At 37.3% G+C, this 57,671-nt stretch carries 49 protein-coding genes (1 of these 49 running past the window's edge); 5 read left to right on the top strand and 44 right to left on the bottom strand.

All coding sequences use genetic code 11. The features are described 5' to 3' along the window. Together JEM65_RS18135 and JEM65_RS18130 are read right to left on the bottom strand one after the other, a co-directional pair. On the bottom strand, positions 1 to 31 hold the beginning of the coding sequence (locus JEM65_RS18135) for an amylo-alpha-1,6-glucosidase (protein ID WP_199602729.1). It extends 1,280 nt beyond the left edge of the window; only the first 31 of its 1,311 coding nucleotides appear in the window; it begins with the start codon at positions 29 to 31; its stop codon lies beyond the left edge, outside the window. 81 nt (positions 32 to 112) lie between these two features. Then, positions 113 to 2,707 carry a TonB-dependent receptor gene (locus JEM65_RS18130; protein WP_199602727.1) on the bottom strand — a complete coding sequence of 865 codons (2,595 nt, stop codon included), beginning with the start codon at positions 2,705 to 2,707 and terminating at the stop codon, positions 113 to 115. Between the two features lie 118 nt (positions 2,708 to 2,825). Here JEM65_RS18130 and JEM65_RS18125 point away from each other — a divergent pair, with 118 nt between their 5' ends. Then, on the top strand, positions 2,826 to 3,848 hold the full coding sequence (locus tag JEM65_RS18125; RefSeq protein WP_199602725.1) for a LacI family DNA-binding transcriptional regulator: 1,023 nt from the start codon (positions 2,826 to 2,828) through the stop codon (positions 3,846 to 3,848). Between the two features lie 351 nt (positions 3,849 to 4,199). On the opposite strand, the gene JEM65_RS18120 is transcribed toward JEM65_RS18125, so the two are convergent. The 14 genes from JEM65_RS18120 to JEM65_RS18055 form a co-directional block, all read right to left on the bottom strand. Continuing rightward, positions 4,200 to 4,805, bottom strand: a complete 606-nt coding sequence (locus JEM65_RS18120; protein WP_233530728.1) for an NAD(P)H-binding protein — start codon at positions 4,803 to 4,805, stop codon at positions 4,200 to 4,202. A gap of 107 nt (positions 4,806 to 4,912) precedes the next feature. After that, positions 4,913 to 5,788, bottom strand: a complete 876-nt coding sequence (locus JEM65_RS18115) for a cation diffusion facilitator family transporter (RefSeq protein WP_199602723.1) — start codon at positions 5,786 to 5,788, stop codon at positions 4,913 to 4,915. Between the two features lie 388 nt (positions 5,789 to 6,176). Continuing rightward, positions 6,177 to 6,812, bottom strand: coding sequence for an HD domain-containing protein (locus tag JEM65_RS18110; RefSeq protein ID WP_199602721.1), 636 nt, complete (start codon positions 6,810 to 6,812; stop codon positions 6,177 to 6,179). 1 nt (position 6,813) lies between these two features. Then, on the bottom strand, positions 6,814 to 7,383 hold the full coding sequence (locus JEM65_RS18105) for a phosphatase PAP2 family protein (RefSeq protein ID WP_199602719.1): 570 nt from the start codon (positions 7,381 to 7,383) through the stop codon (positions 6,814 to 6,816). Between the two features lie 71 nt (positions 7,384 to 7,454). Next, the gene (locus JEM65_RS18100; protein WP_199602717.1) at positions 7,455 to 8,822 is read right to left on the bottom strand and encodes an alkaline phosphatase PhoX; all 1,368 of its coding nucleotides are present in this window, start codon (positions 8,820 to 8,822) and stop codon (positions 7,455 to 7,457) included. Between the two features lie 2 nt (positions 8,823 to 8,824). Beyond that, positions 8,825 to 9,382 (bottom strand): hypothetical protein, encoded by a 558-nt coding sequence (locus JEM65_RS18095; RefSeq protein WP_199602715.1) that lies wholly within the window; start codon positions 9,380 to 9,382, stop codon positions 8,825 to 8,827. Between the two features lie 129 nt (positions 9,383 to 9,511). Further along, a complete protein-coding gene (locus JEM65_RS18090; protein WP_233530727.1) occupies positions 9,512 to 10,405 on the bottom strand; it encodes a diacylglycerol/lipid kinase family protein in 894 nt (297 codons plus the stop codon). Beyond that, positions 10,398 to 12,377 carry an LTA synthase family protein gene (locus JEM65_RS18085; protein WP_199602713.1) on the bottom strand — a complete coding sequence of 660 codons (1,980 nt, stop codon included), beginning with the start codon at positions 12,375 to 12,377 and terminating at the stop codon, positions 10,398 to 10,400. The genes JEM65_RS18090 and JEM65_RS18085 overlap by 8 nt, the downstream gene beginning before the upstream one ends. A gap of 155 nt (positions 12,378 to 12,532) precedes the next feature. Next, positions 12,533 to 12,997, bottom strand: coding sequence for a PepSY-like domain-containing protein (locus JEM65_RS18080; RefSeq protein WP_199602711.1), 465 nt, complete (start codon positions 12,995 to 12,997; stop codon positions 12,533 to 12,535). 148 nt (positions 12,998 to 13,145) lie between these two features. Next, entirely contained in the window at positions 13,146 to 14,777 is a 1,632-nt protein-coding gene (locus JEM65_RS18075; protein WP_199602707.1) for an ArnT family glycosyltransferase, read from the bottom strand. After that, a complete protein-coding gene (locus tag JEM65_RS18070; protein ID WP_199602705.1) occupies positions 14,774 to 15,391 on the bottom strand; it encodes a lipid-A-disaccharide synthase N-terminal domain-containing protein in 618 nt (205 codons plus the stop codon). The genes JEM65_RS18075 and JEM65_RS18070 overlap by 4 nt, the downstream gene beginning before the upstream one ends. Then, positions 15,388 to 16,101: a glycosyltransferase gene (locus tag JEM65_RS18065; protein ID WP_199602824.1), complete on the bottom strand. Its 714-nt coding sequence runs from the start codon at positions 16,099 to 16,101 to the stop codon at positions 15,388 to 15,390. The genes JEM65_RS18070 and JEM65_RS18065 overlap by 4 nt, the downstream gene beginning before the upstream one ends. Before the next feature lie 595 nt (positions 16,102 to 16,696). After that, positions 16,697 to 17,836: a sensor histidine kinase gene (locus tag JEM65_RS18060; protein ID WP_233530725.1), complete on the bottom strand. Its 1,140-nt coding sequence runs from the start codon at positions 17,834 to 17,836 to the stop codon at positions 16,697 to 16,699. A 114-nt stretch (positions 17,837 to 17,950) separates the two neighbouring features. Next, a complete protein-coding gene (locus tag JEM65_RS18055; RefSeq protein WP_199602702.1) occupies positions 17,951 to 18,625 on the bottom strand; it encodes a response regulator transcription factor in 675 nt (224 codons plus the stop codon). Between the two features lie 377 nt (positions 18,626 to 19,002). Between JEM65_RS18055 and JEM65_RS18050 the strand changes: the two genes are divergently transcribed. Continuing rightward, positions 19,003 to 19,899, top strand: coding sequence for a LysR family transcriptional regulator (locus tag JEM65_RS18050; RefSeq protein ID WP_199602701.1), 897 nt, complete (start codon positions 19,003 to 19,005; stop codon positions 19,897 to 19,899). 74 nt (positions 19,900 to 19,973) lie between these two features. Further along, positions 19,974 to 20,933 carry a YeiH family protein gene (locus tag JEM65_RS18045; RefSeq protein ID WP_233530724.1) on the top strand — a complete coding sequence of 320 codons (960 nt, stop codon included), beginning with the start codon at positions 19,974 to 19,976 and terminating at the stop codon, positions 20,931 to 20,933. Positions 20,934 to 21,068: 135 nt separating this feature from the next. Here JEM65_RS18045 and JEM65_RS18040 read toward each other — a convergent pair whose 3' ends face one another. The 19 genes from JEM65_RS18040 to JEM65_RS17950 form a co-directional block, all read right to left on the bottom strand. After that, positions 21,069 to 24,068, bottom strand: coding sequence for an efflux RND transporter permease subunit (locus JEM65_RS18040; RefSeq protein ID WP_199602700.1), 3,000 nt, complete (start codon positions 24,066 to 24,068; stop codon positions 21,069 to 21,071). Beyond that, positions 24,065 to 24,985 carry an efflux RND transporter periplasmic adaptor subunit gene (locus JEM65_RS18035; RefSeq protein ID WP_199602699.1) on the bottom strand — a complete coding sequence of 307 codons (921 nt, stop codon included), beginning with the start codon at positions 24,983 to 24,985 and terminating at the stop codon, positions 24,065 to 24,067. Before JEM65_RS18035 ends, JEM65_RS18040 begins: the two co-directional genes overlap by 4 nt. Before the next feature lie 6 nt (positions 24,986 to 24,991). Then, complete coding sequence (locus JEM65_RS18030) at positions 24,992 to 26,272, bottom strand: TolC family protein (protein ID WP_199602697.1); 1,281 nt, start codon at positions 26,270 to 26,272, stop codon at positions 24,992 to 24,994. 104 nt (positions 26,273 to 26,376) lie between these two features. After that, positions 26,377 to 28,359: a heavy metal translocating P-type ATPase gene (locus JEM65_RS18025; protein WP_199602695.1), complete on the bottom strand. Its 1,983-nt coding sequence runs from the start codon at positions 28,357 to 28,359 to the stop codon at positions 26,377 to 26,379. A gap of 44 nt (positions 28,360 to 28,403) precedes the next feature. Further along, on the bottom strand, positions 28,404 to 28,817 hold the full coding sequence (locus tag JEM65_RS18020) for a Fur family transcriptional regulator (protein ID WP_199602694.1): 414 nt from the start codon (positions 28,815 to 28,817) through the stop codon (positions 28,404 to 28,406). Between the two features lie 5 nt (positions 28,818 to 28,822). Then, positions 28,823 to 29,206 (bottom strand): YkvA family protein, encoded by a 384-nt coding sequence (locus JEM65_RS18015; protein WP_199602693.1) that lies wholly within the window; start codon positions 29,204 to 29,206, stop codon positions 28,823 to 28,825. A 55-nt stretch (positions 29,207 to 29,261) separates the two neighbouring features. Further along, entirely contained in the window at positions 29,262 to 29,603 is a 342-nt protein-coding gene (locus JEM65_RS18010; protein ID WP_199602690.1) for a P-II family nitrogen regulator, read from the bottom strand. Positions 29,604 to 29,710: 107 nt separating this feature from the next. Beyond that, the gene (locus JEM65_RS18005; protein WP_199602687.1) at positions 29,711 to 30,925 is read right to left on the bottom strand and encodes an efflux RND transporter periplasmic adaptor subunit; all 1,215 of its coding nucleotides are present in this window, start codon (positions 30,923 to 30,925) and stop codon (positions 29,711 to 29,713) included. Between the two features lie 18 nt (positions 30,926 to 30,943). Then, complete coding sequence (locus JEM65_RS18000) at positions 30,944 to 35,359, bottom strand: CusA/CzcA family heavy metal efflux RND transporter (RefSeq protein WP_199602684.1); 4,416 nt, start codon at positions 35,357 to 35,359, stop codon at positions 30,944 to 30,946. Between the two features lie 118 nt (positions 35,360 to 35,477). Next, on the bottom strand, positions 35,478 to 35,870 hold the full coding sequence (locus JEM65_RS17995; RefSeq protein ID WP_233530723.1) for a hypothetical protein: 393 nt from the start codon (positions 35,868 to 35,870) through the stop codon (positions 35,478 to 35,480). 58 nt (positions 35,871 to 35,928) lie between these two features. Then, entirely contained in the window at positions 35,929 to 36,963 is a 1,035-nt protein-coding gene (gene arsB, locus JEM65_RS17990; protein ID WP_199602681.1) for an ACR3 family arsenite efflux transporter, read from the bottom strand. Between the two features lie 3 nt (positions 36,964 to 36,966). Next, positions 36,967 to 37,599, bottom strand: coding sequence for an arsenate-mycothiol transferase ArsC (locus JEM65_RS17985; protein WP_199602678.1), 633 nt, complete (start codon positions 37,597 to 37,599; stop codon positions 36,967 to 36,969). Positions 37,600 to 38,112: 513 nt separating this feature from the next. Next, on the bottom strand, positions 38,113 to 39,345 hold the full coding sequence (locus JEM65_RS17980; RefSeq protein ID WP_199602675.1) for an MFS transporter: 1,233 nt from the start codon (positions 39,343 to 39,345) through the stop codon (positions 38,113 to 38,115). A gap of 1 nt (position 39,346) precedes the next feature. After that, entirely contained in the window at positions 39,347 to 42,457 is a 3,111-nt protein-coding gene (locus tag JEM65_RS17975) for an efflux RND transporter permease subunit (RefSeq protein WP_199602671.1), read from the bottom strand. Between the two features lie 152 nt (positions 42,458 to 42,609). Continuing rightward, complete coding sequence (locus JEM65_RS17970) at positions 42,610 to 42,963, bottom strand: four helix bundle protein (protein WP_199602668.1); 354 nt, start codon at positions 42,961 to 42,963, stop codon at positions 42,610 to 42,612. Between the two features lie 160 nt (positions 42,964 to 43,123). After that, on the bottom strand, positions 43,124 to 44,626 hold the full coding sequence (locus tag JEM65_RS17965) for an efflux RND transporter periplasmic adaptor subunit (protein ID WP_199602666.1): 1,503 nt from the start codon (positions 44,624 to 44,626) through the stop codon (positions 43,124 to 43,126). A gap of 129 nt (positions 44,627 to 44,755) precedes the next feature. Further along, positions 44,756 to 44,992, bottom strand: coding sequence for a hypothetical protein (locus JEM65_RS17960; RefSeq protein ID WP_199602663.1), 237 nt, complete (start codon positions 44,990 to 44,992; stop codon positions 44,756 to 44,758). Between the two features lie 111 nt (positions 44,993 to 45,103). Continuing rightward, the gene (locus JEM65_RS17955) at positions 45,104 to 46,288 is read right to left on the bottom strand and encodes a TolC family protein (protein ID WP_199602660.1); all 1,185 of its coding nucleotides are present in this window, start codon (positions 46,286 to 46,288) and stop codon (positions 45,104 to 45,106) included. A 120-nt stretch (positions 46,289 to 46,408) separates the two neighbouring features. Next, positions 46,409 to 46,843, bottom strand: coding sequence for a hypothetical protein (locus tag JEM65_RS17950; RefSeq protein WP_199602657.1), 435 nt, complete (start codon positions 46,841 to 46,843; stop codon positions 46,409 to 46,411). A 417-nt stretch (positions 46,844 to 47,260) separates the two neighbouring features. Between JEM65_RS17950 and JEM65_RS17945 the strand changes: the two genes are divergently transcribed. Further along, positions 47,261 to 47,749: a GbsR/MarR family transcriptional regulator gene (locus tag JEM65_RS17945; protein WP_199602654.1), complete on the top strand. Its 489-nt coding sequence runs from the start codon at positions 47,261 to 47,263 to the stop codon at positions 47,747 to 47,749. A 350-nt stretch (positions 47,750 to 48,099) separates the two neighbouring features. Beyond that, the gene (locus JEM65_RS17940) at positions 48,100 to 48,264 is read left to right on the top strand and encodes a hypothetical protein (protein ID WP_199602651.1); all 165 of its coding nucleotides are present in this window, start codon (positions 48,100 to 48,102) and stop codon (positions 48,262 to 48,264) included. A 3-nt stretch (positions 48,265 to 48,267) separates the two neighbouring features. Here JEM65_RS17940 and JEM65_RS17935 read toward each other — a convergent pair whose 3' ends face one another. The 9 genes from JEM65_RS17935 to JEM65_RS17895 form a co-directional block, all read right to left on the bottom strand. Beyond that, positions 48,268 to 49,479, bottom strand: a complete 1,212-nt coding sequence (locus JEM65_RS17935; RefSeq protein WP_199602649.1) for an ISAzo13 family transposase — start codon at positions 49,477 to 49,479, stop codon at positions 48,268 to 48,270. Between the two features lie 168 nt (positions 49,480 to 49,647). Further along, positions 49,648 to 50,949 carry a TRAP transporter large permease gene (locus JEM65_RS17930; protein WP_199602647.1) on the bottom strand — a complete coding sequence of 434 codons (1,302 nt, stop codon included), beginning with the start codon at positions 50,947 to 50,949 and terminating at the stop codon, positions 49,648 to 49,650. Further along, positions 50,950 to 51,414: a TRAP transporter small permease gene (locus tag JEM65_RS17925; protein ID WP_233530722.1), complete on the bottom strand. Its 465-nt coding sequence runs from the start codon at positions 51,412 to 51,414 to the stop codon at positions 50,950 to 50,952. Between the two features lie 149 nt (positions 51,415 to 51,563). After that, a complete protein-coding gene (locus JEM65_RS17920; protein ID WP_199602645.1) occupies positions 51,564 to 52,547 on the bottom strand; it encodes a TRAP transporter substrate-binding protein in 984 nt (327 codons plus the stop codon). A gap of 13 nt (positions 52,548 to 52,560) precedes the next feature. After that, complete coding sequence (locus JEM65_RS17915; RefSeq protein WP_199602643.1) at positions 52,561 to 53,229, bottom strand: bifunctional 4-hydroxy-2-oxoglutarate aldolase/2-dehydro-3-deoxy-phosphogluconate aldolase; 669 nt, start codon at positions 53,227 to 53,229, stop codon at positions 52,561 to 52,563. Between the two features lie 35 nt (positions 53,230 to 53,264). Then, positions 53,265 to 54,287 carry a sugar kinase gene (locus JEM65_RS17910; RefSeq protein WP_199602641.1) on the bottom strand — a complete coding sequence of 341 codons (1,023 nt, stop codon included), beginning with the start codon at positions 54,285 to 54,287 and terminating at the stop codon, positions 53,265 to 53,267. A gap of 430 nt (positions 54,288 to 54,717) precedes the next feature. Then, on the bottom strand, positions 54,718 to 56,214 hold the full coding sequence (locus tag JEM65_RS17905; RefSeq protein ID WP_199602639.1) for a sulfatase family protein: 1,497 nt from the start codon (positions 56,212 to 56,214) through the stop codon (positions 54,718 to 54,720). A 141-nt stretch (positions 56,215 to 56,355) separates the two neighbouring features. Further along, positions 56,356 to 57,078 (bottom strand): hypothetical protein, encoded by a 723-nt coding sequence (locus JEM65_RS17900; RefSeq protein ID WP_199602637.1) that lies wholly within the window; start codon positions 57,076 to 57,078, stop codon positions 56,356 to 56,358. A gap of 283 nt (positions 57,079 to 57,361) precedes the next feature. After that, complete coding sequence (locus JEM65_RS17895) at positions 57,362 to 57,619, bottom strand: hypothetical protein (RefSeq protein WP_199602635.1); 258 nt, start codon at positions 57,617 to 57,619, stop codon at positions 57,362 to 57,364. Positions 57,620 to 57,671: the final 52 nt, after the last annotated feature.

Genomic DNA, 57,671 nt, shown 5'->3' with positions numbered 1-57,671 from the left:
CGCTTTTTGCTTTATTTTGTAATTTTTCCATCTATAAAAATTTTATATAAAACTCACCAGTCATGCTCTGTTGTGAGTGATGAGTTTAATTGCTAATCAACTATAAAAACACTTAAAAATTAAAAGTTGCATTTAGGAATACTCGCGTAGGAAGAATAGGTCGTCCAACAAAATATTCTTCCTCTGTCTGGCTATTGTTAAGTCTTGGAGATCCTTCCGTGATGCCTTCTGAATTAAATAAATTGTAAACTTGGGCTCCCAATCTCAACGTTTCTCCAGTCTCTGCTACTAGAAATGTATACCCAAGATTTAAATTTGCAATCCCAATGGCATCCAATTCAATACTGTTTGAATCATTAGTGAATTTCTTTCCAGTGTAATTATAAACAAAGCTTCCATCAAAAGTAGAGTTGTCAAAATCAAGCCCTAAATTTCCCAAAATTTTAGGCTGTCTTCCCAACTCATTACCCTCAAAATCCGGATTGCTGTCAGATTTCGTAATCTCATGGTCTTGATAGGTCAATGAACCTTGTAAGGCAAAGTTTTCTGCAAACTTATATTTCCAAGTAGTTTCAATACCTATAGTTTTTGTGTTTTGAATATCTACTTCTTCAATAAAACCACCACCAGGAGCATTAATGAAGGTTACGTTTCTTCTATCATTAAGTGTAACCCCATAGACGGCTGCTGTTCCAGAAAATTTACCTTGACCATACTTAACACCTGCTTCAAACTGGTTTATTTTCTCTGTATCATAGGCATTTGGATTTCCTAAACCATCAAACTTTACACTTCTTAATTCTGGAAAAAAATAACCTCTTGAAAAGTTTCCGTAAGCACTCAAGTTATCATTTACTTTATAAAGAGCAGCGGCTGCAAAGGCAAAGCCAGTTGCAGAAACGTGGCCTCTAGTCCAGCTTCCATTTCCCCATCTTACATTATCCAAATTTGCAATTCCTATATTATCAACTAAATAGGATTCGGACCCTTCAACTTCTATATCACCAGAAGCCCTTTCATAACGTACGCCTACATCAAGATTCCAACGATCAAGTTTGATCTCATCGGTTAAGAATAAGGCAATTTTGTTACTCGATATATTCTTGTTTGAATAGCTTGTCCCTCTATTGGTAACCCCATTTTTGGAATATCCTGAAACTTCTACTAAATCAGGATTATCATTGTATTCACTTAAATAATTAGTAACCACATTAAAATCTCCTGCACTTGATCTGGACATGAATGTTCCTAATGTAATGGTATGGGCATTCTTTATTTTGGTCATTTTAATATCCGCAACCAACTCTTGCAAGGGTCTATTTCTGTCCAAAATCCTGTTTTCAAATACTAGTGCATTTGCAGGTAATGGTTGACCATTCAGTAATGTAAAGTCCCCTGAAGTTAACGCTCTGGCGTCTAAATATTCCTGTTGGCTTTCTACCACTTTTGCTCCAGAAACACCGCTGCCATCCAAAAACAAATTAAATTGGTGCTGATATCTTGAGTACCTTAGTTTAGCATCGAGTTTTAGATCATCAGCAAAATTGTGCTTGAAATTTGTTAAAAAGTAACCCCCTTTCGTTGCCACGCCATCCTCAATTGAAGACTGATAGATGCCATTTGGTGTTTTATATGAAATATCAGATGCTGCTGAAGTTTGTAGGGTATAGATGGTTTCGCCATCATTTCCCGTAGGACGATCTCTCGAACCCCCTTTTAACGGATAGGGTAAAAAGAATTGGACATTATCATCAATAAATTGTCCAGACATAGTTATTGTGCCATTTTTGGTCACTTGTTTTATGTTACCTCGCAACTGAAAGCCTTCTGTTGGTAGTCCCGTTTTAATTGGGCCATCATCATATCTATAAAAACCAGATAGCGCATAAAACGTATTGGAGTTTTCGCCTCCCAAAGGTCCACTAGTCAAAAAATCTGCTTTATATCTTGAATTGGAAGCTACTTCAGTTTTTATGATGTTTTTTGGTTGACTGTTTCCTGTAACACTGGTATAGTTAATAATACCGGCAACTGAACCCACACCGTACAATATTGAAGAACCTCCTCTAACAAATTCTAAACTTTTAATTCCTAAATCGTTTCTAAAATATACATCATGTGCAGACGAGTTTAAACCAAATGTTGCTAAAACAGGCATTCCGTCAATCTGTAGTGGATTAAACTGATATTGGCCACCTGAAGGCAATCCTCTAACAAATATATTTGAGGCCACCTCGCCACCACCACCTTCGGCAGTAATACCAGGAACACTCATCAAAATATCTGCTTGACTACTGGTATTTGTTTGTGATAACTGTTTTGCTCCAATAGAAGTAATTGAAAGTGGTGTCTCTTTTTGAGAACGTGTGGAAGATGTTGCAGTTAAGACAACTTCATCTAAAGTGTTTCCACCTTCCTTTAAAGTAATCTGTAAGACAATTTTAGTTCCACTTAAAATAATTTTTTGAGTACGAGTTTCATATCCTACATAAGATATTTGTAGGATTTGCTCTCCTTCAAGCTCTGATGTAAAACTAAAATTGCCATCAAAATCTGAATTAGCACCTTCGGCGCTCCCCATTATTAGGACATTTGCTCCTGCTATAGGTACACCTGCATTGTCCTTTACCGTCCCTGATATTTCGGTTTGTGCAAAAATTGCAGAAACGCTAAATACACTAATAAGCATTAAGATAATTTGTTTCATAATATTAAGAATTAGTTAACTTTTGACCAATTAAGTAATAAGTATGCAGTAAATATGCTTAAATTTTAGGATATTTGTACGCAAACGTTTGCGGTAACGTTTGCAATTTAAGTTAAGTATGAAAAAAGATGTCACCACCCTAAAAAAAATAGCTGAATCTCTAAATCTTTCAATTTCAACAGTTTCTAGAGCTTTGAATGACCATCAAGATATTAGTAGCCAGACTAAAGAAAAAGTAAAAAAATTGGCCAAGGAAATGAATTACATCCCAAATATTTTCGCAAAAGGATTTCGACAACATCGGTCTAATATCATAGGCGTTGTGGTTTCAAATGTCACACATCATTATACAACCACCATCATAAGAGGGATTCTTGAAGAAGCCGCGGCACGAGGTTATAGGGTGATTATTTCTGAATCCAATAATGATATTGAAAAACAAACGGAGATGTTAAATACCATGATTCAATTTGGAGTCGATGGAATTTTGCTTTCCCTTTCAAAACTGACCCGGGATGTTGACAATGTTTTAAGGACATTAAATAGAATTCCACTTATTTTATTTGATAAGGTTTCCAGCAAAATTCCGTGTACCCAGGTAGTCATCAATGATGAAGAAGCAGCGTTTGATGCGGTTGAACATTTAATAAATATTGGTAAGAAACGAATTGCTATTATTAAGGAATTTGAGTTTTCATATAATTCAGAAAAGCGGTTTGCTGGATATTTAAAAGCTCTTAAGCAACACAACATACCTCTCGATGAAAAAATTGTGTTGAGTTGTGAAGACATTAATTTGGAAGAAGGGAAAAGAATGACCAATATTCTATTGAGCTTAAAAGAACGCCCAGATGCCATTTTCTGCATAACCGACACAGCTGCGATTGGTTGTATTAAGGTTTTAAAAAAATTCAATGTTAGAATTCCAGAAGAAATCGCCGTTGTAGGTTTTAGCAATAATGCAAATTCAACAATTATCGAGCCTCAACTGACCACTATCGACCAGCCTGGTAACCGCATTGGCAAAACTGCAGTACATTATTTAATTGAAGAAATCGATACACCAAATAACGTCGTAACGAGTAAAACCATTGAAATTAAAACCAATCTCATTATCAGAGACTCTACGTATAAAGTTTAAATATGTATCTACATAGTTATTTGAATTCTTTATTAGATATTATTTTGGGCTAATTATGAATGTTTTTAAGTTCTTCAAAATTTAGTGGGTGCTTCAAAGCCGAAATTTAGTGCCTATTGTTAAAATATTTAATTATTTCCAATGCCGATTTATGTGGCCTTCCTGCAGCCCTATCAAAATCTGAATTGACATCGTTCGCACCTGATTTAATCCCCTAGTAGAAGCCCGCTATTATCGTCTCCATAAAATCTCCCAATTCTTTTTTCTTTCTGTGGCATAATGTTCAACTGAAATCGAACTATAAACAAGACTGATGTTATAGACTTGGTTGATATATTCTGTAAGTTGGGTTTAGGGAATAGGGTCGCCTACAAGATTATAGACTTGGCCATTATGTTTTTCTTCTATTAGTATTTTGGCGTAAGCAACTCCCAATTCTTCTCTACTTGTGTAGGTGCATTTTCCATCGCCTGCACAATTTCTGATTTCGCCTTCTTTTAGATACGTATCTATATACTCCAAATCCGGTTCAATGTATATGCCGTTTCTTCCAATGCACCAATTGAGACCTGAATTTTGCACATCCTTTTCCGTTTGGCGATTGGATTGCACAACAGGGCTAAAGGCATTTTTTTCTTCATCCCCAACAATACTGGTATAAACTATTTTTTTAACGCCGTTGCTTTTTGCAGCTTCAATAACATTTCTGTGCTGCTGAATTCTCTTTTGAGGTTCAGCCATGCCCGAAACCAAAAGAACAGCATCAATATCTTGTAAAGCTTTGTCAAAATCTTGACGATTATCATAGTCTGCTTTTCTAATTTCAATGCCCAGATGCTTTGCGTTTTCAGGTGTGCGTGCTATGCCTACGACATTGTCTTTGCCGATTTCTTTGATCAGCTCTTTTACGATTGTTGACCCTAACTGTCCACTTGCGGATGTTACTGCTATTTTCATAATCTGATTTATAAATTTTAAAAAGAATCGAGTTTAGTTATTTAATCAAGCCTCATCTGTTACAAAAGGCTCAATTAAATCCCATAAATTAGATGAACCCTTCATCATCAATCATATTTGTTGGGCTCAATATGAATAAGCACCTCCCCTAAATTCGGAATTTTATTTTGTAAATAGTCTTTTAGCTTATGTGATATATGATGTCCCGTTTTTACAGGAATCTCTCCATTAACAATGGCGTGCAAATCAACGTGAAATTTCATTCCAGATTTCCGTATCAAACACTTCTCCGTTCCTAAAACCCCCGGCACTTCCATGGACCTGGCTCTAATTTCCAGTATTAGGTCATCATAAAGCTGTTCGTCCATAATTTCACCCAATGCAGGTCTTAAGATCAAATAGCTGTTGTATAAAATAAAGGCGGATGCAAAAAGCGCTGCCCAGTCATCAGCATTTTCATATCCCTCTCCGAATATGAGGGCAATCGAGATTCCTATAAAAGCCATTACAGAAGTAATTGCATCGCTCCGGTGATGCCAAGCATCCGCTTTAAGTGAGGAGCTATTGGTTTGTCTGCTTTTCCGAATAACCACTTGAAAAGAGATCTCTTTCCATATAATTATCAACCCTAAAACAATCAGGGTCCAAGATTTTGGGGTCTGATGTGGTGTTTGAATATTTTCAATACTCGTTGAAGCGATTATTGTAGCCGAGATTACCAAAAATGCGACAACTCCAAACGTAATTAAGGGTTCAATCTTCCCGTGTCCGTAAGGATGGTTTTCGTCTGCAGGTCGTTTGGCATATTTAAAGCCCAATAAAACTAATAATGAAGCCAATATATCCGTCGTAGATTCTATCGCATCTGCAATTAAAGCGTACGAGTTTCCAAAAAAACCTGCAAGACCTTTTATCAGGGCTAAAACAGTATTTCCAATTATACTGAAATAAGTGGTTCGTATTGCAGTTTGTTCGTTACTCATTTCGTTTTTATTAGGATACACCCTACTGGAGGTTCGATTGCACATTTTAGATCCATACAAACTCTTTGCATGGTGATTGATATTTTATTAACGTTACCCTTCAAACTCTTCGCAATATGATGAAGGAATAAATGTACCCCACCCACTCTGCTGATACATCAAAGAGGGCGCTAAACCCCATCATGATTGAACACAGCTTTTTTGGAAAATGATTAATTTAAGTTTAAAAAATAATAAAAGATAAATTTAAAGGATTTCGCAGTAAAGCATAGCGATCTGGAGATTTTTATTAATAAGGTCTAACACGTATCAATCAATTGTTATAAAGGGTGTCAAAAACGGCAAGGACAACAAAAGCACATCTCTAAGATAAAAATGATTAAATCATTTATTGGTTAGCCTGATTCTTCAATCGTTTCATAAGCGCAATATTTTTTTGCTTTCCTTCTTTCAGAACGGTTTTACCAAAATCCGTATGATATGTATGCTCCATCAGAAATTCCAAATTCAGTTGATACCATTCTTCATCCGTAAATACCAAATCCATATAATTTGCCCATTCAGTTCTTAACAGGTCGTTTTTAAAAATGTAGTTCGTACTTGCCAGATGAAACAAATCGGCATCACAGATAATACATTGCAGAAGTGTTTTTGGATCTTGAGGCATTTTAGTTGCTTGAATGCACTTTAGGATGTGTTCCGTCTTTTTCTTTGGATAGTTGGTTTCGTGTAAATATGATTTAGCATTATTAGCACTTATACTTTCATGACCTATATAAGTTTCAGACATTCCTGTATCATGGAACAATGCCGCAATTTTCAATATCTCCTGTTCTGCTTCATTTAGTTTTTCATAACCACCCATTAACATCACGTTCTCAAAAACTTCTATGGTATGTTTAATCCCATGAAACGGTAAGGCTTTGCACCTACTTTTTCGTAAAATCTCAAGACAATAATCTTTCACATTGTTTACATCCAAAGCACTCATAATCTGTTCGTTTTGAAGTTCTATTGTTTCCATTTTAAAATTTATATTTAAAACCAATTAGATAATCACCTCCGCCACTTTTAAAGGACAATTCAAGATGTTCCTTTTGATAAGGTGTGGTAAATAAGTAGGTACTTCCCACTCCCACTACTATCCCTCCAAGAATATCCCACCCATCATGTCTATCATCTATACCTTCAATTCGCGTATATGCCACTAATCCAGCAACAGCATATGCAGGGATTCCATATTCCCAACCATAGCGACGTTGCAAAAAGGATGCTCCTGAAAAGGAGACTGCGGTATGGCCTGAAGGGAACGCTTTGCCGTCTGTACTTCCATCTGGTCTAGGTTTATTGATGGCATATTTCAAAACATAGGTTAGCCCTAATGTAGCTCCATAAGATTTTGTAAATTGCCAAAAACCCATTTTATCTTTTTTAGCGAAGATTACAATCAATGCTGTTAGTGCAGGAGCATGTTGTGCATAATCTCCAAAATTCTGATAGGTTGTTTCTCTTCTAATTTCTAAAGGAGTATGAATTTCTTGTGAGAAACCAATAATTGGAACGATGCAGATGAATAGACAAAATAGTGTTTTCATTTAAAATTATAATTTAACTGGAAAGAGCAGAACTTAAAATTTAGGTTTCAGCCAAATAGATTTTTATTTCCTTATAGGGTGCGACACGGACCCGTGATTGCCAACGTATCACCATTTTCTTGAATATTTACAAATATCGTATTGCCCGAGGGAGAAAAAACTACGCCTGCAAATTCAGAACTTGAGCTTTTGTTACAAGCAAAGACACTTATGGAACCATTTTGATTTATTAATAAAATTCTATTCAATTCCCCATTGTCTTCGCATACCAGTAGATTACCATTAGGCGTGATTGTCAAGTTGTCGCACATATGCAACACATTCCTATCTTCGGATTCCACAAAAAGTTCCAATTTACCAGAAATTGATTTTTGGGACTCCCTTCCTTCATCGGGCGACAATCTGTATCTAAAAATCTGGCCTAAATGTGCATCACCTCCATTAGTACACGCAAAATAGAGCTCTTTCTTGCCAAACCAAATACCTTCACCTCTTGCAAAACGGGCTGCTCCACTATTAAAACCGCGATATCTTAAATCATCATCAGGTGATAAAACGTTGTCTATATCAAGCCATTCTACATCCAAAATATCATTAACTTTTATTACGGGTTCATCCCAATTTCTTGTATCCAATGCTTTCCTGCTTTTGACAGCTAAAACTTGAAGTTTTCCACCTCGATGCAATTCTTCTTGAACATTAGGAACATATCTATAAAATAGTCCGTCATGTCTATCTTCAGTCAGGTAAACTATACCTGAAATAGGATCAACAGCCACAGCTTCATGTTGAAATCTACCCATACCTAATATTGGTTTAGGATCAGATAAGCCCTTTTCCAGAGCGCTGATTTCAAAAACAAAACCGTGATCTTTTACAATATTATTACCAATTCTTGTCACATCTTCTTCACAACTCAACCAACTTTTCCATGGCGTAATTCCACCTGCACAATTGCGGTAAGTTCCCGCCAGACTTAAATGTTGATGCTCCAACTTTCTAGTGATTTCATTATAGATAAGTGTTGTAGTCCCCCCCAGACCAGGCATAATCATATTTCCAGAATCATATAAACTGCTGGTGTCTATAGTATCCAACAATTCATTATCAATTCCGTATGGACTATTCGAAAAAGGTTCTGGACTATTTTCGTGATTTCTCACTATGATTACTTCATCTGTATTTTTACCTTCAAATGTTCCCATTCCATCCGGACGACCAGGAACGTAGAAACCATCATTCATTTGATCTCCAGATTTTGAAATAATCTCATAAGTAAATCCCTCAGGTAAATCCAGATATTCCTTCAGGTCTAGAATTAGATTATTGGAATTTGCACTTTGTCCAAATGAATTATCAAAACGACAGCGCGTTAATGCCAACAGTCCTATTGAGGTTAAAAACGTGTTTTTAATAAAGGTTCTTCTTCCGTTCGCCATATTTAGTTATATTTAAAATTTGTACTTAAAATTGAGTAAATAATAGTGCTTATTATTAAAAGCAAGTTCTGTGTGTTCTTACTGATACTCTGCTCTAAAGAGCGGAGTGCTTCCCATCCAATGACCCAACCTTCCAAAATTTCCTTACCGTCATGTTTATGGGCATCTATATTACTAAAAGTCGTAAACCCTGAAAAGGCATTAATAGCAAATACTATATTTAAAACCATACCGTTTGTAGATGAATCATGCAGATTGAAAAAATGTAATGTAGAAGTATGTCCGGCAGGACATGCATTAGCGCCGTGGTTAAAAGATAGTGGGTTGTTAATCCCTACTTTTAGGCTATAGATAATTGATTGGTTGAGTAGAAAACCTTTGGTAAACTGGAATGTTTGCTGACCATTCCCTTTAGACAATGTAAAGGAATGTGCGGCTGCAGGAACCTCAATCAATCCTATATTTGCAGCAGTTTCAATACTCGTTTTTTGCGCGCTTACTTTTTGAAATTTAAAAAAGGAAGTAATGCTGTCATCGGTAAAAAAAAAATGTTTACTCATAGAGTTAGTGTGTAGAATAAATTAAATTGAAGTATTTCTATGAATCGATATACAGCTTTATGGTTTGTAACTCAAATATAGGCTTGAAATCTAAAGAAAAATTAAAGTGAGAATTGACACAATTAAATTCTATAAGACAATGACAAGCAAAGACTTCGGTTTAATAGAAATCTGGACTGTTTTTTCTTCAATTTTAAAAAACTCTCCATCAAGTTGCGATTGAAAATAATCACCATGACCTCTTGAGATAGTCATTTTCGCTGTTTGAAAACAGTTCACTTCTTTTAGTAGTGAGTGTTTATTAAAGAATACCAAAACACCAAATAACATCATCTTTAATTTACTTATTTGAGGAACAACAACGACATCTAACAACCCATCCTGCAAGGATGCTTTTGGGGTTAAACTCACATTATATCCCAGTTCATTGGAGTTGGAAATAAATATTAGAAACGGATTTACGATTTCTGGATTACCATCAACCGTCATTCGAACCTCATTCTGTTTATGATAGTGTTGAAATGACTTAATGGAAGCTTTGAGATATCGTAAAAGTGTCCGTTTCTCAGAAGCTTCGTAGTATTTGATGACACTTGCATCAAAACCAAAACCAGTATTGCTAAAAAAATAGTGCTCGTTCAGACATCCTACATCGATTTTTTCAATCTTTGAAGTTTTTATGGCCGCAATGGCAGCTTCAATGTTTTTTGGGATTTTTAAATTTGAAGCCAATCCATTTCCAGAGCCAATCGGAATAATACCAAGGGGAATATCACTTCCAATCAACGTCGAAGCCACTTCATTTACTGTGCCGTCGCCACCACAGGCAACGATTATATCAGCACCTTCTTGAATGGATCTTTGAGTTAGTAGTATTGAATTTCCTTTATACTGGGAAGGCTTCACTTTAATCTTATACCTCTTTCTGGGAAAAAAAAATTCCAAAAAGCTTTCGGAAAGGATCGTATTGCCCGAACCCGCAATGGGATTGATGATAAAATGAATGTCAATTATTTTATTCATCGCTCAATTTTAAACCGCCATTCCTATATAAATCGTCTGCAACTTGATAAAAGGAAATACCATTATCCTCAAATGTCTGGTCAGATGGAATTGACTTCAAACTATTAGTGGTTGGGTTCCATGAGTAAAAATTGGCATTTGCCTGTTCGTCCAAAATAAGAACTTTGTTGTCTTTTAGATATCCCAACTTTCTGTAATTTCCAATAAAGGCTCTCTCATCTTTGGGGGTCATTTCAAGAATATTTTTACCTAATAGATTGGATTTGTAATCCCATTTCAATAGAGAAAACAACGTTGGAAATACATCTATTTGCGAAGAAAGCCTATTGATTTTCTCTGGTGCCTTATTGGGTAAATTGAATATTAAGGCAGGAATATGGTAGTTTTTTACATCCAATTCCCAACGTCCTGCGCTACTTGCGCAATGGTCGCTCATGATGACGAAGACCGTATTTTCAAACCACGGTTTTTGTTTTGCTTTTTTTATGAATTCTCCAATGGCATAATCGGTATATTTTACAGCACCATTTCGGCCCGTTCCGGAAGGAATGTCGATATCACCTTCAGGATAGGTATAAGGCTTGTGGTTTGAAGTGGTCATCACAAAATCAAAGAATGGTTTTCCCAAGTTATGCGCTTTATCAGCTTCCTTCAACACCTTATTGTAGATATCCATATCACAAACCCCCCAAGCATTTTCAAATGTCACTTCATCATCCTCAATGTTAGTACGTGTTGCAGTAATACTTTTATCCAATAAAAACCCACGCCCCCTATCAATAATATTGAAGCCATTTCCTCCAAAATAGGTATTCATATTATCAAAATAGCCATCACCCCCATAGAAGAAATTACGTTCATAACCTTGCTGTTTAAAAACCTCTCCAATCGTGAACAAGCCTTGATTATTCTTACGCTTTACGATACTTCTCCCTGGTGTCGGAGGAATAGATAATGTTATTGCCTCCATTCCTCTAACTGTTCGCGTTCCCGTGGCATAAAGGTTTTCGAAAAACAAGCTGTTATTTACCAAAGAGTCCAGCGTGGGCGTGATGCTATCTTCATTTCCAAATGCCTTTAAAAAATCGCCACTCAAACTTTCAATACATATGAATATAACGTTTGGTCTTACTGGATTGCTCAAACTATCAGAATTTTTCATATACCTGTAAATGGAATTCTCCCTTGAATTCACGAAAGTTGTATTTGAGTCCGAATAACTTTCTTTTACTGTAGTGTAGGCTTCTTCTTGAGGAATGGTTTTATAAAATTCAGAATAGGGTAGTTCATTATTTCTGAACGCTGAAAAAAACGAATAGATTCCAGATTTTGCCAGTTCATTATTATAGCGGTTTTCCGAAAAATCAGCTTGTTTGTTCGTAAGGAATATACTGCAAATAACTACAAGAATAACCCAAGGAATGGCTGCAACTAATTTCGGCCTAAAGGTGGTTTCACTACTAAATGTCCTACGGAAATAGTCCATTTTATAGACCAACAGAATACTGCCCAATACAAGTATGATCATTCCAGAAATCAGTATTGGCAAAGGATAGGATTCATTGATGTTCTTTACGACTTCATAAGTATAAATCAGATAATCGACAGCAATAAAATTAAAACGTCGTTCAAACTCATCCCAAAAAGTAATTTCTCCAAAGAATGAAAAGAACAGAATGAGCACGCCAATTGAAAATCCAAAATATGTGATTATTTTATCTACAACATTACCATAAAAGCGTTTTGGAAAAATCACCAAATAAATTAGGTAAGGAATTGCAAAGAAGGAAATCGTTGCGATATCAAATAAAAAACCAATAAAGAACGTATTGCCCAAAGCAAAAAATCCCATATCAACTTCTGAAAAATTCCAAATCAAAAAAGTTAATCTTACCAAAAAAGATAACACCAGAAATAAGCCAATAAAGGCTTTAAGCAACGCAAAACGTGAAGGAAATAGTTTAAATGACATTAAGAATGGACTTTTTAAGGTTAATCAAGCTTAAAAGTAGCCTCCAATTCTAAAGAAAAATTAAAGATTGTTCCTGACCGCTATTTAAACAAAAACCCAAAACAAATAAATGCTCTGGGTTTTTGGCACTAAACCAACCAACTATGAAAATTTAACTAATCTTTATCTCCTTCACCATTTTCTTTTATGACTTCCTTTTTTACAATGTTGCCAGTCGAATCAACGGAAATTTCCATCATACGTTCTCCTTTTTTAATCTCAAACTCATAGAGCATTCCGTCTTTAGTTTCTGACAGTTCAGATTCCTTGATTTTATATCCAGAATATTCTGTCATTAATGACGATTTCACATTCTGGGGAATCTCCCTTTCATCAATCTCATGCTCCGTTTCTTTCCAGGTACCGTCTTCAAGAAAATTAGCTGAATATTCTGTTTTATTCATTTTAAATTCAGCTTCCCATTCTGTAGCGTTCTCTTTATCCCATTTTACATTCTTAGCAGTAGGGAATTTCTTAGCAAAGGCATCTTTAACCTTTTGTGGGGCTTGATCTCCTCCTGAAGAGAAGGCAAAAATGGCACAAGTTAAAAATGTACCTAAAATAATTTTTAAGGTCTTCATGGTATCGTTTTATAAATTAATAATGATATAAATGTAGTGCCCAATTCTAAAGAAATATTAGAGAGATTCTAAAGATGAGAGTTTTAGAACTTATTAAAGAAAGTGAAATTCTGAAACCCTCATTGAACTTGCCATGACGTTATAAGATCTATTTTTCTTGTTTTGTAACAATATAATAATCTGCCTTCAGTCTGTTCTTATAACCTCGTTTTGTACTATCTACAGGGTTCAGGTCAAATGTTTCCTTATATTTAACCAGATAATTATTATTCAAAAAAGAAAGTTCAGTCTTCATTTCAGCAGAATATGTCAGCACGCCAAAAGTATCTTCGAGATCTTCGCTGAGTAATTCGTCTTTTGTTTTACGTACTGAAACCTTACCGTAATTCCAAACCAGCTCTGGTGCAAGTCCATCTAAAACATAAACCGGAATTGGGCTATCAGATAATTTTGAAATTGCATTGTACGATGGATTTCCCAAAATTGCGTTTACTAAAGGAAAACCAAGATTAATGACAAACATTATGAAAGCAACGGTTCCATAAAAAACAAATGGAAAATTACGTTTTAGTAAGTGAATCCATAAAAATACCCCTATGGCAAATAGAGCAAGAGATAAGAGACCATACCACAAATAATAACCTTCCAATTTTTCTCCAAAATACAAATATGCTCCAAGAGGAAATATAACCCCTATGGTACCTATAAGACCATAATTAAAATAAACGGGCAGTTTTTCCCATTTAGAAATCTTTGTTTTAAACGCTGTAAATAGATACTCTGAGTAAAAACCAACTGTTAGTGCCAGAGGAATAAGTACGGGTAATAAATACCGGGATTTTTTTGTAGGAATCAGGGATAGTAGTATTACAGAGCTTATCGTCCATAATAATGCAAACCTGTAGGGTTTAAGGTGTGTTACACGTTTTTTCAAATATGGATAAATTAATGAGACAAAGGCAGGAATTGTCCATACACCAGATTGCGTAAAAAAGCTCCAGTAGTAATAAAATGGTTTTACTTCATAACCAAGCCATCTACTAGATTCTTTCTCGGCAATGCGAGTTGCATCCGCAACATCATTTACATAGATATAATAGGCCCACCACGAAGAAATAAATCCTACAATGATGAGCATTATAAACAAGGGTAACCATTGCTTTTTAAAGCTATCGAATTTATAAACAATACCATAAGATATCAAAAAAGGAAGCAGTAGTGCATAATGTGAAACAGGACCTTTGCTCATAAATGAAAGCCCAATAAAAAGACCTGCGAGCAACGAGTAGGTGTAACTTTTATATTGATTTTGAAAAAATTGAAATAGATAATATATACCACACAACATAAATGAATGTGTAAAAATGTCCCAAGTACCATTGCGTCCAGCGAAAATTATAAAGAAAGAAGTACCCAATATCAGAGTCGAAATTAAGGCATATAGCTTGTTTTGAGTAAGCTTTCGCGAAAGCCTAAAGAACATAAACAATAATATTAAGGTAATTAATGCAGAAGGAAAACGAAGTGCAGCTATATTCTCAATTCCAAACACACTTCCAAAGATTGCTGCTATCCATGTAGGCAATGGGGGTTTTTCATAACGTGGCAAACCATCCATTGTGGTGAGTAGCCAATTACCATCTGTTAGCATTTCTCGGGCTGTAATAAAATTACGTGCCTCCATAATATTGGGGTAAAGCAGACCCAGATGTGATAGGTACACAAATAACCAAAGAACAGTAATAGTTAAGTATGGATATTTTTCTATGGTATTTCTCATATCTTTTTGAGTAGTATTATATTGCGTGCATACATAACGGTACCTAATAAATGTCCAGAAAAGAGTACTAAGTCTTCTCGCAATACAGCATAAGTTAGAATCAAGAAAGATCCAGTAAGGCTTAGCAACCAAAAACCCATCGGTAATGAGGACTCTTTACGTTTTTCTGAATAAAACCATTGGTAGACAAAACGCAACGTGAAAATAATTTGAGCCGCTACCCCTAAAATCAATAACCACAATGGAATATCTTCGTTATGGAAGAGTGATTCTCTGTCATAAATGGAATTGTTATAGCCAATGATCAACACTAGGGTTGGAAATATATATAAAGACCATCGCATTAATTTTGGGAACAGATGCCATTGCTTTTGTAATTGTATGTTACGTATATAGATAAAATAGGTAAGTGATTGCCCTAACATAATGGCAAAATCATCGCGTAGATATCCATAAACAAATAAAAGAAATGAAGCGATCAGACTTAAGTGCCAGAAGAGAACAGGTATGAGTACTTTCTTGTTTTTTTCTGAAACGATCCATTGTAGGATAGAGCGTCCAAAAAACAATGACTGTGCGGTAAAGCCTATAGTGAGTATTATCCAATTACTCATCCTTGTTTCCTTATTTTATAATTTATGTATTTTTTCTTCATCCAGAGATAAGCGAAGCAATCCACCAACGGTCCTATAAGACGGTTCCAAACACCAAAATTTCCTCTACCTGCAATACGTTCAAAGTGACTTACAGGAACCTGTTTTATGTGCCCGTTTTGTAATAATACCATTGCAGGAAGAAAACGGTGTAATCCTCTAAACATAGGAATGCGTTGGGCGTATTCTGTTTTTATAATCTTAAGAGGGCAACCTGTATCATCCATACCGTCATGTGTAAAAGCACGTCGGATACCATTTGCGATTTTCGAGGATGTGTTTTTTATAAAAGAGTCTTTTCGTGATGTTCTCTCACCAGTAACCAGGTCATTATTTTCTATGTGTTTTAGCAACACATTAAAGTCTTGGGGAGTCGTTTGTAAATCTGCATCCATATAACCTGTTAAGCTCGTCCTGATAGTATCAAAACCAGCTTTGAGTGCTGCACTTAACCCATAGTTTTTATCCAACAAAATATAGTGGAAATCTGTATTTGAGCAACAGATTTTTTCAATCATCTGCTGGCTATTATCTTTTGAGCCATCATTTACAAAAAGGACTTGTGTAGGGACTAGTGCAATCTCAATGTAGGCTTGCATCTCTTTTTGTACACGTTCAAGATTATCTTGCTCGTTGTAGACCGGAATAATGACTGTTAGTGTGTGATTTATCGTCAAATCAGTGTATTTTAACTTACAATAATAGTAATCAATTCTAAAGTAAATATAAATTATAATTTATACGCAAAAGCGACAAGTAGACGAAATTATCTTAGTTTATACTTGAAACAATCAAAACCACACTTCATTCCAAATTATATAATCTGCGTTTCATAATAGTTTTCGTAGAGCGCTGTAAACTTTTCTCCCATAATGGGTTGTCTTAAACCAAATTTTTAAATAAGTCACTTGCCGACAATGCTATTTCCCCTTTTTTATCCTAGATGATTTCTTCAATCCAAAATCAGCTGAAAAACCTGCCAATTCTTCCATTTGCGGAATATTTCGTTTCAGTAATACAATCCTGCAACATGCGCTTCAACTTTTTCGTTCTGTAATTAAGGTTAAAACTCGGAATCAATTTCGGATGTACTAAAGAACTTCCATAATCTGTAGGCGTATCTTACTTACATTTTGATAACGCTCCCAGTCCAAAAGACAAACCTACTACGCCATTGAGCCCTGTTTATTCTTCCTTTTTATAGAAATAGAACTGAAATCTAAATGGATATAAAGTATACACCCCATAATGTTAAAACGACTGAATTTATTTAGAGAAATCTATAGAAAAGACATGATGGTCCACTTCAAATTGATAGGAGATTTTAAAGCCATATAAATCACAGATTTTCTTGACGATTGCAAGTCCCAAACCTGTAGATTGGTTTGCTCTTGATTCCCTGTAAAATCTCAAAAACAGATTTTCAGGATGCACCAAAGCTTCTTCACCAAAATTAGAAATGACAAGCCTATTGTCCATTGTAACAAGAGTAATCTCCTCTTTGTTCTTACTATGTTTGATTGCATTGGAAAGAAGATTATTAATCAACATATCCGCAAGATAAACATCCATGGAAACAAAAAGTTTCTTTTTTGAATTATGAACGAGGTTTACAAATTGAAGCTCTTTAAAACTTTCAATCTTTTCATCAATCAAGTCCGTCAGATTTATAGTTTCAATATTCGTGAATTGATTATTGTCAATTTTTGTCAACGTAGTGATTCTTTTATTCAATTGCTTTAAACGCTGAATGTCCTTTTGAATTGAAGTTACTTGCTCAAACTGCTTATCGTTTATCTCATGTTCATTAATAATATTATCAATTTTTGCTTGAATGATTGCCAAAGGTGTTTGCATTTCGTGGGAAACATCTTCTGTGAACTGTTTTAAACTTTCATAATCATCCCTTACTTTATTGGTAAATAACATGATTTGGTCTTTCAATTCTGAAAATTCGATTATTTCACTATCTGACAGAGTGATTGGGTCTTTCTTTGTTAATGAAAATGTCTTCATCTGTTCCAAATTATCGAAGAAAGGCTTCCAGAGTCGTAAATTTCTTGTGGTGTTGAAATAAAACAGAAAAACAAATGCAATCACAAATATGGTTATGTTCGAGAAAACAAGGGCCATTAAAATATCTTCTGATTCTACGACTAATGTTCTAACCGTAATATGGTAATATTCATTGTTTAGCTCTTTATAAGTCGAAAGCTCGCGAAAAAGCTCCATTTCATCTTGGGAAGGGTCATAAATTATGGTGTCTTTTAGGACTTTGGGCAATAAGTTTTGAACCGATTTGACCTCGACAACAGGTGGCAATGAAAATAACTGCCTGTTGGAATTAAGTGCTGCTTCCACTCTTGCTTCAGTAGAATACAATTCTTCCTCAACTTCATTTTGCAACAAATTTTTAGTATAAAAATATAACGCGATGGAACTTAATATTGTCAAAACAAATCCTGTCAAAAGGAAGGCTTTAGACGTTTTTTTTATAAGGCTCGTTTTTTTTATCACTTTCTAATCTTCTATAAATTTATAGCCACTACCATAAGCTGTCTTGATGTATTTGGCCCCTGCAGAGGTCAGTTTTTTTCGTAAATTATTGATGTGCACGTAAATAAAATCAAAATTATCCAGCAAATCACTATGGTCTCCCCAAAGATGTTCGGCGATAATCTCTTTTGAAAGTACACGTCCTTTATTCGAAATAAAGAACACCAACAAATCGTATTCTTTTTTTGTCAAAGCCATTGACTTTTCGTCTATGTAAGCAGTTCTAGATTTGGTATCGATACTTATTTCATTAAATTCAATCCTCTCATCGCCGCCAAACTTTCCCCTTCTTAAAACTGCTGTTATCCTTGAGTTGAGTTCCGCCAGATGAAACGGTTTTGTAATATAATCATCAGCACCCAGGTCAAGCCCTTCTAACTTATCATTGAGTGAATTGTTAGCCGAGATAATGATGACACCAGACCTTTTATTTTCTTTCCTCAATATTTTCAAAATATCTATACCGCTTCCAGAAATCAAGTTGATGTCTAAAATTATGAGATCATAATCATACATATGGACTTTTTCCGATGCTTCGTGAAAGTCAGAAGCAACTTCACAAACATGACCGTCACGCTGTAAATATGTAACGATTGATTGTTGTAAATCGAGTTCGTCTTCGGCTATTAAGTATTTCATAATTATAAAATTAAGACAATAAAATTACTATGTGATTCTAAAGGAATATTAAAGCAAAAAATAGAATTGGACATACGAGTTTAAATTTTCTCTAGAAGCATCATATTTTGTTCTCTTTTTACGACTATAAACTGCATACTAATTTTCTATCGATCCCTACAAAATGGGCCTAAAATAATTGTAGATAAATGCAGAGCCTGTTTATATAGAATATTAGGCAAACACAATGAGAAGCTGCCGTATGTCATTATTATAGCAGTTGCGTCATTCATCGTTTTAGGCACAACAAAACTTTTTACTGAACTTACTGAAAATTTAATAAAATTCCAAATGCACTTATACCCAATATTTTATTTTAAGTATTACCTTTGCTTATAATGTTCGACTATAAACTTCATATCTTTTTGACGGTGGCTACTCGGTCAAGCTTCTCAAAGGCAGCCGAAGACTTGTACATTACGCAGCCTGCGATTACAAGGCACATCCAACAATTGGAAACTCATTTTAACCAAAAGTTATTTGAACGCAAAGGAAACAGCATCAACCTTACGTACGCAGGCAGCATCTTATTGGGGCATTGCAAAGCGTTGGAGCAGATGCATAGGACGTTGCAATTTGATATGAATGCGCTTATCGATAAAACCGAAGGCACCTTACGTATTGCTGCGAGTACTACCATTGCCCAGTATATACTACCTGAAGTTCTTGCAAAATTCCATAAGAAATACCCTAAAATAAATGTCTCTTTATTCAGCGCAAATACAGAACGGGTTGAAAAGGATATTTTGGACGGAAATGCCGACATAGGCTTTATTGAAGGCACTGTCAAGAATAGAGAGTTGGCTTATCGTGTGTTTTTGGAGGACGAAATAGTACTGGTGGTAGCTCAAGGACACTCGTTGTTCAATAGCCAAGCAATTCATGTCAATGCCATCAAAAATCTGCCTTTGGTACTTCGTGAAAAAGGGTCAGGAAGTTTAGAGGTCATTATGAATTCACTAAAGAATGTATCTATTTCCGAAGTTCATTTGAAAATAGAAATGCACTTGGGGAGTTCAGAAAGCATCAAATCCTATCTAAAGGACAAAGAAAGCGTCGCGTTTTTGAGTATTAACACGATACTTGACGAACTCAAGTCTGGCACTTTAGGCATTGTGGATATTAACGATTTTAGCATCAATCGTCAATTTAGCTACATTCAACAACAAGGACATCAGGCAACTTTGTCTCACCTATTTTTAAACTTTATTCATTTCCATTATAACCTATCGTAATAGCAGATTACTTTTTATCATTTGATTGGACTTCTTGAACCCAGTACCTTTACACCAGTTAAAACTTATAACTGATGACTGACACATGTGTACAAATGTTTGGTAAACGGATTTCAAAGGCACAACTGCTTTACATCGGATTGGCTCTTTTATGCCTTTTCCCTTTTATGTCGCCACCGATAGCGCTGGTTGTGGGATTAATCATAGCACAGGTTATTGAAAACCCGTTTAGCGATTTGAGCCATAAAGCCGTACAATGGTTATTGAAGATAGCTGTTATTGGTTTGGGGTTTGGGATGAGCGTTAGCAGTGCTCTTTCAGCAGGCAAACAGGGATTTTTATTTACCGTGGCTTCCATTACACTTACGCTTTCTTTGGGTCTTGCCTTTGGAAAACTTTTGGGGATCGATAAAAAAATAATCCAGATGATTTCTGTTGGTACTGCTATTTGTGGCGGGAGCGCAATTGCAGCCCTGTCACCAATTATCAAGGCAGACGCTAAACAGATCTCCATCTCCATAGGAATTGTGTTTTTATTGAATTCGATAGCACTTTTTATATTTCCAGCAATAGGGCATTATCTTGACCTCTCTCAACATCAATTTGGTTTGTGGAGCGCCATCGCTATACACGACACAAGTTCAGTTATAGGCGCTGCCGATGTTTATGGTGCAAAAGCCCTTGAAGTTGCGACGACTGTAAAATTGGCGAGAGCCTTATGGATTTTGCCAATATCAATGGTCTTTGTTCTATTCTCCGGAGGAAGTGTCAAAAAAATTAAAACCCCCTATTTCATTGGCTTATTCATACTGGCTATCATAGCTAATACCTATGTGCCAAATATTGAAATTGTAGCGCCTTACATTGTTTCTGCTTCTAAAGTGGCGTTGACTCTGGTACTTTTCCTAATAGGGACAAGTTTGAGCTTTTCATCCCTGAAAGAAGTGGGTGCCAAACCATTGTTTCTCGCCATAGGCGTTTGGGTGTTTATTTCAGTCCTTTCGTTAGTGGTCATATTAAAAACGACTTTTTGAGGTTATCATCAGCCCATTAATCCCAGAAAAGATATCTGACAAAGCGCTCGATGAAAACAGTTGACTGTAGGCAAACACTACTCTTTTTGTAATAATTTTCCAATTTCATATCATGATGTAAAATTTACGAAAATATTATTCCTTTATGAGTTTCAGAATCGTAGGCAACACCACAAGTAATAGTGGTAATGCAAACACCAATCCCCCAATCACAGCAATGGCCAAAGGCTGATGTAATTGTGCCCCTGCTCCAATGCCTAAAGCCAATGGCGCCAATGCCATTATGTCCGCAAACGCAGTCATTAATTTAGGACGCAATCGTGCTGCGATGGCATATTCGATTTTTTCAATATGCAATAGGGATTCATCACTCTCCTGATACTGTCGATAGGTAAAAATGGAGTTCTCTCCAATGATTCCTACAATCATAATAATTCCTGTATAGCTACCAACATTCAAGGGTGTTCCAGTTACGTATAAACTCAACAAACTTCCAGCAACTCCCAAAACGGCAATGACAATAATGGCCAAGGCAATCTTTATCTTTCTAAAAAGAAACAATATCACGATAAACACCAGCAGTATCGCCGAAATTAAAATCATCATTAATTCTTTAAAAGCCTTCTGTTGCTCTTTGTACGCACCTCCATATGCAATAGAATAACCCGCTGGAAGGGACAGGTTTTTGCTCAAATGGTTTTGAATATCCTTTAGGGTTGAGCCCAAATCACGATTGTTGAGTCGGGCCGTAATAACACCCATCGATTTTTGATTTTCTCTATTATTTTCAGCCACGCCCTTGCCCATTTCAACAGTTGCAATTGTATTGATGGGGACACTGGAACCATTTGGCAATAAAATAGTGGTATTTCTAATATCTGAAACCGACGTTTTAAGCGCATCAGGATAAATAAGTCGAATATCAACTATTTGTTCTTTATCAATCATCGAACTTACAACTGTTCCTTCAATTTGCGTTTGTAACTGCAGTTGGAAATCGGCAACGGTCATTCCCAATTGTGCGAGTACGGGGACATTTGGAATAATGGATAAACTTGGCCCTGCAACAATAATTCCATCGTTAACATCTGCTGTACCTTGAACTGTTTCAACTTCGGCAGCAATTTTTTTAGACAATTCCTCCAGCTGGTGGATGTCGTTTCCAAATACTTTAATTTCTATGGGCTGAACGGAACTCATCAAATCACCCAACATATCGCCAATCACCTGTCCAAAATCAATGGTCAATTGTGGTAATTTTTCTTCTATGCGTTTTCTTATGTCGTCAGAAACCTCGGTTGTAGTCCTGTTTCGCTTGTTTTTGAGTTTGATTAAATAATCGCCTCGGTTGGGTTCTGTAATAAAAAACCCCATTTGTGTTCCCAATCGTGCGGAATAAGCTTCTACTTCAGGTTGGGAATCCAAAACCCCGTTTACGATTTGCAGCATCCTGTCAGTCTCTTCCAATGTCGTGCCTGAGGGGCTGTTATAATCCAAAACAATACTTCCTTCATCCATTTCTGGTAAAAACCCAGAAGGCAATTTGGAAGGTATAATGATAAGGATGACCACACAAACCAACAAAAAGGAAATCCCAATAATTGGTTTACCCAAAACCCGATGAATCCATTTCGTTTTTGGCTCGTGCTTACGTATGACCGATTTCTCCCTTGTGAATAAAATCGACAATACAGGAACAATTAACCAAGTGACCAAAAAGGATGCTGATAAAGCAATTATCATACTAAATGCCATGACCTGAAAATAAGCTCCTGCCACACCGGTCATCAACACAAAAGGGATGAAAATAACAAGCGTACTCAAGGATGAACCAATCATTGCAGGAAACAAATGCGTTATCGCTTCGTGGGCTATCCAACCCATTGATTCTTCTGGATGTTCTTCCCTAATTTTATGGATTTGTTCTATGATGATGACCACATCATCTATCATCAACCCAATGGCCGCAGCAACTGCACCTAGGGACATAATATTAAAAGTGTAGCCTATAATGTCAAGAACAATTAGTGTCAAGGATAAGGATATAGGAATGGTAAATAGCACGACCATACTTGCTGAAAACGAGCGCAGGAAAAATATAACCACCAAAAGCGCCAATACCAAACCGATCCATAGAACGTCTTTAATACTTGCAATGCTCGTGTTTACAAAATCAGCCTGTTTGTAATAGGGTTTCAACACGACGCCTTTAGGGAGCATGTTTGAGAGTTCGGCAACTTTCTGTTCTATTGTGTTATTGACTTCAATAAGGTTCGCATTCGGTTGCTTTACCACCGCGATTATTGGCACATTCTTACCGTTGGCAAGGATTTTTACATATTCCTTTACTTCTTTGACTTCAATGTCAGCAATGTCCCTTAAACGAATCAATCGGTTGGGACTATTTATAATGACGAGGTTTTGTAAATCTTCAATATCATCCACCGCATTATCAGTAAGGGTGAGATACATTCTATTGTAATCTGTGATGTACCCATTGGACTGCAATACATTAGAATTGATAATCGCACTTTGAATCGTTGAAATAGAAATTCCGAGGGATTTGATCATATCCGGTTTTAGAACCACCTGATATTCTTTGTCCTTGCCCCCTATTACGGCAATATCAGAAACACCAGGTGTCGCCGCCAAATAGGGTTTGACCTGATATTTTGCAATTTTCTTTAAATCCACTTGGGACATCCCCTCACCTTCCAAAGAATAGCCCATAACGGGCAAGATGGACGGATTCATTTTTTCTACGAAAAACACCGTATTTGGCAGAATACTTCCTTGTGATTGATTGATGAAGGATTCTATTTGTGCTTTTGCGGTATTGATATCCATGTTCCAGTCCAAGAAAACAGAAATCTCGCAACTCCCGCGGGACGTTGTACTGCGTATGTACTGCAATCCTTCCGTTCTGCGAATGATGTTTTCCAACGGAATCGTTACCGTGGTCATCATTTTGTCCACAGGTTGCTGTCCTGCATCAGCAATCACTTTAATTTTTGGAAATGTAATATCCGGAAACAAGCCTGTTTTTAGATTCTGATAGGTAAAAAATCCACCAATGAGTATGAGAATACCAATGGCAAGTAGTGGGAATTTGTAATTCGAGTGCAGATTTTTCATTGTTTTATAATGCTTACAATGGTTGAATCCTGCATTTGATAACTACCTTCAGTAATGACCAAGTCATTTATTTTGAGACCCTGAGATTTTACTTGAACCAGAGTATCATTTTTAAGCAGTGGTACGACTTTCTGCTTTAATGCCAGGGAATCATGTATCACTTTCATGACCCAAAATTCAGACAACAATTCATTGGTTTGTAAAGCTTTTTTGGGAATGGTCATTGCGGTTGCATCTTCTTTATAAATAGTCCGCACTTGAACATTCAAATTTTCAGGAAGATTTGCGTCCGGCAGCGCAATTAAAAAAACCTGCGATTGCGCGACAGGGTCAATGGTTGGTAACGTTCCCGTTACTTTTGCAGTAAGCATTTCACCATTTTGCAACATAATTTCGCAGGATGTCCCTATTTGGATAGCATCTTCATATTCGTAAGGCACATTCACTTGTATCACTAATGATTTTGGTTGTACAACAGTTGCCAATACATCCCCCTCGGCTACATAATCATTTACAGTCACATTAAGCCCTGTAAAAACGCCAGCAGCATTACTTCTAATAGTTATGGGATTCACAAACTTTGATAACGAGCTATCTATTTTGACAGCTTCTTTAAGAGCGTCCTGTTCTTTCGTTCTAACGGATGCAAAAGTCTGTCCGCTTCGAATGTTATCACCAATCTTATAGTTCATCCAAGAAATATAGCCCGTTACATTCGAGCGTATATTTTCCTTTTTTTGGTATTGGGTAACGCCATTAAACGTGAGGTATTCCTTGATCTCATTTTGCTGAACTTTAACAGCGGTTACAACGATTGGTGCTTTTTTTTCTGAAACCGTGTCCACCTTTTTCTTACAGGCAGATAAATTTACAACTATCAATAAAGTGGCTATATATTTAAAGTATTGAATGCTCATAATCAATTACCAGTTTATAAAGTTATATTGATTTTGTAATAACCAAAAATTGGTTTGCATTTGAAGTTTTGTATACCCATTTAGTTTGTAATTCTGAATGACATTTAAGTAATCCACGATAGATACTTGGCCTTGAACCAATTTCCCTTTATAGATTTCCAAAATGTTTTCTTGTTTTTTCAATTGTTTGTCAAGCAATTGCAGGGAGATTTCCAATGCTTGAATTTGTTCTTCGATACTTTTGAGGTTATTGTCAATCTGTACTTTTGAATTCTCCCTGTAAAATTCTAAACTTTCTTCTTTCAAAAGACTTTGTTGCGCGTTATACTTGCGCTGTTGTCCATCATAAATCGGAATTGTCAATCGCAGCCCGGCACTTACCCCAAACTTTCGATAGATATTTGGAATCTCTATTGCATTCAAACCTGTATTGGCATAAGCAGAAACTTGTGGTTTATATTGATTTTCAAAGACGCGCTGATTTCCAACTATTTGCAATCTGTCATTCTCAAATTTTTTCTCGTAGAAAAATTGTGAAGGACTTTGATTATCATTAATCAAGGGTGGTTCTAACTGGTCTATAGTTTCGGCGGGGACACCACTCAAAGTGAACAACTGATTTATGGCTACCCCTAGATTGTTTTGGATTTGTAGCAGTTCTAATTTTTTACCATCAATATCCAATTGCAACAATAAATAATCACTCTCCATTAAAACAGCTCGCTTCACCAATAATTCTACAACCTGTAACCTATTTTCAAGGTCTTTAAGAATTTGGTTTGTGAAGGCCTCCTGCAACTGAAACTGATACGCCATGACATAGGTATCCGTAATATTCTTTACAATAGTATGGGAGATTTCTTCGGAAGAAAGCGAGATGGTATTGTTCAGAATTTTATTTTGAAACAATAAATTACCAGTTATGGCCTGATTGAACAGATTTTTAGTCACATTGATTTGTGCGGAATATAAACCACCATTGGTGATGCCCACATCGTATCCAAAAGCTGTACTTGAAGGAGCTGTAGAGATGTCTATAATCTTTCCATTATTATCAAAATATGGGGCTAAGAGAATCTCTGAAGTTGCATTGACCTGAAACGAATTGTTTTGGGCCGTTATAAGCCGGTCTTGCAAATTGCCAATTTTTAAAAAATTGCCATTTTCAATTAAATTGGGCGCGTTCATTTTTGCCAACTTTATAAAAGTATCAAGTTTGGCATTATGTTGGGCAAAGCTTATGGTTACCGCAAGACTTATACAAAACAAAAAGAAGATAGGCTTCAAAACAACAGATTTGAATTAAGTCATAAAAATACATGTCAATTCTAAAGAAGATCTTAAGCTTTACAATATACGCCCGTTAGTATCAGTTTAAATGAAATCCGGTCTTATACCTTCCATTTCATTTTCTGCAATCTCACAGCATTCAATATCGCTAACAAAGCCACTCCAACATCCGCAAATACAGCCTCCCACATTGTCGCCAGACCACCTGCTCCCAAAACTAAAACTACCGCTTTAACTCCAAACGCCAAACCAATGTTCTGCCAAACAATGCGACGTGTGGAACGTCCTATTTTAATGGCTTTTGCGATTTTACTGGGTTGGTCGGTCTGAATGATAACGTCTGCTGTTTCTATGGCTACATCACTTCCTAAACCACCCATGGCAATACCAACGTCACTTGCCGCCAATACTGGCGCATCGTTAATACCATCGCCAATAAAAGCCACTTTAGTATCGTTTTCGGACATCAGTTTTTCAACTTCTGCTAATTTATCTTCAGGAAGCAGACCTCCTTTTGCCCAATCAACACCCATTTCTTGGGCAACTTGCTGGGTAATGGAATCCTTGTCTCCAGATAGCATTATAATTTTGGAAATACCAGATTCCCTAATTTGCTTAATGGCTTGGTGGGCATCATCCTTTAACTCGTCTGCGATAATTACATAGCCAGCAAATTCACCTTCAATGGAGACCATAACGATAGATTCCACAATGTTGTCGGTTGCTGATGGAACTTCAATACCGTTTGAAGTCATCAATAGTTTATTTCCGACCAAAACTGTTTTGCCGTTTACTGTTCCCTTCAGACCTTTGCCTGCTATTTCAGTGACTTCAGAAGCTTGAAAATCTTCGCCTTCGGCTTTATATTCCATAATTGCCTTGGCGATGGGATGCGTAGATTGTTCTTCCATTGCCATTAGATATTTCATAAATTCAGGTGCTTTCCAATCAATTGGTTTTATGTCCTTGATTTTAAAAACACCTTTGGTTACAGTTCCCGTTTTGTCCATTACGACGGTGTTTACCTTTGTCATTTCATCTAAAAATGAAGCCCCCTTAAAAAGAATGCCATTTTTTGATGCTGCGCCCAATCCACCAAAATAACCTAATGGAATAGAGATTACCAAAGCACACGGACAGGAAATCACCAAGAAAATCAATGCTCTGTACAACCATTCATTAAAGACATAGCCGTCCACAAAAAAGTAAGGTAAAAATGTCAGTCCAATAGCCAAGAACACCACAATAGGTGTATAAATTCTAGCAAATTTTCTAATAAACAATTCAGTTTTTGATTTACGTGCGGTAGCATTCTGAACCATATCCAAGATTCGGGCAATGGAACTGTCCTTAAATTCTTTGGTGGTCTCAATTTCAATAACGCCATCTAGATTGATGCTTCCTGCAAAAACCTTTTCGCCTTTTGCAATGGTATCAGGCTTGCTTTCGCCTGTTAAGGCTGCGGTATTGAACGAACCTTTTTCAGAAAGTAAGATACCATCCAAAGGGATTTTTTCGCCTACACGGACTTGAACTTTTTCTCCAATTTTGACGGTCTCGGGATTTACCGAGACATAATCATTATTACGGTATACCAAAGCTTCATTTGGCCTTACGTCCAATAAGGCTTTTATATTTGATTTTGCCCGATTCACGGCTGCGTTCTGGAAGAGTTCACCGACGGCATAAAAAAGCATAACCGCCACCCCTTCGGGATACTCGCCAATGGCGAACGCACCTATGGTGGCGATGGACATCAATAGAAATTCAGTAAAAAAATCGCCATTGATAATGCTTTTCCACCCTTCCTTTATTACAGGAAATCCCACAGGAAGGTATGCCGCGACGTACCAGACGATGCGTACCCAATCTTTAAAAAATGAAACTTCAAAATAATCCAATCCAATACCTGCCATTAACAATATAAAGCTAAAAATTGCAGGTAAATAGGTTTTAAGTTTCCCTAGACTTTCCGGGCTGCTGTGGTTGTGGCCGTCATCCTCCCCCAGCGGGTTGGCATGAGTATGTTCTCCTTTATGCTCTTGCGTATTGAGGTCCTGAAGGTTTACATTTTTCTTTTTCATAAGTGCAATTTCTTAATTTATTTAATGCAAGGGAAGTGCATTTATTAGTTACTACAATTTTTGCATAAACCTTTTACCACAAGGTTTACATCTTTGGCCAAATAACCTTCCGGTAAATTAATATGTGGAATTTTATGCGCTGTAAGGCACACCGTTTCTTGGCAATTATTGCAATGAAAATGTAGGTGTAAATCCTGTTCAATTTCGCAATTGCACCCTATTTCACATAAGGCATATTTAGTTATTCCCGTACCATCATCTATTTGATGTACGATTCCGTTTTCTTCAAACGTTTTCAGCGTGCGATACAAGGTCGTTCTTTCTGCCTTGGTAAATGCGTTTTCAATATCTGATAAGGCCACTGAAATTTGCCTTTTCGCCATATATTTATAGACAAGGATCCGCATTGCGGTAGGACGAACTTTTTTATCTTCTAAAAATCTCTCTATTTCTGTCATCGTAATCATTTATTAAGGAACAGCGCATGTATAATAAAATACACAATCAAAATCCAAATTATAGCAATTATTATAGCCGCCGTCCAACTCTTTCTTTTGTTCCATTGATGCGTTTTCGCCTTTACCCTACATTCTTCCAGGATGTCTTTTGGAATAAGCTTGATTGCCCAATAAATAACCAAAGGCAGAAGAATCAAATCATCGAGCAGTCCGATTACGGGGATAAAATCCGGGATCAAATCTATGGGGCTTAAGGCATACCCAATAATTAAAACAATCAAGGCTTTGGCCGTCCAAGGTGTTTTCGGGTTTTTATAGGCAAGATGTAGGACAATGAGTTCCTGCATCAGCTTTTTGGATTTATTTTTTATGTTTTTTAGTATTGACATATGGCCCAACTTCAAGGATTTTATTTCGTATGTTCTATACTTAGTTAAATTAGGTTTACTCCTTATTATTCCGTTTTAAGGATGCGCCCGTTTTAATCTGAATGGCATCCTCAATAGTTGCTATATAAACAATTCCATCTCCTGGACCTTCAGTTTTAGCATTTGCCAAAATTATTTCAATTGCCGCTTGGGCTTCCCCTTTCTGGCAAACCAGTTCCAACTTGACTACCGGACTGTCGGTAACATGAAAGTCCAACGAGGGTCTTGCACCTTTTGACTTAAAGGCTCCAGTACCTTCCGCTTGTGAAAGAGTCATGCTTTTAAATCCTTTATCTGTTAGGGCTTCAATTACTCTTTGGATTCGGTTGGGTTTTATAAATGCTTTGATTTCCTTCATATTATAAATTTTTAGCCGATTTTGAACCGAGCCCGTATCTTTAATTTTTAACTAATTAATTAAGAAAAATAACAAACCCGGAATCAAAACCTTTGATCATTATTGAATTAATGTCCGTGTTCCAGTTCGCCTTTAACCATTTCCGAAAACAGGTTGTAAGCTCCGCTTATGACAACTTTGGCGTTTTTTGAAACTTCGGCAGGAAGATTAATCTCAACAAATCCCAAATCAGTAATTCCAACTGTTACGGGTACCATTTCAAATTCCATTTTGTTGGCATCCATTTTTTTATCCTCCTCCAAAATAAAAATAAAGGATTGCTCGCCTTCTTTTATTATGGCAGCTTCCGGTACGGCAAAAGCTTTTTTCTCACCCTGAACTATGCGCCCTTGCACGTACATACCTGGCAATAGGTTTTTATCCTTGTTTTCAATATCTGCCAGAACTTCCAAGGCTTTTGGGTCGGTATTGAAGGTTTTACCAATAGAACGTACTGTTGCCTCAAGCAATTCATCTGGACGGGAGGCGGTTGAAAAATATATCTGCTGCCCTTTTTTGATTTGTTTTATGTCCTTCTCATATACTTTGAAGTTGACATAAATCTTTGAATTGTCGCTTATTGAGAACATTTTGGATTGTTGCGCAACAAAATCGCCAAGGCTAATCATAACTTCATCCACATAGCCACTTATAGGTGTGGTAATGGGAACAGCGGAATAGATTTGGCCGGCAGCCACTTTATCCGGATTAATCCCCAACAGTCTCAATTGGGACCGCAAACCATTGACGCTGGAGGTGGTAGAACGAAATTTTGACTGCGCCATTTGAAATTCCTTTCCAGAAGAAACACCTTTGTCATATAGAATCTGCTTGCGCTCAAAATCCTGTTTCAAAAATACCAGTTCGTTATTTCTTTCCTGATATTCCTGTTGCATTGCAATGATATCTGGGTGTTCTATATATGCCAACACCTGCCCTTTACTTACATTATCTCCCGGTATGACTTTTATAGAACTTACATTACCCCCAATAAACGGACTGATATTCGCCTTGTCCTGTGGAAAAAGCTCCAACGTACCTGTTACTTTAATATTGTTCCCTAAATTCCGCTCCTCCAAAGGTTTCATTTCCAAACCAATGGTTTCAGCCTGTTGCTTAGTAAGTTGGACAACGCCTTCTAAATTGGGGTCATTTTCGGTATCGTGCATTTTTTCTGTAGATGCATTTTCCTCATTTTGACCATCTTTAGAATCTTCCTTATTATTGCAACCTATCAATAAGGAGGTTACTAGTGCTACACTAATTATAAATATATATTTCATTTTTTGTTTCGTTTTAAATTATAGGTTGCCCAATTGATACTGCAAATCGATGGTCTGCTGGTTATACTGATTGATGTATTGTAAATGGTTTTGTTTAATCTGGATGGCGCTGTTGAGAATCGTGATGTAATTGACATAATCTATTTCACCTTCTTTAGATGCCAATTGCGCTGTAGTAATTTGTTCTTCTGCCAACAATAGTGCACCTTCTTCGTAAAATTGCAGAATCTTCTTTGTTTTGGCTATTGATTTGGTCAATTGCGACACCCGACTTTCTATAACCGCTTTTTGTTCCAAATATTGATTCTCTACTACCCTTGCGTCTGCTTTGGCCGCCCTGACTCTCGACTGCTGCGGTAAAAACCACAACGGAATGCTAATGCCTGCCTGATAGGTGTTAAACCCCGAAACATCATCCACAACCTGTCTGCCATACGATAAACTGAATTTCGGTAGGAATTGCGATTTTTCAACGCCCACATTTGCTTTACTTACTTCGGTATTCTGCAAGGCATATTGCAACATTGGGTTATTGGCCACTGAACTTGCACCCAATGATGCCATAAAATCCAAAGGCTCGTAAAAGCCCTCTACTGTCTCGATGGTATCCTCTATTCCCAAATATTGCTTTAAGGCGCGTTTGGCAATTTCAATATCATCAAAAGCTTGTTGCCTTAACACCTGAATCTGTTGAAATTCGGAAGAGGCTGAAATAAATTCCAACTTGCCTGTTTCTCCAGTGTCATACCGAAGCTGGGCAGCGGTCTTAAAATTGGCATAAACACTGTCCAATTGATTCGCAAAACGCAGCTGTGCCTTGTAATAATTAATTTGGTCATAGGCCTGCATCACATTGCGCACCAACTGTTGTTCATTAGCCACATAATTTTTCTCTCCCAAGACAATACGCTCTTTGTAAAACTTGGATTTTGAAAAACCGGAAAGCAAATCAATATTGCCCTGTTGCACACCAACGGTGGTCTGCACCCCAGGAAGATTATTCCCATATTCTTCTTTACCCGTAAAAATTTGTGTACTACCAAGGTCAAAACTCGTTGCCTTTAGTGCTTTTTCACGTTCAATAAATGCCTGACTTTCCTTAAGCGATGGATAATTCCGTTTTGCCATAGCAATGGCCTCTTCTACAGTCAAGGATGTTGCAATTGTGCCATCTTGGTTGGTGTCTTGGGCAAAAGCAGTTCCAGAAACCATCAAACCACTAACCATCAATAATACGGTTACAATAGTAGTTGATTTGTTGACATAGCTTACACCTCCATCCGTATTGTTTCGTTCCTTTCTCGATTCCAGCCAATAATAAAGTATAGGTAGAACCACTAAGGTCAGAAATGTTGCCGTAAGCATTCCTCCAATGACTACTGTTGCCAAAGGTCGCTGCACTTCTGCACCACCAGAAGTGGAAACGGCCATGGGGATAAAGCCCATAATTGTTGTAATGGCGGTCAATAGGATAGGTCGTAAACGTTCGTGCGTGGCCTCGTATATACGCTTTTTTAAATTGGTCATTCCACTCTCTTTTAGTTCATTGAATTTGTTTATAAGTATGAGTCCATTTAACACGGCAACTCCAAAGAGAACGATAAATCCGACACCTGCCGAAATACTGAAAGGCATTCCACGAATCCACAGAACGAAAACGCCTCCGATAGCCGCCAAAGGCACTGCCATATAGATCATCAGGGCCTGTGAAAAAGAATTCAAAGCAAAATAAAGCAGAATAAGTATTGATAATAAGACGATGGGCACTACAATCATTAAACGGTCTGATGCCCTTTGTAGGTTTTCGAAAGACCCTCCGTAGGTTACATAATAACCAGGTGGCAATTGCACTTCAGATTCCAATTTTTGCTGAATTTCTTCAACCATCGATTTTACATCGCGGCCACGAACATTCACACCAACCGAAATACGACGAGAGGTATTATCCCTTGAAATCTGCATCGGTCCAGGTTTATAGCTGATATCTGCCACTTCCTTTAATGGTATTTGAGCTCCGTTTGGCAGGTCTACGTAAAGATTTTTAAGGCTATTGATATCTTGCCGAAATTCCTCTCCCAACCGCATGACTACATCAAATCGTTTTTCACCTTCAAATATGACACCAGCCTTTTGGCCTGAAAAGGCAGCACTTACATAATCGTTCAGTTTATTGACGGTAACGCCGTATTGTGCCATTTTTGGACGGTTATACACCACCGTCATTTGTGGTAAACCGCTTGTTGCTTCTACGTTAAGGTCTGCCGCCCCCGGAACTTTCCGTATTACCGCAGCCATTTCCTGTACCTTGTCTGCCAACACGTCCAAATCTTCTCCATATAGTTTGATTGCCACATCCTCACGAACACCAGTTAGCAATTCATTAAAACGAAGTTCTACAGGTTGGGTAAATACGAAGTTTACGCCAGGTATAACCGCAATTTTTTCCTGAATTTTTTCTATGAGCTCCTCTTTACTGTCTGCTGAAGTCCATTTACTCTTGTCCTTTTCAAGAATAATATAACTATCGGCAATATCCATAGGCATTGGATCTGTAGGTATTTCGGCCACCCCAATTCTTGAAACTACAGTTTTCACCTCCGGAAATTCATTAATCAAATTCTGAAGTTTTTTGGAAGCCTCTATGGATTCCGTCAGACTACTTCCAGGTTTTATCAATGCTTGAAACGCAATATCCCCTTCATCGAATTTTGGGATAAATTCGCCCCCCATATTGCTAAAAACAACTCCGGCAATTAAGAGAAGCGCCACCGCTCCAATTATGACACCCGCTTTAAAACGGAGTGCAAAATTCAGTATGGGCAAATAGGCACGGTTTAAAACGCCCATAATCCTATCACTGATCCTATCCATCCTGTTCTCAAATTTGGCAAACCAACTATTTTGATCTGTCGCAGGTTTTAAAAATAATGAAGACATCATTGGGACATACGTAAGACAAAGAATTATCGCCCCTAAAACGGCAAAACCAAAAGTAAACGCCATAGGTCGGAACATTTTCCCCTCCACGCCTGTTAAAAACAAAATAGGTGTGAAAACAATGAGAATGATTAATTGACCGAAAAAAGCCGAATTCATCATTTTACTCGCAGAATCATAGGCTATTTCATCCATCTCAGATTGTCCTATAACTGCATTGGATCTTTTAACCCGTTGATGAATGTGAAAAACCATTCCTTCCACAATAATTACCGCACCATCAACAATAATCCCAAAATCAATCGCACCCAACGACATAAGGTTTGCCCAGACTCCGAATTGTTTCATTAAAATAAATGCGAACAATAAGCATAAAGGGATTATCGAAGCTGTTATCAATCCACCCCGAAAACTTCCCAAAAGAAGTACCAAAACAAATATTACGATGAGCGCCCCTTCAATCAGATTTGTTTTTACGGTACTTGTAGTTCTTTCAATAAGGTCACTTTGGCTTAAAAACGTATCGATATAAACGCCTTCAGGTAAGGATTTCTGGATTTCGGTGATACGCTTTTCGACATTATTTATGACGTTGCCAGGACTTTGGCCCTTCAGCATTAATATTTGTCCACCTACAGATTCATGACCGTCCTGTGTAAAAGCCCCATATCGCACTTGGCTGCCAAATCCAACCTTTTCAGCCACATCACGAATTAACACGGGACTACCGTTTTGTGTAGAGACCACTGTATTTTCCAAATCGGCTATGCTACGTGCCAACCCTTCGCCACGGATGAAATTGGCCTGATGGTTTTTTTCAATATAGGCACCTCCGGTGTTGGCATTATTTACGTTTAATGCTTCAAAGACCTGGCTCATTGTGAGGCCAAAGCTTTTAAGCTTATCGGGGTTTAGAGCCACCTCATATTGTTTTACATAACCTCCAAAGGCATTTACTTCAACAACTCCAGGCACTAGCGCCATTTGCCGTTTAACGATCCAATCCTGGATGGTACGAAGCTCCGTTGCATCATATTTCTCTTCATAACCTACCTTTACTCTTAGGGTGTACTGATAGATTTCTCCCAAACCTGTTGTAATTGGCGCCATAAATGGCGTGCCAAAACCTTCGGGGATTTCGCCAGCAACTTCGGTTAATTTCTCTTGCACCAATTGTCTTGGCAGATAGGTTCCTGCTTCATCTTTAAAAACAATGGTTACCACAGACAGACCAAAACGAGAGACTGAACGCAGCTCGATAACGTCAGGAAGGTTGGCCATTGCCAATTCTACAGGAAAGGTTACAAATTGCTCAATATCCTCTGTGCCAAGGTTTGCCGCAGTGGTAATCACTTGTACTTGATTGTTGGTAATATCGGGTACAGAACCCAGATTTATGGTAGCCATAGACCAAATACCTGTACCGACAAGCACAACTATAAAAAGCCCAATAATAAATTTATTATTAATGGAAAATGAGATGATTTTATTAATCATAAATAAGTATTAATTCAGTTGAAAATTTACGATGCGTAGAGGTGCAACGTATTTATAAAGCAATGCCTACTTTAAAAAGCATCACGTTAGGATATAAGTATCCTTAAAAAAAACTGAATTATACTTTAGGGGGTTGGAAAATAGATTCCAGATATCTGGAATTGAAGTTGACCGTGCGCAAATGAAATTGCTCTTTTTCTTCAATCTTTAATCGATTGGTTTGAGTTGTATTTATTTTTACAAGAAACACTACAGGATGACAACATTGATGATGGGAATGGACAGGCAGATTCTCATTATCTGAATTATTATGGTGCTCTTCACTTTTTGAATCATTTTCTAGGTAATCTTCTACTACATATTCAAAAAAAGAGTCGCCATAAACTTTATGGTCTTGATAATGGGTGATAAAACTTGAAATTCTATGAAATGTTTCACATAAATCCAAATCGACGCTAATTCCTTGAAAAAAGAATAAAAAAGACATTGAGATGGAAGCGATTATTTTCATAAATTTTAACAAAGATACAAATTAACAGATGCAACTGCTGTGCAAAAAGAATCAAACCTTACACATAGTATTTTCTTTTTAACCAAAAAGAAACCCGGACTAAAAAGATTAGAACAGGAACCTCTACCAATGGCCCAATGACTCCTGCAAAGGCCTGTCCCGAATTTAGTCCAAAAACTGCTATGGCAACTGCAATCGCCAATTCAAAGTTATTTCCGGCCGCTGTAAATGAAACCGCTGCGTTTTCCTCATAAGAAGCCCCCAATGCTTTGGTTGTAAAAAAGCTAATGATGAACATTAGACTAAAATAGATTATAAGGGGAACAGCAACGATTAAAACATCCATTGGAATTTCAACAATTAATTCTCCCTTGAGCGAGAACATAATTACAATGGTAAATAGAAGCGCAATTAACGTCATTGGCGAAATGGCAGGAATAAATTTTTGTATGTACCAGTCCTCTCCCTTTAGTTTTACCAAAATTATTCGGCTTAAGATCCCCATTAAAAACGGTAACCCTAAATAGATAGCGACACTTTCAGCCACTGTTCCAATTGAAACATCCACAATAGCGCCATCAAATCCAAAATACGGTGGAAGAACCGTTATAAAAATCCAAGCATAGAAACTATATGCAAAGACTTGAAAAACACTATTTAAAGCCACCAGACCTGCACCATATTCGCTATTGCCGTCTGCAAGGTCGTTCCAGACTAAAACCATAGCGATACAACGTGCCAAACCGATTAAAATAACACCGACCATATATTCTGGATAATCCCGCAAAAACGTAATTGCCAATAAAAACATCAAAATAGGGCCAATTATCCAATTCAGAATGAGCGAAATGGAAAGGATTTTAGTGTTTCTAAAAACTTTAGGCAACAACGCATAATTAACTTTTGCCAAAGGTGGATACATCATTAATATCAAACCAATTGCAATCGGAATATTAGTTGTTCCACTACTAAATGAGTTTATGATGTTAGGGAATGTAGGTATAAAATAACCAAGTCCAACTCCAATTGCCATCGCTACAAATATCCACAACGTCAGATTTCTGTCCAGAAAACTTAATTTTTTTGTTGCCATTTTTTATGAATTTATTTGAGAGAAAACATACACTAATTCAGTTGCTATTTGCAGGCTTCTTTCATGGTATTTTTCAGCCTGTTGTGGTGAATTGTCAAATGTCTTTGGGTCATCAAAAGTTATTGTAATGCGTTTTTCTGAACCTGGAACAAAGGGACACGCCTCATTTGCCGAATCGCAGGTCATAATGGCTGCAAATTCAGATTTTGGATTAAAGTCATCATCAAATTTTTTAGAAAACCCAATAATAGGATGTTCATTGCCAGCATATTTAATGCTGTAAATTGGGTTAAAACCTTCTGAAATCGTTTGGACTTCGAAACCTGATTTTTGTAGAGTTTCTGCAACCATTGGAAAAAGTGCTGTAGCTTCTGTTCCGCCTGAATAACAAAACACATTTTTAATATTAAAATAGTTAGCCATTGCTTGTGCCCAAACTTGTGATAAGTGACTTCTTCGTGAATTGTGAGTACAGATAAAGTTGAGACGAATTTCTTGATCTTTTGAAACTTTTGCTTGGATAAATTCGGTAAGCGGTTGTAAAACTGCCTTACGTTCGCCTGAAATTGTTTGAGGGTTTAATTCTTTAATTAAATTTTCTATTTCAGAAAATAGGGTTGTGTTGTTTGTGATCATATTAGTTATTTATCTATTACTTTATCGCAATATTACGATTAAAGAAAAATAAAGGCAAGAAAATAACATTATTTTTTAGTATTGTCCGACAAAGAGTTATTATTTTCAATGCCTTAAAATCCCTAAATTCTTATTTTAAAAAATTTGAGATACAAATAAAAAGGAAGTCTATATATTTACTGTAGACTTCCTTTATTTCTTTAAAATATGGATTACTCATTTAGGTGTTTTTACTGAGCTTATCACAAAAAATGAAATGCCTATTTATTTAGAATGTGCCTTTTAACTATTGTTCCTAAATCTTTCTCCGAAAACCATATATCCTCAGGATGAAGATGAAGCACGGGGGCCTGTTCACATTTATTGTTACATTCCATTTTGTCAATCTCAATTTTATCTTTCAGTTTATATTTCTTTATATAGTAATCCAATAGCTTGCCTTTTTTCTTTCGGCAGTTTACACCATTACATCGATAAATGACGGGCTTATTATTCTTAGAATTTTCCATAATATTAGTGTTTGTAATGACTGTTTTTAGGTCTTAAAAAAGTAACCACCAGCAGCAATACTGCTAATGTAATGAGGCCACCATAAAGAAAACTTTGATTTGGAAATGTCGTTCCCAAAAATCCTGCCAAGGGATATGCAAATGCCCACCAAAGATGTGAAAACGCAAAATGGGAGCCATATACTTTACCTTGTTCCTGGATAGGCACTGTTTCACCAATAAGCGTTTCAGATGGGATTTCCGCGAGGCTTTGACCGAGCCCTGCGACAATCCATACGATGAACAGCATAGAAAAATTTAAATAGTTGGCAGCACTGATAGCGACTCCCAATACGAGTGCCCCAACAATCAGTGAGACACGTCTGGATTTGGATTTATCAATTGCTCCGGAAACAAATGCTGCTACTGTTGCACCAATGCCGAAGGCAGCCATTATGATTCCATAATCTTTATCTGTCAATTGTAAACCGCCTTTGACCAAAACGATGGTGTTGACCAAAATAAATGCACCTGCAACCGCAGAAACCAATTCAATAAACAACGCAAAACGCACATATTGATTCGAAAACAATAGATTAATACCCTTTAGAACATCTTGCCACGTGGTTGGTTTTATCTCATCTTCTACTTCTTTTGGAACAACATCCAACTTACTTTTTGGAAGACTCAGCAATAAAATACCTGCGATAACAAACGTAGCGGCATCTACAAAGAATATTTCCCTGGCACCTAGCCAGATGGCTAAAATCCCAGCCAATCCTGGGCCCAACACACCCAACAATTGATAGGTGGCTGCTGATAGTCCTATAGCTTGCCGGTATATGGATTTATCTACAATTTGCGGAATGATAGACCGATAGGTTGGACTAAAAAAGGCATTGAATACATTCATTAGAAAAATCAGGACATAAATTTGCCATTCTTCGGTTACAAAGGGTAAACAACCCACGATGGCCATTCTTATAAAATGTGTGGTGTACAGTATTTTCTTTCGGCTTATCCTATCTGCCAACACGCCCGCAAAAGGCGAAAATATTATAAAGGCAGTGACTCTTAAAGTTAGGGCTGTCGCCAAAATGACGGCAGCCCTTTCTTCTCCAAACTGATATGCCAATAATGCCAAGCCAACCCACGTAAAGGCATCGCCCAATAAACTTATGGTCTGCGCTAAATATAGTTTAGCAAATAAGCCGTTGCGTAGCGCTTGGAATGGCTCTAATAGTTTTGACAGCCTCATTCTATTCTCTCAATTCATTATTTTCTGTGTAATGACGCTTCTTAACCACCAATTGATACACACAAGGTATCACCACCAAGTTTAAAATAGTAGCTGTCAACAGACCACCCAAAATAACAACTGCCATCGGACTTTGAATTTCACTTCCTGGTTCACCTCCTTTCAAGGCTAATGGTATCAACGCTAAACCTGTTGTAAAGGCGGTCATTAAAATAGGGTTCAGTCTATCTAAAGCTCCAGTTTTGATCAACTGAAAGCCTTGCATCCCTTCCTTTCTTAGATCTTCATATCGAGACACCAATAAAATACCGTTACGGGTGGCAATTCCAAACAGACTAATAAATCCGATGGTTGCTGCGATACTGATGATTCCCGATGTGAAATACACAATCAAGATTCCACCTATTAAAGCTAAGGGTAAATTGATCAATACGACAAAAGCCAATTTTACATCTTTAAATTCATAATACAGTAACAGGAAAATGATAGCAATGGCAACAATTGCCGTTATCATAAGTAATTGAGATGCCTTGGATTCGCTTTCAAATTGACCGCCATATTCAACCCGGTAGCCTTCTGGCATATTTACATTGTTGGCAACCACTTCCTTTATTTCATTTACAGCACCGCGCAAATCTCTACCTTGTACATTGGCGGCAACTACAATTTTACGTTGTACATCTTCCCTATTGATAGTATTTGGACTGCTAACGGATTGTATAATTGCCAGTTCGCCCAAAGTGGTTTGGCCACCATTAGGCAAACTGATTAAAGCATTTCCAATGTTCTCAATATCATCTCGAAAGGGTTTTTCGTACCGAACTACCAAATCAAAATACTGTTGGCCTTCATAAATCTCTCCTGCTTCTTCGCCTGCAAAAGCAATATCCACTTGTTGCATCAAGTCACCAGCGGTCATACCGTAAGCTGATAGAATCTGGCGTTTGGGCTTGATCCGTATTTGCGGCACTTCAATTTGCTGGTCAACCGCCACATCTGCCAATCCATCGATTTCCTTGATACTCTGCTCCACGCTTTTACCTACTTCAAACAAACGTTGTAAATCTGAACCAAATATCTTGATTGCTATATTGGCGCGTGTTCCCGAAAGCATATGGTCAATACGGTGTGCGATGGGTTGACCCAAAGTAATATTAACGCCAGGTGCAATGCTCAATTTGTTTCGGACTTCCTCAAAAAATTCCTCCTTGGTTTTTCCGTCGAGTACAAAAGGCACATCTATTTCCGAGGCATTGACGCCTTGAGCGTGTTCGTCCAATTCGGCACGGCCTTGTCTTCGGGTAACAACTTCCACTTCGGGCAAATCCAGTAATAATGTTTCTATTAATTTTCCTGTTTTGTTGCTTTCTTCCAAAGACATTGCGGGAGGTCCCACCACACTTATTACCAAGGAGCCTTCATTGAATTCAGGTAGAAAACTTCTTCCCAATTGCGTTAACACCAAAAGACTAATGATAAAGGCAACAATTGTGACTCCTATAATGGTTTTTGGAATATTTGTGGCCCGTTCCAAGAGGTTGCCATAATGTTTTTGCAACCAACGCTCCACACGTGTACCATCAGCTTGTTTGTTCAATAGCTTCTCATCATCCAGCAGATAGGAACATAGAATTGGGGTAACTGTTACAGCAACTATCAATGATGTTAAAACCGAGGTAACAAATGCTATTCCCAACGGCTGCAACAAACGACCTTCCATGCCGCTTAAAAAGAATAACGGGATAAATGAGACAATAATAATCAACGTAGCTATAATGATAGAACTTCTTATTTCAACCGAAGCATCACGCACCACGGTCAAGGTAGTTTCTCGTTCAGCCTTTGGTTTCCGGATGTTTTCGCGCAAGCGTTTATACACATTTTCCACATCAATAATGGCATCATCAACCAAAGCCCCTATGGCGATTGCCATTCCACCCAAACTCATCGTATTTATGGTGTAACCCATCCATTTTAAAATAATGATGGACACCAATAATGAAATAGGAATTGCCAATAAGGAAATCAAGGTCGTTCTCCAATTCATTAAAAAGATGAACAGGATAATCATTACAAAAAAGGCCCCTTCCAATAAAGTCTGATTCAAATTGCTGATGGAAGCATCGATAAAATCAGACTGCCTAAAAATGTGATTTTTAATGTTGACACCCTTTGGCAAGGTTTTTTCCAAATCGGCAATAGCCTGATCCAATCTATCTGTCAGTTCCAATGTGTTGACATCGGGTTGTTTTGCAATGGTTAAAATAACGGCAGGTTTAGCATTTAATGAGCCATCGCCAATTTTGTCGGCAGCCCCAATTCTAACTGTTGCTACGTCTTTAATTTTTATGGTTTGTCCATTGACCTGTTTTAAAACTGCTTCTTGCAAATCTTCCAGAGCATAAGCTCTACCACTTCCTTTTATGATATATTGATTGCCATATTGGTTGATGATACCGCCCGGTGCATTTGTGTTTGCTTCCTTAACCTTCCCTACGAGTTCTGAAAGACTAACGTCGTAATGCTTCAACTTTTCAGGATTGGCAAATACTTGGTATTGCTTATAGTCTCCACCGATGACCACCACATTGGCAATACCGCCAAGAGCTTTAATGCGTGGGCGAATTGTCCAGTCTGATAAGGTTCTTAATTCCATGGGGGACAAAATATCTGATGTTACGCCCAATAACATTATTTCGCCCATAATGGATGAAATAGGTGCCATTGTTGGTGCTCCAATGCCTTCAGGCAAATTCTCTCTCACCATTGGGATGCGTTCACTTACAATTTGGCGTGCCCGATAAATATCGGTTCCCCATTCAAATTCTATCCAAACAATGGAAACTCCAGCTGCTGACGACGAACGGATTCGTCTCACATTTGGCGAACCATTTAAGGCTGTTTCCAATTGATAGGTCACTAATTTTTCTACTTCTTCAGATTCCATTCCGTGCGCTTCGGTAAGAATGGTTACCGTGGGCGCTGTCAGGTCTGGAAATACGTCCACATTCATTGTCCGGGCATAATAAATACCCAACACGCTCAATGCAACCGCCCCCAATAGAATGAGCAATCTGTTGTGAAGTGAAATTGATAATATTTTGTTTAACATCGTTTAATAATTTTTAATGCTGAATTTTTAATGTTGAATGGTCAAAGTGGAATGGTCAATGTGGAATGGTTAATGTTGAATTTTGAATGCTTAATGTTTAGTGTTGACATTTCCTATTCACAATTCATAACTCACAATTCATAATTGATAATTCACTTAATCGAACTTTGGGACGTTTTTACAATAGAGGTTAGTATTTTGATTAATTCTTCTACCTGAACTAACAGATTTGTAACTTCCACATCCACAATTTTACTATGTTGGATAAGCCTTAACCAGTATTTTGTCTCGCGCGCCTCCTTTGAGGATATTGACATTTTATGCACAAAATCACGCTTACTAATCCCTGCTGTGGCCTCCTCAATATTGGCTCCTATACTTGTACCGCTTCGTAATACTTGTTTGGAAAGCACAAACTCATTTTGAGCTTTCATTTGCTTATAAAGCTCAATTATTTGCAGAGCAAAATCGAAGGACTTGGTTAAAATGATATTGTCTTTGGTCATAATTTCTATAATTTTTTAATGCTGAATTTTTAATGCTGAATTTTTAATGTTGAATGTTTAATGTTGAATTTTTAATGCTGAATGCTGAATGGTCTTTAATTCATAACTCACAATTCATAACTCATAATTCAAAATTCAAAATTTATAATTCAACATTTCATTAGTGTTCATGCCCGTGTGCAGGTGTTGAACCAGACATTGAAGCCATTTTAACTTGATAGGCACCTGTAGTTACTACAACCTCACCAACTTCCAGACCTTGCATTATTTCTACATTCTCACCATTACGCTTTCCTATTTTCACAGGTCGTCTTTCAAAACTTTCTCCTGAAAGCTGCACGATAACGGAATAGCTTCCATAATCCTCCAACAGAGCATTTACAGGAATCATTGTGTTTTGAGTAGCGTTTCCCATAGCAATCTGAACGGGCGTTAGGCTTCCATCTGGCATATCGACTTGTGCGTTTACCTGAGCAAAAACAGAAATCAGCGGGTTTTCGCGCTCCACATCTTTACCGATGGAAAGAATTTTGCCGTCGGCGTCTGTTATATCTTTCCATTGGCCGTCATTACCTTGATACCAAATACCCTGCACGTTCTCCACCGTAAGTCCGTAATTGGGTGCCAACTGGGTTTTTAACACTTTAGATTGATGTGTACCAATAGCAACCAATGCCACGCCTTGCGCTACATAATCGCCATTGGAAACATTAATGGACTTAATGAAACCATCAAAAGGTGCACGGATTTGTTTGCGCCCTCCCGAAACGCCCGATGTCAACGATTGAAAATTGGCCTTGGCGATCTCAAAATTGCTCTCCACCTTTTCAAATTCAGATTTTGGGACAATTTTCGATTCGTAAAGTTGTTTTTTTCGTTCATATTCAGATTCGGCTTGTTGGAATTTTGCCTTCGCGGAAGCGATATCCATACTCAAATTATTGGCTGCCAGACCTTGACTGTTCAAACTCATTAACAGCTGTCCCTGTTTTACTGCCGTACCCTCGGTGAGATTAGCCACTTGAAAATCGACCACGCCGTTAGCCTTTGCTGCCAAAGACTTTACAGAACCTGGTGAGGGCATCCACACACCGGAAGTGTTTATGACATCGTAAATTTCACCAGAAACCACGGGTGCGGTTTGAAAATCCAGTTTCCAAGCCTGCTCCTTTAAAAATGAGATACTTCCATCATCTTCAGCATCACCCAAGGCGTTTATGGCTTCGTCTGTATTGGCATAAACCGTAACATCGTCTATCATTATTTTATCGGAATACCCAGGTGTTTTCAATTCAAAAACAAGCTGGTAACTACCGGCTTCTTTCGGTTGAATGGTAGGCGAGAATATGCCCGGAGATGAAGGCGCATCGGCAGTGTTGCGAATGCCATTATCATCTTGAATCAAACTAACCGTAACCGAACCTTCACGAATGGGTTGGTGCTTGTCCAATACCGTAAAGTGGGCTGCAAACCTGCTTGGATTCCCTACAATTAAGGCGGGAAATTCTACAAACAGTTCAGTCTTTTCCGTCCAGATGGTATGGCTCAATCGCGGAATTTCTTCTCCTGCGTGGCTGCCATCGGCCTTATGTGCGTGTGCATCTTCTGCCCTGTTGTTACAAGACATTGCCAAAAAGGCGAGCACAATTATTATATATTTCATGTGTATTTATTTATTGTTTTTAACGGTCACTTGCTGGTGGCTACACGCCTGTCCGGCTGGCAGATTAACCATTTCGATGGATAATTAACCTTTTGCACGCTCGTTTTATACTTTATTTCTATCTGATTATTAATGGTCGTGGTGTTCAGCGCCATCGTCGTGTTTATGGGTTTCAGTTTTCATTTCCATAGAATCTTTTCCTACTTTAAACTCTTCTTGCTCTACTGTCTCGTCGTGCATATGACCGCCATCAGCATCGTGTTCGTGCCCGTGGTCTTCAGTTGATTCAGATTTTGTGTCTCTACAAGATGTTATGGTAATAAATGAGAGTGTGAGTATTGCGAATATTACTTTTGATGTTTTCATATATAAATATTTATTTGTTTTTTAAATGTTATATGGTATCGCTTTATTTTTATAGGTGTTTGCAAGCAAACTTCATGTTTTTGGCGATTTCATGATTGTGTACTTTAAATGTTATAATTGATGTTTTAGCAATTGCGCTTGGAGTAGTTGCAAGTCCTTTTCCATTTGCAGCATCCTATCTGATGCATCTCTATAAAACTGAAGCTCCAAATAATAGTCCATAAACGAATATTCTCCCAACATATAAGCCTTAAAAAGCAGTTGCTCACTATTTAAATTGCCCATTGTTCTCTGATATTCGGTGTACTTTTCGAGCATCAGTTGGTAGCGATTGTACGTTTCCTGAAATTGTGTGTAAAGCGCAGTTGTGATTACGTGCGTGGCAGATTGCTGATACTCATAATTAGCTTTGGCAGCTTTTACTTTGTTCTTACTGCTCCAAAGCGGAATTGAAAGACCACCATAAATACCAGAATAATTATTACCACTAACCCCTTGGTAGTTATAGCCGAGTGCTATGTTTGGTAGTATCTTATTTTTCTCAAGTTTTATTTTCTGAAGGGTTGCAGCTTCATTCGTCTTCAGTTCCTGCAATAGAGGGTCTTTGGTTAGTTTTTCTTGCCAAAGACTTTCCACCGCACCAACTTTAATAGGTAATGCAAGTTCTGATGTAACACCATCAATTGCATTGCCTCCGTTGAAGGTTTTGAGTTTGGATAGCAAAATTTGAATTTCGCTGTCAATCTGTTCTACAACAAACTGCTCTTGAATCCAAGCAATGTTTGCTTTATTCAAATCTAAAATTCCAACTTGTTCTGCATCAAAAAGTTTTTGAATTTGGTCCAAAACCCGTTTGCTCTGGGTTTTTCTTTCCGTTTCAATAGCTTTTTGCTTTTGCAAGAAAGTAAGTTCCAAAAGCGCATTTTTTGCTTTCAATAAGACTTCCTGTCTTTTGTTAGCATTGGCTAACGCCAACTGTTGCGATTTAGATTCGTTCCATTTGCCACGTGCAGCATATACCGTTGGGAATTCAAAAGATTGAGATAGTTGATATTCGGTATAATCTCCAGTTGCGTTATCGCCAAAGGGCAAATAGTAACCAGAAAGCTGTGGGTCGGGCAAATTGTTGTTGCTCCTGTTTTCGAGCTGCTGGCTTTCCATATAGGATTGATAGCCTTTTAACTCTGTATTGTTCTGTTCTATTTCATTAAGTAGTTCCTCTATGTTTTTATCCTGTGAGAAACTATTAACAAAGAACAGGCATCCGCAAATTGCGGACACGACGTTTTTATTCATTGTGTGGAATTTTAGGTTTAATCATACCTGTCGGGCCGTCCGAACGGTTCATCTGGGCGGGCATACAGGCCTAAACTTATAAATAGAATAATACTGTAATAACAATATATTCCTAAGTGATTAACCTAAAACGGGAGGCCCTCGTGTATCGAGGGAAGAGAGATAAGAATTGAAATAATTATTGGGTGGATGATAGACTGCAACTTTTTCAATTTCATCATAGTTTATTAAAAGACTATAAGGGTTGACAGAAAAAGCTGTTAATACATCTATTTTAAATTTGAGGTGCTTTACATTACTTTCCTGAATGGTTAAGATCTCATTGGAAACCAAGGAATGGATGTGTACTTCCAAAAATAGATCTAAAAGACCACCTTTAGAATTTTCTTTCTCTGGAGTATTGTGGTGATGACTATGACCATCACTATGAGAAATAGCACTATGTTCATGCTCAGTTTCATGTTGATGATGTAAATGAGGTGCTAAATTATGCAGAAGTAATAGGCTAAATAAGCCTAATAAGAACAATGCCTTTATGTTATTGTGCTTTTGCATGAATTACAAATATATATTATTTACTTCTAGAAACCATGTGTGCTTTAATAATTATTGACTAAAACTTAGAATTACTGTGAGGTTCCCCCCATTGAGCTCAATCGAACTGGTTCATTTAAGTCTTTATATTCAGCATTGCCATCCCATATTTAAAACTGAATTTATCTCTGGTTTTAATGACAGCCGTTTCAGGTAGATCGGTACCGTTATTCCAATGAGCCTTTATATATTGATTTCCGTTCTTGACTTGAGCCAAATCCGCATCATTTTTCACATAACGATTCTATGCCAGATCCTGCTGGAAAACTGCTCGTAAAAATACAAACTATTATGAATTTAACATAAATTTATTAACTTTTGGTTCGTTTAGATAAGAACTAAATGTATTTTAGTGTTTCAATATAAAATGATCCTATAATGTCCCAGCAAAAAGAACAAGCTCAACTTATAGAGCAAGTTGGTTTTGGACTTGAAGAACGGCTAAAGTTGTCTCCATTGGCCTCAAGAATCTATACACTTTTAATTTTATCCTCTTACGAGGGTCTTACTTTTGATGATATAAGAGAAACGCTAAACGCTAGTAAGAGTGCTACTTCTGTAAATGTTAATGTACTTATGCAATTAAATTACGTGGCTTCTTATACCAAGCCAGGCGACCGTAAGCGTTATTTTAAACTTGCCAAATATTCTCAAGTAGTTTCACTTGAGACGGAACTTCAGAAAATTGATATAGAAATGGAAATGGTAGAGAAAATAAATACCTACAATAAAAAATATCATTCTGATAAGTTTGTAGATGAAAATACCTTGGGCAACATCTTTGAAGCCTATTTACTTGAAAAGCAAAAGCTCTTAGAAGGTGTTATAAACAAAATGAAACACTTTCGCGAAAGCGAGAAACAATAAGCCTTACCTCTTCTTAAATACTGACAATCAAACTTTAACAATATTTTAATACAATTTAGTTCGTGTAGTTACGAACTAAATGTACTTTTGTGCTTTAATTTAGAACACAAATATTTAAAATCATTATTGTCCGATAAAGAATAAAGATCGCTGCGCTTATAGAATAGAGATTTGATTATAACTGACTGATAAACAATCGTTATTCTAAATTAAATTTGCCCAATCACTCTAAGTGAAATTGGTTTCAAAAGCAAGGTACCATTTTTAATATCTCTTATCAGGTCTTACTTTAATGGGCTTTGTAAACTTTTTACTTGTTTTACCGGACACTCATGATTTAAAATATTAAAATGAAAAAACAAATATTGACATTGACGATAGTCGCACTAGCACTAGCAGGTTGTAATAGTGCTAAAAATACATCAAGTACAACAAGTGAAAATAATATGGAGGCTCTACTTGAAATTACACAATCCACTTGGGAACTAATTACCTTAGTATCTGTTAAAGAATAAACGTTATGTTCTAGGCGTTATTTTATAATTCCAATTTCCTTTAAAATCTTTGTTTGTTAGGTTTATTTCTTTCAATTCTTCATCTGTTACCTTAATTCCTTTTTCATACTGATTTTCATCTGCTTTTGCATTTATTGTCAAGCCTTTTGACGTTGTGGTATTGGCTATTAGATTCACAATAATTTCCAAACTCAACAACGGTCTTGCTCTCCAATTTTTTGTAATATGAGAAAACATCCTATGCTCTATTTTATTCCACTTGCTTGTGCCAGGGGGGAAATGGCACACGTGTATTTCCATTTTCAACTCGTTTGCCAAAACCTGCAGCTCTCTCTTCCATAGCCTACTTCTCGAGCTATTGCTTCCTCCTCCATCTGCAGTTATTAAGATTTTAGCAGCAAACGGATATTTTTCCCTGCCCATTTCTTGCCACCAATTTCTGATACTATTTACTGCAAATGCCGCTGTATCCTTACTAATCCCAGCACTTACCCAACCATCATTTTTTGCAACATCATACACACCATAAGGCACGGCTTTCCCCAGCTCTTTATCAATAAAACCATATACCTCCACATTGGGTGCCTCTCCTTTTGGAAACCATTCCGAACCCGCATTTTTGAAGTTCCCAATCAATTCCTTTTTTTTACAATCAACCGAAATTACGGGCTGGCCGGCTTCCATAAATGATATGGATGTTTCATTTATGTACTCAAATTGATTGTTTCTATCTGGATCTTTACCTCCCTCTTCGGTCTTTTTATTAACCTGCAGACTAAATCCCATTGATTTAAGAATATCGCCAACAGTCACATAGCTAATTACAAATCCCTTGTCATTTAAAACTTTTGCAACATTGCGCAGGCTTTTGTTTGTCCACAACAAAACTTTCATAGGGTCTCCCATTGTATGAGGAGAAACTATGGATTCTAAGGCCGATACTAATTTTGAATTGATTTCTTTTAATTTCTTACGACCCCCACCAGATTTTCTAATCCGCCGATTGTTATCACTTTTTTCCAACAAAGGGCTATTTAATTCCTGGATCCCTTTATCTATACGGACCCTGCTGACTTTTGCAAGCCTAGAAACCCTTTGTTTGCCACCTCTTCCCAAACTTTCTGCCTCACTTGCCAAATACAGGCGGGCAGTATGCTCATCTAAAATTGGCAAAAGTTTTTCATATTTCTTTTGTAGTGCTATATCCGTTTCCATCAAATTAATTTTGATACAAATGTACTACTTATTTCTTAACGAATACTAAGTTGAACATACCCTTAAAGCGCCCCTAATAGGACCAAATTCATTAATTCGATATATCTTCATCTATCCAAGACCATCTGTTTACACTTGTATGCTATGAGGTAAATACAGAAAAAAATTTTAATTTAAAAGTCCGAATAACCCTGGCAACCATAAACTCAATTCAGGAATATAAGTTACTAGTAGCAACGCAATAATCATCGCTACAAAAAGCGGCATCAATGGTTTGACCACTTTTTCAATAGTGGTATTGGCGATTCCTACACCCACAAATAGCACTGAACCCACGGGTGGCGTACAAAGCCCAATACACAAATTGAGAACCATTACTATTCCAAAATGTACAGGATCCATTCCCAATTTTTCAATAATAGGCAAGAATATTGGCGTGAATATCAGTACAGCTGGCGTCATGTCCATAAAGATCCCAACGAGCAGCAGCAACACATTTATAATTAGAAGAATTACAATAGGGTTATCACTTAATCCTAATAACAGATTACTTAAATCCTGAGGAATATTTTCATAAGACAAGACCCAAGACATGCTCATGGAAGCACCAATCAACAACATCACGATGGCTGTTGTACCAGAAGATTCCAACAAAATCTGTGGTAGATCCTTTGTTTTAATTTCCTTATAATAATAGCCTAAAACCAGGGTGTAAAGTACCGCAATTGCCGAGGCTTCTGTCGCGGTAAAAATACCAGCTACGATACCTCCCATAACCACTACCAACAACATCAAACTAGGAAATGCTCTGACAAATGTTCTAACAACAGCTTTCATCGAACTTCTTTCCCCTCTTTTAAATCCTTTCTTTTTTGCCCAGAATGAGGCGACTATCATTAGGAAAAGACCTGTCAAAATTCCAGGAATGTAGCCTGCCAAAAATAAGGCCGCAATGGATACGCCTCCACTGGCAAGCGAATACACAATTAATACATTACTTGGCGGAATCACCAAACCAACGGTAGATGACGTAATATTAACGGCAGCACCAAACTCTTTAGAATAGCCTTCCTTTTCCATTTCAGGCCCCAAAATACTACCCATAGCAGATGCAGATGCCATTGCAGACCCAGCGATAGCGCCCATTAGCATGGCGGCAACCACATTGATAAGTGCTAATCCACCTGGTAAAGATCCTATTAAGGTTTTTGCAAAATCAATTAAGCGATGGGCAATCCCACCCTTATTCATCAACTGCCCAGAGAGTACAAAAAATGGGATGGCCAAGAGCGCAAAACTATCTAAACCCGTGGCTATACGTTGAGATACGGTTGTAAGGGCTGGCAACATTGAAATACTGGTCATCATGGTCAGTAAAGCCGAGATGGCAATGCTCCATGCCACGGGAACACCAATGAGCAATAATCCAACAAAACTGACCACTAAAACGATTATAGGTAGGTATTCCATTTAGAATTGTTTAAGGTAAATGTCTGATAGTTTGTAGTAAATGATAAGGGCGCCACTAATTGGAATGATTGCATAAACCACGGATAGTGGAATTTGCAATGCCGGTGAGCGCTGGTCGAGGATAGACGTGATATAAACCAATCTTAATCCGCCGACCACTAAAGCGGCAAAGCAAAAAAGAATGATGATACAATTAACAAAAATCTTCAGCTTTACTTGTTTCTCTTTATTTAAACGCATCGGTAACAGATCGATTGCAACGTGCATCCGCCTCCCTGAAATGTAAGCGGCACCAAGAACGCCTATCCAAATCATCAGGTAACGTGCCAATTCATCAGTGAAGGAACTTGGTGCGCCCATTACAAATCGTGTAAATACCTGCCAAAGTACGTTAAGCACCATCACACCCATAATTATGGCTAGTACGTACCCTAAATACGCGTCTATTTTACTTCTGATGTTCATAATTGGTTTTATGTTTAATACCTCCTATTTTCAATGAAGGAGCTTATATGTTTTACAAATAAAGCTATCGATTTGGTTAAGATGTTGTGGACGTTTAGCACTTGGTCTATCTTCCATCACGCTATAAAATAATCGCTCAGAATACTTACTTATTCTATCGCCTGTATGCGCTGAATCAGGCTATATATTTCTTTGTTGTCTTTATAAGCATCATACACCGGTTGTACTTTCGCTTTAAACAAGGCCTTATCGGGTCTTGAAACCGTAACACCTTCTTTTTCAACCGCTGCAATAGCGTCTTTTTCAGCCTCTGCCCACAATTTTCGTTGGTATTCTACTGAGGCATCCGCGGCGTCTTGCACCCAAGTTTGTTCTTCCTTACTCAATGAATTCCATAGGTGTGTGCTCATTATAAACACATCAGGGATGGTGGTATGTTCATCCAAAGAGAAAAATTTACAGACCTCATAATCTCGGGTTAAAAAAAAGGTTGGCGGATTATTTTCAGCGCCATCCACAACACCTTGTTGCAGCGCTGTATACAGTTCGCCCGACGAAATTGGTGTTGGTGCCCCGCCCATACTCTTAATCATGTTCATGGCTGTGACACTCTCCATCACCCTAATTTTTAAACCTTTTAAATCGTCTGGCGTGGTAACAGGGGCTTTTACAGTATAGAAACTTCTGCTTCCAGCATCATAATACCCTAATCCTTTTAACCAATATTTTTCGGCACCGTCCAAAAGTTCCTTGCCAATAGAGCCATCCAAAACTCTAAACGTTTGCTCTCGATCTTTAAACAAATAAGGCAATCCGAAGACTTTCATATTTGGTGAAAAATTTTCCATTACGGCGGCTGATACTTTGGTCATTCCCAAGCTTCCAATTTGTAAGAGTTCTAAGCATTGGCGTTCAGATCCTAATTGTTGATTTGGATAAATTTCTAATTTCATGGTGCCTCCTGAATTTGTTTCTAGCTCTTTTCCCATAAAAACCATGGCCTTGTGTACCGGATGATTTTCATCTAAACCGTGAGCCATTTTTATGGTTTTTCTCTTTTGGATTGTATCACAAGACGATGTCCCAAAAAGAAGAAGCACTACTATAAATTTTAAAAAATATACCTTTTTCATAATTTCGGTTTGCTTAAGCTCTCAAGGCTGCGATAGTTGCTAAAGTCCATTTTACTTGTGCTTCCAACTTATTAAAATCCTTCTGATTCAAAATGTCTTTGGTAATTAATTGCGACCCCATACCTACACAAGTGGCGCCTGCATCAAACCATCCTTTAAGGTTGTCTTTATCTGGAGAGACACCGCCCGTAGGCATGATGTTGGTCCAAGGTTGCGGTCCTTTGATGTTTTTGATGAATTTTGCACCAAAACTATCGCCAGGAAATAATTTTACGATTTCACAGCCCATTTCTTCTGCTTGGGCTATTTCCGTTAAGGACCCACAGCCGGGCGACCATAATACTTTCCGTCGGTTGCAAACTATGGCGATATCTTTTCGAAACACAGGGGTAACGATAAAATTAGCTCCCAAAGCCATATATAATGACGCGGCGGCAGCATCCGTTACAGAGCCAACCCCCATTACCATCCCAGGTAATTCTTTAATCGCATATTTGGTTAATTCGCCAAACGTTTCGTGGGCAAAATCGCCACGCGCAGTAAATTCCATTAAGCGTGCGCCACCGTCATAACAGGCTTTAAGCACCTGTTTGCTCAATTCTAAATCTTGGCTAAAGAATAAAGGCACTAAGCCAGTTTCCTTCATGATGGTTGCCACTTCTATTCTTGAAAATTGTGCCATAAATTGTAGTGTAGTTCTATTCTATTAGTTCTAAATTATCTTGAAACAATACCTGAGGTATTGCCTTTTACCATCTCTTCAACCTCATCAATCGTTGCCAAATTAAAATCGCCCGAAATAGTATGTTTCAAACAGCACGCAGCCACCGCAAAATTGATGGTGTGCTGAGGATCAAATTCCTGTTTCAGCAGTCCGTAAATAATACCACCCATAAACGCATCGCCACTTCCAACTCTGTCCACAACAGGTGTCACCTCTCTTAGCGCAGCAGTATAAATCTGATCTTTATCGTAAAAAATGCCGCCTATTTGTTGGTGTGAGGCGCTGATGGAATAGCGCAAAGTCGTGGCCACATATTTCAAATTAGGACAGTATTCAAAGAGTAAATTATAAAAGCGCGGCAGACTTTCAGTAGCTTTGTAATCTGGATTGACTTTATCCTTGCCCAACATCATAAATGCCGTATCAAGATCACCTAAAATAACATCACTGTATTTTAAAAGTTCTGGCATGATGTCTTTCGGTTGTTTTCCGTATTGCCATAGTTTTGATCGGTAATTAAGATCTGAAGTGATCATAACACCCATTTTCTTTGCAACTTTAATTGCCTCAAGGCAAACATCAGCAGCATTTTGGGAAATTGCAGGCGTTACGCCACTCCAATGAAAAACACTGGTATTTTGGAAAACCTTTTCCCAATCAATCATACCGACGTTAATATCAGCAATGGCCGAATGATTTCGGTCATATACTACTTTGCTCCCACGTGTTCCGGCGCCAGTTTCTAAAAAATAGATGCCCAGACGGTCGCCGCCATAAATAATATGTTCTGAGGACACATTACGCTTGCGGATTTCCATTAAGGCCGATTGTCCAATGTCGTTATCTGGAAGTCTTGTGACAAATTCCGTGGGAATACCATAATTGGACAAGGATACTGCCACATTAAATTCGCCACCTCCGTAATTGGCCATAAAAAAATTAGCTTGGGAAAATCTTAGATGGCGCTCCGTAGAAAGACGTAACATGATTTCTCCAAAGGTGACTACTTTTTGCATTGTTGTGAGTATTAGTTTATATGAAAGCTGCCTCTAAATTAACAAAATTAATGGCAACTTTGCTAATATGCTAAATTGGGAAAACAGCCACATATTCAAGGGGGTCTCACTAACCAATTAAGAGGGCATCGAAGGACGCATCCTTTATAAAATATAGCTAATCTGACCTTTATAAATTCACCAAGATTTCAAAATCTAAAATACCTTTAAAATTTATGACATGTCCGTATGTGGTCATATCAGTAAAAAAATCTGCGAACATTTGCGAAATCAGCGGGAAATAAAAACATGCGAATGCAGAAGTTATCCCGCAGATTCACTCAGATTCACGCAGAATAAAAACGAATATTTGTTTTTGATGACGATATCTGAAAATTACTATAACGTGACAATTTATAGTTTTATAATATTTTCGCACAATCAAAAAATTTTATAATTTTCTTATGGCCTCCAATTTCTTCTGTAATTCTTTAACTTTCTTCGGATATTTATCGGCGAGATTTGTAGTTTCACCAATGTCTTTGCCCAGATCATACAATTGCGGTTGTAACGAATTTCCCAATTCAATATTGACAAGTTCGTTCTTTTTGCGGCCTTCAGACGGAGCAATATATTTCCAATTCCCTTGAATAATAGCCAAGTTATCGGTAATCCCTTGTTCTATCAAAAATTCTCGATCTTGGGTGGATTTACCTAAGAACACCTCAAGCATATCATGGCTATCTCTGGTATTTGTTTTTATATCAAACATTTTCGAAAAAGTGGCCATTAAATCTATTTGCGAGATGAGTGCATTAGAAACCTGGGGCGCTATTGTTCCTGGCCAACTCACCATCATTGGAACTCTTGTTCCTGCTTCAAAAACAGAATACTTCCCTCCTCTTAAAGGTCCCCAAGGCGTGTGTCCATTAAGTTGTGTCACAGCTCCATCGATATAGCCATCATCCAATACAGGGCCGTTATCACTTGAAAATATAAGAATCGTGTTTTCTTCAATACCTAAGTATTCCAATTGTTTCATAATTTCTCCTACAGCCCAGTCCAATTGAAGAATGGCATCGCCACGATAGCCTAATCCACTTTTATCCTTAAACATTGTGGAAGGCATCCGTGGCACATGTGGCTCGGTTAATGCATAAAATAAGAAAAATGGTTCTTCCTTATTATTTTGGATATATTCAGTGGCTTTGTAAAGAAAAGTCATTGGCATTTCTTCATCGGTCCATCGTGCTCTATTGCCGCCACTCATATAACCAATGCGACCAATCCCGTTTACAATCGTATTATTATGCCCGTGGTTTGGTGAAGAATGCATTTTAAGCAACTCCGGATTTTCCAAACCTGTTGGGTCGTTTCCTACTTTCTTTCTGTAATCCACTTCAATGGGATCTGTGGGATCTAAAGCCACAACATGATGATTTTCCATAAATACCGTCGGCACACGGTCGGCCGTTGCCGGAAAAATAAAGGAATAATCAAACCCGGTTTCATTAGGTCCAGGCTTTACTTCTCCGTTCCAATTCTTTGCTACCGCATCTCCAAGACCCAAATGCCATTTGCCAACAATTGCCGTTTTATAACCTGCTTGCTTAAAGATTTTAGGTAAGGTAGGTTGGTCGGTTGGAACAATCAACGCAGCGTCTCCAGGTAAAATTCCGGTACCGCTTTGACGCCATGGATATTCTCCCGTCATAATCGCATATCGGGAGGGTGTACAAGTGGCAGAAGTGGCGTGTGCGTTCGTAAACCGAACGCCCTGATCTGACAGCTTATCTAGATTTGGAGTGTTTATTTTTGTGGCTCCATAACTGCTGACATCGCCATAGCCCAAATCATCTGCTAAAATAAAAATGACGTTTGGTTTTTGTTGTGCTGTTAAAGTTAAAGCTCCAAAAAATAAGAATGTAAAACTGAGGATTTTTTTCATTCTATTAAATTTTAGTTTGGTTATGTTATGTATATTTGAAATTTTCAGGTTTGTGTTAGCAGATTTATCTTGGGTAAATCAGATATAGTTAACACGCACTTCATTTCGAATAAACACCAAAATGAGTGTTTTTTATATATTTTATTGTGTGCAATATTTTTCCTTCAGATTCTCATTTATTTCGTTCAAGTCAAAATTATTATTCAGAAATTCCTCCATTGATATTTTTCTTTCATTGAATAAGTATTGTGTTGAGATTCTGTACTTGAAATATTTAAAAGCCAGACTATTTGAATTCTCTTTATCAATACAAATATCTTTGAACCCTTTCTGTTCGTTAAGAGAACTTTCATTAGCAACAAAATCACAATAGCCTTCAACTTTCCAAGTAGGAAGTAATTTATATTTTAAAGTCCCTAATTTGTTTTCCAAAAGCGAATGAGTTGTTTCATGAGCAATAACACCGCTTAATGTTCTTTTGTTATTTCTCTCTCCATTTCTTAAAATATAATTATCTGAAATAGAAGATTTAGATAGAAAAATGTTTTGAGTTATTGGATAGTGTACGGCAAACGCTTTGCGGGATAAAAGTGCGAAAAAAGAAAACTCATTATAGCTATTACAAATAAAAACATCTTGATTGATTTCGGTTTCAAAGAGTTTGGTAGTCATTAGTAATTTTTGTGATTCTTCTAAAACCGATTTTAGATTTTCTGTATTAATTTCATTAGAATGATAGTAAACAGAAAAATTCTTGTACTCTAATTTATTGGCAAAAATGAATTGAGGAAAAATAATTATCAGAATATAGGTCAAGCTAATTCCTCCAAAAAACCAGTTTAATATTTTTTTTGTTTTTTTCATAATATCGATTTTTATATTGCACACAAAAAGTCGAATATACAGACTTTTTTTAATTTACATTCCCATTTAATTGGTTTATCACTGAATACAACGCCCCATACGACTGCTCAAAATAAACTATCCTTTGAAACCATCACTATGAAGCATTTTTATAGCCATTCATAAAAACACCCTCTACTTTGGCCTAATCAAAAGTTTCTCATTTAATCAAATCGCAATTTCTAGGACATTTTGAAATTGTCAAGAAATATTTGTTCCATGAACAGGGTATAATTGACACCTATTACTTAATCACATGAATCCGTGTCTTGTTATTTCTTTTTTCAATTAATATGACTTCCCCACTCACAAATTGACCGTTCACTTTAAAGAAATGCGCTGCAGGTGCTGGCGAATTATGAACCACAACAACAGTGTATGTTGTGTCTTCAATGGTCAATGTGACCGCTTCGACATCTTCATCTTTTAACAACACATCATTCCGATTATATACTGGCGTTTTCTTGTAGGCTAAAGGTGTTTCGTCAGGAAAATATAGCAAGGTGATAAAGGAGGCAAAACCTTTAGCATTTTTTTAAGTACATGACAAAAAA

This window comes from Gelidibacter salicanalis, from assembly GCF_016469035.1.
Classification (GTDB): domain Bacteria; phylum Bacteroidota; class Bacteroidia; order Flavobacteriales; family Flavobacteriaceae; genus Gelidibacter; species Gelidibacter salicanalis_A.
Note: the sequence above shows the minus strand (reverse complement) of the source record. Positions and strands in the feature narration are given on the sequence as shown.

Coding starts and splice junctions, on each gene's coding strand:
- JEM65_RS17995 (WP_233530723.1), bottom strand. CDS start 35,870: ATGAAAATAATCGCTTCCATCTCAATGTCTTTTTTATTCTTTTTTCAA.
- JEM65_RS17940 (WP_199602651.1), top strand. CDS start 48,100: ATGAAAAAACAAATATTGACATTGACGATAGTCGCACTAGCACTAGCA.
- JEM65_RS17915 (WP_199602643.1), bottom strand. CDS start 53,229: ATGGCACAATTTTCAAGAATAGAAGTGGCAACCATCATGAAGGAAACT.
- JEM65_RS18025 (WP_199602695.1), bottom strand. CDS start 28,359: ATGAAAAAGAAAAATGTAAACCTTCAGGACCTCAATACGCAAGAGCAT.
- JEM65_RS18020 (WP_199602694.1), bottom strand. CDS start 28,817: ATGACAGAAATAGAGAGATTTTTAGAAGATAAAAAAGTTCGTCCTACC.
- JEM65_RS18130 (WP_199602727.1), bottom strand. CDS start 2,707: ATGAAACAAATTATCTTAATGCTTATTAGTGTATTTAGCGTTTCTGCA.
- JEM65_RS17900 (WP_199602637.1), bottom strand. CDS start 57,078: ATGAAAAAAACAAAAAAAATATTAAACTGGTTTTTTGGAGGAATTAGC.
- JEM65_RS17980 (WP_199602675.1), bottom strand. CDS start 39,345: ATGAGGCTGTCAAAACTATTAGAGCCATTCCAAGCGCTACGCAACGGC.
- JEM65_RS17935 (WP_199602649.1), bottom strand. CDS start 49,479: ATGGAAACGGATATAGCACTACAAAAGAAATATGAAAAACTTTTGCCA.
- JEM65_RS18085 (WP_199602713.1), bottom strand. CDS start 12,377: ATGTCATTTAAACTATTTCCTTCACGTTTTGCGTTGCTTAAAGCCTTT.
- JEM65_RS18050 (WP_199602701.1), top strand. CDS start 19,003: ATGTTCGACTATAAACTTCATATCTTTTTGACGGTGGCTACTCGGTCA.
- JEM65_RS18010 (WP_199602690.1), bottom strand. CDS start 29,603: ATGAAGGAAATCAAAGCATTTATAAAACCCAACCGAATCCAAAGAGTA.
- JEM65_RS17950 (WP_199602657.1), bottom strand. CDS start 46,843: ATGCAAAAGCACAATAACATAAAGGCATTGTTCTTATTAGGCTTATTT.
- JEM65_RS18045 (WP_233530724.1), top strand. CDS start 19,974: ATGACTGACACATGTGTACAAATGTTTGGTAAACGGATTTCAAAGGCA.
- JEM65_RS18100 (WP_199602717.1), bottom strand. CDS start 8,822: ATGGCGAACGGAAGAAGAACCTTTATTAAAAACACGTTTTTAACCTCA.
- JEM65_RS18070 (WP_199602705.1), bottom strand. CDS start 15,391: ATGAGTAATTGGATAATACTCACTATAGGCTTTACCGCACAGTCATTG.
- JEM65_RS17975 (WP_199602671.1), bottom strand. CDS start 42,457: ATGTTAAACAAAATATTATCAATTTCACTTCACAACAGATTGCTCATT.
- JEM65_RS17960 (WP_199602663.1), bottom strand. CDS start 44,992: ATGAAAACATCAAAAGTAATATTCGCAATACTCACACTCTCATTTATT.
- JEM65_RS17905 (WP_199602639.1), bottom strand. CDS start 56,214: ATGAAAAAAATCCTCAGTTTTACATTCTTATTTTTTGGAGCTTTAACT.
- JEM65_RS18040 (WP_199602700.1), bottom strand. CDS start 24,068: ATGAAAAATCTGCACTCGAATTACAAATTCCCACTACTTGCCATTGGT.
- JEM65_RS17925 (WP_233530722.1), bottom strand. CDS start 51,414: ATGAACATCAGAAGTAAAATAGACGCGTATTTAGGGTACGTACTAGCC.
- JEM65_RS18095 (WP_199602715.1), bottom strand. CDS start 9,382: ATGAGTAAACATTTTTTTTTTACCGATGACAGCATTACTTCCTTTTTT.
- JEM65_RS18090 (WP_233530727.1), bottom strand. CDS start 10,405: ATGAATAAAATAATTGACATTCATTTTATCATCAATCCCATTGCGGGT.
- JEM65_RS18005 (WP_199602687.1), bottom strand. CDS start 30,925: ATGAAATATATATTTATAATTAGTGTAGCACTAGTAACCTCCTTATTG.
- JEM65_RS18110 (WP_199602721.1), bottom strand. CDS start 6,812: ATGGAAACAATAGAACTTCAAAACGAACAGATTATGAGTGCTTTGGAT.
- JEM65_RS18115 (WP_199602723.1), bottom strand. CDS start 5,788: ATGAGTAACGAACAAACTGCAATACGAACCACTTATTTCAGTATAATT.
- JEM65_RS18125 (WP_199602725.1), top strand. CDS start 2,826: ATGAAAAAAGATGTCACCACCCTAAAAAAAATAGCTGAATCTCTAAAT.
- JEM65_RS17970 (WP_199602668.1), bottom strand. CDS start 42,963: ATGACCAAAGACAATATCATTTTAACCAAGTCCTTCGATTTTGCTCTG.
- JEM65_RS17930 (WP_199602647.1), bottom strand. CDS start 50,949: ATGGAATACCTACCTATAATCGTTTTAGTGGTCAGTTTTGTTGGATTA.
- JEM65_RS17910 (WP_199602641.1), bottom strand. CDS start 54,287: ATGCAAAAAGTAGTCACCTTTGGAGAAATCATGTTACGTCTTTCTACG.
- JEM65_RS17985 (WP_199602678.1), bottom strand. CDS start 37,599: ATGATCACAAACAACACAACCCTATTTTCTGAAATAGAAAATTTAATT.
- JEM65_RS18080 (WP_199602711.1), bottom strand. CDS start 12,997: ATGAAGACCTTAAAAATTATTTTAGGTACATTTTTAACTTGTGCCATT.
- JEM65_RS18035 (WP_199602699.1), bottom strand. CDS start 24,985: ATGAGCATTCAATACTTTAAATATATAGCCACTTTATTGATAGTTGTA.
- JEM65_RS18120 (WP_233530728.1), bottom strand. CDS start 4,805: ATGAAAATAGCAGTAACATCCGCAAGTGGACAGTTAGGGTCAACAATC.
- JEM65_RS18000 (WP_199602684.1), bottom strand. CDS start 35,359: ATGATTAATAAAATCATCTCATTTTCCATTAATAATAAATTTATTATT.
- JEM65_RS18015 (WP_199602693.1), bottom strand. CDS start 29,206: ATGTCAATACTAAAAAACATAAAAAATAAATCCAAAAAGCTGATGCAG.
- JEM65_RS17965 (WP_199602666.1), bottom strand. CDS start 44,626: ATGAAATATATAATAATTGTGCTCGCCTTTTTGGCAATGTCTTGTAAC.
- JEM65_RS18105 (WP_199602719.1), bottom strand. CDS start 7,383: ATGAAAACACTATTTTGTCTATTCATCTGCATCGTTCCAATTATTGGT.
- JEM65_RS18075 (WP_199602707.1), bottom strand. CDS start 14,777: ATGAGAAATACCATAGAAAAATATCCATACTTAACTATTACTGTTCTT.
- JEM65_RS17920 (WP_199602645.1), bottom strand. CDS start 52,547: ATGAAAAAGGTATATTTTTTAAAATTTATAGTAGTGCTTCTTCTTTTT.
- JEM65_RS17955 (WP_199602660.1), bottom strand. CDS start 46,288: ATGAATAAAAACGTCGTGTCCGCAATTTGCGGATGCCTGTTCTTTGTT.
- arsB (WP_199602681.1), bottom strand. CDS start 36,963: ATGGCAACAAAAAAATTAAGTTTTCTGGACAGAAATCTGACGTTGTGG.
- JEM65_RS18055 (WP_199602702.1), bottom strand. CDS start 18,625: ATGAAATACTTAATAGCCGAAGACGAACTCGATTTACAACAATCAATC.
- JEM65_RS17945 (WP_199602654.1), top strand. CDS start 47,261: ATGTCCCAGCAAAAAGAACAAGCTCAACTTATAGAGCAAGTTGGTTTT.